A 55,683-nucleotide genomic window follows, 5' to 3' on the forward strand; every position below is an offset into this window, starting at 1 on the left:
CGTAGCTCAGTTGGTTAGAGCACCACCTTGACATGGTGGGGGTCGGTGGTTCGAGTCCACTCGGACGCACCAAAGCAACGTTCTCTCTCCTCCCGCTGTTTTACATTTTCCCTGAACATTTCCAGTTCCTGAATAAATCTGATTTGAATTATCCGTTCACCATACTTCTGAGTTTTAAATCACTCCGTCGTCATCCGTTTGTATTTTTTTAAGATTATTTCGCAATTGTGGCATTTTCGAAGGTACCGTGACGAAACTGTTATGCCTTCGGGTTTTTGCTCTGCCCGCTTTGGATAATTGCGCAACAAAGCTCTGTCATCTGCCCTAAGCTTGCGCAGCATCACGTTTTTTATTTGGTTTCCCGCCCCGTTCCCCCCTATAATACGCATCGTCTCTTCGATTGAATGGTTTCAGCCCCTTGATCTGTCGATATCGCACTTATAAAAGCGTGACCACTCCAGTAGCGATGATAAATCGCACAAATCGCTATGCTTTGGCTGAACTTAATACACCATTCCTTTCACAGTCTTCTACGCTTAGTAATGATTTGATTCAACCAGGCAACACCTCAATTCCGCGCGGGCAGCCATGCTGTCAGGCAAACACTTTTCCAATCCATCACAACTTGTAGATAAAATCGTCATGAAAAAGACCAAAATTGTTTGTACCATCGGGCCGAAAACCGAATCCGAAGAAATGCTGACCAAACTGCTTGATGCAGGCATGAACGTTATGCGTCTGAACTTCTCTCACGGTGATTACGAAGAGCACGGTCAGCGCATCCAGAATATCCGCAATGTTATGGCTAAAACCGGTCATAAAGCAGCAATCCTGCTGGACACCAAAGGTCCAGAAATCCGTACCATGAAACTGGAAGGCGGCAAAGACGCTTCCCTGGTTGCGGGTCAGACTTATACCTTCACTACCGATCAGAGTGTTATTGGTAACACCGAACGTGTTGCTGTGACCTATCAGGGTTTCGCTGCTGACCTCAAAATTGGTAACACCATTCTGGTCGACGATGGTCTCATCGGCATGGAAGTCACTAACGTCACTGAAACTGAAGTGACCTGTAAAGTGCTGAATAACGGCGACCTGGGCGAAAACAAAGGCGTTAACCTGCCGGGCGTTTCTATCGCACTGCCAGCGCTGGCTGAAAAAGACAAACGTGACCTGATCTTCGGTTGTGAGCAAGGCGTTGATTTCGTCGCCGCTTCCTTCATCCGTAAACGTTCTGACGTTCTGGAAATCCGTGAACACCTGAAAGCACACGGTGGCGAACACATTCAGATCATCTCCAAAATCGAAAACCAGGAAGGCCTGAACAACTTCGACGAAATCCTCGAAGCTTCAGACGGCATCATGGTTGCTCGTGGTGACCTCGGCGTTGAAATCCCTGTCGAAGAAGTTATCTTCGCGCAGAAGATGATGATTGAAAAATGTAACCGCGCACGCAAAGTGGTCATCACCGCAACGCAGATGCTCGATTCCATGATCAAAAACCCACGCCCTACCCGCGCAGAAGCCGGCGACGTCGCTAACGCCATCATCGACGGTACCGATGCCGTTATGCTGTCTGGTGAAAGTGCGAAAGGTAAATACCCGCTGGAAGCTGTAACCATCATGGCTACCATTTGCGACCGTACTGACCGTGTGATGCAGAGCCGTATCGATGGCCAGAATGAAAACCGTAAGCTGCGTATCACCGAAGCTGTTTGCCGTGGCGCTGTAGAAACCGCAGAAAAACTGGATGCTCCGTTGATCGTTGTTGCAACCAGCGGTGGTAAATCTGCTAAAGCTGTGCGTAAATACTTCCCGCACGCCACTATCCTGGCTCTGACCACTAATGAAATCACTGCCCGTCAGTTGATCCTCACCAAAGGTGTTGTCACTCAGCTGGTAAAAGAAATTGCCTCTACTGATGATTTCTACCGTATCGGTAAAGAAGCTGCGATCGAAAGTGGTCTGGCTCAGAAAGGCGATATCGTTGTGATGGTTTCTGGCGCGCTGGTACAAAGCGGCACAACCAATACTTCTTCGGTGCATGTTGTTTAATTAGAAACGTGACCCAAGGCATTAATAGACGTTGCATAATGCAGCGTCTATTTCTTCAAAAAGGCTCTTCTTACTTAAAAAGTGCTAAAAGCAGTAGCAGCAAAATTGGGATAAGTCCCATGGAATAAGGCTGTTTTCGCTGCAATTTTTAACTTTTTCGTAAAAAAAGATGCTTCTTTGAGCGAACGATCAAAATATAGCGTTTACCGGCAAAAAATTATTCTCATTAGAAAATAGTTTGTGTAATACTTGTAACGCTACATGGAGATTAACTTAATCTAGAGGGTTTTATAATGAATCGCACTAAACTGGTACTGGGCGCTGTAATCCTGGCTTCAACTATGCTGGCTGGTTGTTCAAGCAACGCTAAAATCGATCAACTGTCTTCAGACGTTTCTACTCTGAACTCTAAAGTTGACCAACTGAGCAACGACGTGAACGCAATCCGTTCTGACGTTCAAGCAGCTAAAGACGATGCAGCTCGCGCTAACCAACGTCTGGACAACCAAGCTCACGCTTACAAGAAGTAATATTTACTTCTCTAGTTCAATGGCGCACTCAGTGCGCCATTTTTTTGCCTGTCATTCCGGCATGTTCCCTACTCTTCCTTTTCCGTTTCCTGAATATCCCCTCCTGTTCTCTTTCCCATTTTACGCCTTGTACGCCTCCTCCTGAGCTTCGGAAACAATAAAGGAGCCATGTTGGCTCCTTTGGGGAAAATCGCTTCTTAAACGTTTCTGTATAACGTTACTGCGTACTTGCCGTCGTAACTGCGGGTGTATCCGCAGACACTGTTTGCGGCGCATTCGCTGCCGGGGTCATATCCGTCGCTTTATCACCCACACTGACCACAACAGGCATCCCTGAACGGCGCCTGATAGCCTCTTTTACAATCTCTGCATTGGTATCATCGCTTTTGATGAATTTTTTCATCGCAGCCGTCAGAAGAATAGGTTTAGTTTGCGGATCGTCCTTCTCGGTATGCGACAACGGCTGATGTACTTCGATGTAACGTTTGCCATCCGGCTCAACGTCAAACTTGATGGGCTGATTGACTATCTGGACGCGGGTGCCTTTTGGCACGGAATTAAACAGCGCTTCGATATCATCCGGACGCAAGCGGATACAACCGGAACTGACGCGCATGCCGATACCGAAATTAGCATTCGTCCCGTGGATCAGATACTGCCCGGTACCGGCAGAAAGACGCATTGCAAACAGCCCCATCGGGTTATCTGGCCCCGCAGGAACCATACCCGGCAACGTGATGCCGTCTTTCAGGTAGGCTTTGCGGATGTTGGCCGTTGGCGTCCAGGTCGGATTCGGTATCTTCTGGCTTACTGACGTCACCATTTCAGGGGTGTTACGGCCTAACTGGCCAATACCAATCGGATAAACAATGACTTTATCTTCACCCTTCGGATAGTAGTAAAGACGCAGTTCTGCGAGGTTCACGACGATCCCTTCACGCTTGGTATCCGGCAGGAGCATTTGCGAAGGAATGGTCAGCACAGTTCCCGCTTTCGGCAAATACGGGTCTGTACCCGGGTTCGCTTCCAGCATCGCAATCAGCCCGATTTGGTATTTAGCCGCCACGTCTTCTAAAGGTTTACCGTCATTGGGCACGACATACGTCGTGTTTTCGCCAATCAGGCGGCTGTTGTCCGGCGGCAAAGGGTATTCTGCTGCACCTGCGGTCATGGAATATGTTGTCAGAAATGTGCCAACCAACATTGCCAGAAGGGGTAATGCGCGTCTCATACTCAATCCTTTTTCGGCTCGCATTCAGACCATCTGAAGCAAGACAATTATTACGTCTGATAATACTAGCAGCGCAGAATCGGGTGGCAATCAAACCACAGAAAATCAGAAAGTTACCTTACGCAGATGCAGGGAAATACACAGAAGATAGTGGGTTGAAAAATCAGGAGTAAATGAGTTCAGACAGGGAGAAGTGAAGAAATGACTTTGCTCATTAGCAGACAATTCCTAATGAGCAAAGGTGTCGCGCAGGAACCGGCTTAGGCCAGCTCAGCCGCTTTTGCACGGATAGAACGAATCATGGCTTCCAGCCCCTGAGAGCGGGAAGGCGTCAGATGCTGGCTGAGCTCAAGCTCAGAGAAGAACGGACGCACATCCAGTTCCACAACATCACGCGGTGTTAAGCCCTGATAAAGGCTGAATACGATAGCCACCAGACCTTTCACGATAGCGGCATCACTGTCACCTTCAAAGGTCAGCGCGCCCGTTTCATCCATGCGCATCACGATCCAAACCTGGCTCTGGCAGCCCGCAATCAGATTTTTGTCCTGACGATGCTCTTCAGGCAAAGCAGCCAGCTGGCCGCCCAGTTCAATCACATACAGATACTTTTCTTCCCAATTCGGGCATCGGGCAAAATTTCTGACTAACTTATTTTTATCTGGCAAAGCCATAACGACGTCCTGCTCAGGGCAGTCAGGATTAACCCAACAGCCGGTGAATACGTTGTAATCCTGCGACCAACCGGTCGACTTCTTCACGGGTATTGTACATCGCCAGTGAGGCGCGGCACATAGCCGGAACACCGTAGAAGGACATTAATGGCATCGCGCAGTGATGACCGGTGCGGATTGCAATACCGTATTGGTCGAGGAAACTGCCCACGTCGTAGGCATGGTGTTTACCGAGATTAAACGCAATCACGCCAGCGCGCGTTGCCGGGCCGTAGATCTGGATGTCAGGCACCTGCGCCATCGCTTCAAGCGCATAGTTCATCAGCTCCTGCTCATAAGCGTGGATATTCTCCAGCCCCAGGTCGGTGACATAGTCCATCGCCGCGCCCAACCCCATGATACCGCCGGTGTTTGGCGTGCCCGCTTCAAAGCGCCACGGTGCCGCTGCAAAGGTGGTTCCTTCGGTCAGACTGACGTGCTTAATCATTGAGCCGCCACCTTCCCATGGAGGCATCTGATCGAGCAATTCCTTACGACCATAAAGAATGCCAATGCCCGTTGGCCCGTAAAGCTTGTGCCCGGACCAGACATAGAAATCACAGCCCAGCGCCTGAACGTCCACCGCATGGTGCATGACTGCCTGTGCGCCATCGACCAGAACGGTCAGACCGGCAGCTTTCGCCTGAGGAATGATTTTCTCAATCGGGTTAACGGTGCCCAGCACATTGGAAACATGTGCCAGCGTCAGCAGTTTAGTGCGTGGCGTAATCAGCTTTTCAAACTGTGATAAATCCAGTTCGCCTTCCGCTGTCAGGTGCCAGACGTCGATATGCAGGTCGCGCTCTTTCGCCAGCATCTGCCAGGGAACGATGTTAGCGTGGTGCTCCATTTCGGTCAGAATAATGTGGTCGCCGGGCTGCAAAAACTCGCGTCCCCAGGTATTTGCAACCAGATTAATGGCTTCCGTCGAACCTTTTACGAAGACAATTTCTTCTGCCGACGCAGCATTCATGAATTTTGCGGCCTGCGTGCGGACATTTTCCATCTGCTCAGTCGCTTCCGCACTCATCGTATGAATGCCGCGGTGAACCGCAGCATAACCCTGTTCGAAGAAAGACATCTCACGGTCAATAACCTGACGCGGTTTCTGTGCACTGGCCGCACTGTCCAGATAAGCCAGCGGCTGGCCGTTGACTTTACGGCTCAGCACAGGGAAATCGCTACGTACTCTTTCCAGTGGAAAACTCATTACGCACCTCGATTGAGTCGGCCTGCAATTCGGGCAATCACGACTTCACGCAGGGTTTCATTCTCAATGGCTTCCGTCAGTTCAGCAGCAAACGCAAAGATGATCATTTGCTGAGCATCCTGGCCGCTGATCCCACGGGTACGCAGATAGAAAAGCTGTTCGTCGTCGATACGACCCACAGTGGCACCATGGCTACATTTCACGTCATCGGCATATATTTCAAGCTGAGGTTTGGTATCAACTTCAGTGTGCTTGCCCAGCAACAGGTTGTTGTTGGTCATTTTGCCGTCGGTTTTCAGAGCGTGCTGCGCCACCTTGATCATGCCGTTGAAAATCGCTTTTGCACGATCGTTCACGATCACTTTATGCAACTGATTACTATTGCAATAACCTTTGTTGTGTTCCAGGTAAGTACGGGTATCAGCAATTTCAGAATCAACCGGCAATACCAGACTGTTGATGTTCAGATCGCTGTTTTCACCGTTCAGTTGCGCACTGGTGTTATTACGGGTCAGGCCCGCACCGAGCAGGAAACTGTGGCTGGAAACACGGGAATCACGCCCGATTACCAGATCGTTGTGCGAAAAGTGGAAGCTGGCCTGGCTTTCGAAGGCCAGTTTATAATGCGTGAAACCGGCATTATCGCCCACTTTTACCGTCATACGTGCACCGGTGAAATGACCGTGATCGTTAAGGCTTAGGTAATGTTCAATGACTTCTGCGCTGGCACCGTTTTCAATCTCGACATGATAACGGTGGTGAACCGTGTTCATTTCGCGTGACTGATCACGACCGCTGCTCAGATGCAGTAAATACAACGGCTTATCAGCCTGTTTACCGGCAGCCAAACGCACAGCAAAAGAATCCTGCGCCAGACTTTCTGTCAGGTGCAAAAAGACTTCAGACTGAATCGGGTCAGGCAGCGTTTGCTGCGCAGCCGCGTTCAGTTTTTCAATTTCAAATGCGCCGGTGTTTTCATCACTCAGGCTCGCATCAAAACGGCCATCTACGAAAACCAGACGATAGCAATCAAGCGGCAAAGCCAGTGATTTAACATTCTCAACTGTCAGCGCCTGCTGCTGCGGGGCGAAGAACTGATTGCCCAGCAGTGAAGAAACTGGCGTGTATTTCCAGTCTTCCAGTTTTGCGTGTGGAAAACCAAGGCGAAGCACTTGTTGCCAGTGTGCGTGCGCGTGAGCAGATTGTTCACCACCACGGCTTTCAAAAAGACGGTAAAGCTGCTGCATGGCGTGGGAACTGCCCGCCGCAGGCGCATTACTCTTCGTCGGTAAGCCAGCCATAGCCCTGCTCCTCTAACTGTTTAACCAAGGTGAAATCGCCGGATTTAACAATGCGGCCCTGATACAGAACATGCACGTAGTCAGGCTTGATATAGTCGAGGATACGCTGATAGTGGGTCACAATTACAAATGAGCGTTTGCCGTCACGCAGTGCATTAACACCGTTAGAGACGATTTTCAGCGCATCGATGTCAAGACCGGAGTCGGTTTCATCCAGAATGCACAAGCTTGGCTCAAGGGCCGCCATTTGCAGAATGTCGTTACGCTTTTTCTCACCGCCGGAGAAACCTACGTTGACTGAACGGGTCAGCAAATCCGCAGGCATTTTCAGCATGGCAATCTTTTCTTCGATAAAATCGGCGAAATCAAAGCGATCCATCGGAGCCTGTTCGCGGTACTTACGTACAGCGTTTACGGCAGTTTGCAGGAAGAAATGGTTGGTCACGCCAGGAATTTCTACCGGATACTGAAAGGCCATAAACACGCCTTCTCCGGCACGATCTTCCGGGGCAAGCTCCAGCAAATCTTTACCGTTGAACATTACGGAGCCTTCAGTCACTTCGTAATCTTCACGGCCAGCCAGTGTCGCGGAGAGTGTACTTTTACCTGAGCCGTTCGGACCCATGATGGCGTGTACTTCACCCGGCTTGATCTCGAGATCAAGTCCTTTCAGAATTTCCTTTTCTTCGACACGGACCTTCAAATTCTTAATGCTTAACATACGTATCCTTGAGTTTGCGCCTGCGCGCTCATAATTCTGTTTATGCTTTGACTGTGCTGAACTCAAACCTGCCCGGCGCCGGCGTCACACCACGCGGCGGCGGGAGGAAAAGCGTTCGGAAGATTAACCGACGCTGTGTTCAAGGCTGATCGCCAGCAGTTTCTGCGCTTCGACAGCAAACTCCAGCGGCAGCTCGGAAAAGACATCTTTACAGAAACCGTTAACAATCATGGAAATCGCGTCATCTTCGCTGATACCACGTTGCAGACAGTAGAACAGCTGGTCATCGCCGATTTTTGAGGTCGTGGCTTCATGCTCCAGCTGAGCTGTATTGTTACGCACTTCCACATACGGGAAAGTATGCGCAGCGCTGTCCGCACCAATCAGCATGGAGTCACACTGGGTAAAGTTACGGGCATTTTCAGCACTTGGCAGGATCTTCACCAGCCCGCGATAGCTGTTCTGGCTGTGGCCAGCGGAAATACCTTTGGAGATGATGGTCGATTTGGTGTTTTTACCAATGTGGATCATCTTGGTGCCGGTATCTGCCTGCTGTTTCCCGCTGGTCAGTGCAACTGAGAAGAATTCACCGATTGAGTTATCGCCTTTCAGGATAACGCTCGGGTATTTCCAGGTAATCGCTGAGCCGGTTTCAGACTGCGTCCAGGACATTTTCGAGCCCGCGCCTTCGCACAATGCACGTTTGGTCACGAAGTTCAGGATCCCGCCGCTGCTATCTTTACTGCCGGAGAACCAGTTCTGCACGGTGGAATATTTCACTTCCGCATCTTTATGCAGAATGACTTCAACCACGGCCGCGTGAAGCTGATAGGTATCACGAACCGGTGCGGAACAGCCTTCGATATAGCTGACGTAACTGCCTTCGTCTGCAATCAGGATTGTACGTTCGAACTGACCGGTTTTCGCGGCGTTAATCCGGAAATACGTAGACAGTTCCATCGGGCAACGGACGCCTTTAGGGACATACACGAAAGTACCGTCGGACGCGACCGCCGCATTCAGCGCTGCAAAGAAGTTATCCTGCGCAGGCACAACGGTACCGAGGTATTTACGCACCAGGTCCGGGTATTCGTGAATGGCTTCGCCGAATGAGCAGAAGATAACGCCTGATTCAGCCAGCTTTTCACGGTATGTGGTAGAAACGGAAACGGAGTCGAAAATGGCATCAACCGCCACTTCTTTCCCTTCACGCACAGGAACACCCAGCTGTTCAAACGCTTTTTCCACTTCGCTGGTCAGGTAATTTTTACCGTCAAGCGCAGGAATGCTGTGAGAATTTTCAGGAGGTTGCTGCGTGGCACCAGGCTGAGAACCACAGGTATCATCACAGCTGCCGCATGAAGGTGCGGAGTAATAGCTGTAATCCTGATAGTCGAGAGGCGTGTAATACGCTTTCAACCAGTGAGGTTCTTCCATTTTCAACCAGGCATGATAAGCCTGCAGACGGAACTCCAGCATCCACTCCGGCTCATTGCGCTTTGCGGAAATGGCACGCACGACATCTTCGTTGATGCCTGATGCTAATTCATCGGTTGCCAGCTGGGTGAAGAACCCTTCCTTATAGTTCGTCTCCTCGCCGACCCAAGACTGCACATCATCTGGAATTTCTACGTTGCTTCGTGACATGTTGGTTACATCGCTTTGTTTACAATAATCTTAAAGACTGTTTGCCCGGCTGACTTACAGGCCGAAACTTTCACCACACCCGCAGGCATGCTGAGCTTTTGGATTATTGAATTTAAATATCTGATTCAGCCCTTCGCGGACAAAATCTACCTCGGTTCCGTCAATGAAAGGCATCGCCTTCAGCGGAACAAACAGCAAAGCGCCGTCATGTTCAAACACCAGGTCATCGCTGGCCGGTTGTTTGGTTAAATCCAGAACGTAGCCAAAGCCGGCGCAGCCCGATTGTTTTACCGAAAGCTGGAGACCTTTGACTTCTGGATCCTGTTCCATCAGGTTCTTCACCTGTTTGGCTGCAGAATCAGTCAGGATCACACCTTGCCATACGTTGTCGTCTAAAGAGAAAGAGCCGACAGTTTCAGTTTGCATCTGTCTTACCTCATATTTTTACGGTCATAGAGAAGACCTATTGTCTCTATTCTAGTGATAAGATTTATCACTTCAACCTCTTGTTTTAAGAGGGTATAGCGATTGCGCATGAGGAAAGTCGCTCAATGTGCATCGGGTTTACATCTGGCTGCTGGCGGGTCTTGAACACCGCAACCATCAACTGATTGAATAAGTTGTCAATTTTTTGTTAAAAATTAAAATTAACCTTATATTTTGTGTGGCTTAATAGCTTTCATTGTGTCTATTATAAAACATTCATCGGAAATGCCTATTTATGAATTCGCCACAATCAAAATAATTAAAGCTCTTTTTGCTTACCTGCTCTGGCGCAACAAAATCAAAAAAACCGGATGAAAACGTTGATCCGGCGATTTTTTGCCAATATGATACTTATTCTTTGATAATGATTATCATTCAGATAACCCGGAATACTGAGAATGGCTCAATCGGTAAATGCGTGGTTGCAGGGCAAGATAGACGACTACAAATCGAGTGTCCGCGATGCCACCGTGGATTTCTATATGGCGGATGCCGCCTTACGACGCCCGGACGCGCATCTTTGCCAGCTCAAACGCTTTAACAGCATTTGCCTTGATATGGCCAATCTTTGCCTGCAAAACGGGGACGACCACAGTTATCTGCATGCTTTGTGCAAGCTTCACAACCGGCTGATCCTTGAAATCAACAGCGTTGTGCGTTGTGAACTTTTCCGTGTACAGAGCTATCACTTTGCCAGACACACGCTAAAACTCATTTGTCAGTATTATGCCATGATGGGCATCTGGGAAAAAGCAACGGCATTTCAAACTGATTTTGCCAAGCGCGTTCCCTTCCAACTTTAGTCAGTTTTCAACGTGCCAGAGAAAGATCTCAGGCAAATAAAAAGGCGGACACATTAACTGTGACTCCGCCTTTTGCATTCAGCTTAGGGATATGACGTTGAAAAAACGCGCTAACCTGATGGCCTGAATTTAATGATCAATGACCATTGTGGTCAGTCTGGAAATACAACACAGGCCACCCTGCTCATCGAAAATCTCAATCTGCCAGACCTGACTCCGTTTCCCGGTTCGCAGAGCACGGCAAACCCCGCGCACAACCCCTTCCCTCGCGGACTTCATGTGACTGGCATTTATCTCAACCCCAACGACCGTCTGATGACCTTCAGTGCACAGATAACCGGCCATCGATCCCATAGTTTCCGCCAGAACCACCGAGGCGCCACCGTGTAAGAGGCCAAACGGCTGAGTCGTTCGCTCATCTACTGGCATCGTCGCTTCAAGAAAATCTTCGCCCAGCCTGGTGAAAACAATCCCCACATGTCCAACCATACATCCCTGACTGCGCTGGTTCAGTGCTTCAAGGTTTGCGTTCCTTTTCCAGAATGACATCGAGCCTCCTTATTGGTTAAGGGATGATATCCAGTAATGCCTGCAACGGATGGCGAACCCCGTTGCCTTCAATGCGTTTTACCTGGCTGCGGCAGGAGTAACCAGTCGCCAGGCAGCGCTGGCGCGGCAACCGCTGTAAAGAGGTATGCCAGGACAGCTCGTAAATCCCCAGCGAATTTTCAAGGTTTTTACTTTCATGTCCGTACGTTCCCGCCATACCGCAACATCCCACACTGACATTTTCCAGCTTCGCGCCATAGCGGGCAAAGATATCCCCCCACTGTTTGCTGCTGTTGGGTAATGCCGTGCTTTCAGTGCAATGGCCGAACAGATACCAGGACTCTCCGCTTTGCTGCTGTGCCGGTCGTTCGCCCAACCAGTTATCCAGCCATTCATGTACAAGCTGAACCTGGAACGAGCCACGTGATTCGCCAAGGATTTCTTTGTACTCATCGCGATAACACAGCACCAGCGCAGGATCGACACCGACAAGCGGAATACCTAACTGCGCCACACGGTTGAGAAATACCGACGTCTTGCGTGCCGTTTTCGCGAAACGCGTCAGGAATCCTTTGATGTGCTGCGCTTTTCCGTTTGGAGAGAAAGGCAATAGCACCGGTTTGAGACCCAGTTTTTCAATTAACCGTACAAAATCAGCCACGACCTGCGCATCATAGAAACTGGTGAAAGGATCCTGCACCACCAGAACGTATTCGCCGCGCTGTGCCGGAGGAATTTTTTCCAGCTGTTCAAGCGTCATTTTACTGGCGCGGTGCCCCAGCAACTGCTCGCGTAACGTCGGGGAAGACAGCAAAGGCAAATCCACCATGCCAATACTTTTGCGGCTCATTTCCCGTACCCAGGGCTGCCTGAGGAAGAAGTTAAACAGCTTTGGCGCTTTCGCCATTATTGGTGCATAGCTTTCGACACTTGCCACGAAATGGTCACGCGCCGGGCGCAGATAGCGGGTGTGATAAAGCTGGAGGAAGCGCGAGCGGAAACCGGGAACATCAATTTTGATCGGGCACTGTGTCGAACACGCCTTACAGGCCAGACAACCCGACATCGCTTCTTTTACTTCATGGGAGAAATCATATTCGCCTTTGCTGGCATGCCAGGTATTACGGGTACGGTCGATCAGGCTGCGGAAACTCAGGCCTTTTTCCGGCAGTGCATTTTCCAGCGCCAGCGGATCGACACCTTGTTCTGAAAGTAAGCGCAACCATTCCCGCACCAGACCGGCACGCCCTTTCGGCGAATGGATACGGCTGCCGGTAATTTTCATCGACGGACACATCGGACTTTTCGCATCAAAGTTAAAGCACAGACCGTTGCCGTTACACTCCAGAGCGCCGCGGAATGACTGGCGCACTTCCAGCGGGATCCGGCGATCAAGGGTGCCGCGTTTCGGCGCATCGACCTTCATCATTGGCTCATCGCATTCCAGCGGCGCGCAAATTTTGCCCGGATTAAGACGGTTATCCGGGTCAAAAACCGTTTTGATCCGGCGTAATTCATGGAACAGCGCTTCTCCGAAGAAAGCCGGGCTGTATTCGGCGCGGAAACCTTTACCGTGTTCTCCCCACAGCAAACCACCGTATTTGGCCGTGAGGGCAACGACTTCATCCGATATCTGCTTCAGCAGCATTTCCTGTTGTGGGTCACACATGTCCAGCGCAGGGCGAACGTGCAAAACACCGGCGTCCACGTGCCCAAACATGCCGTAACTCAGGTTATGGCTGTCGAGCAATGCACGGAATTCAACGATATAATCGGCCAGATGCTGCGGCGGCACGCAGGTATCTTCTGCAAACGGCAACGGCTTAGCCTGCCCTTTCGCATTCCCCAGCAGGCCGACGGCTTTCTTACGCATATTATAGATGCGCTCAATCCCAGGCAGATCCGCGCAAATCTGGTAGCCAATAACGCCACCTTCTTTGTCGCTCATCAGCCCGTCAAGACGCTCACATAACGCACTGACCTGACCTTCAATAAGGTCGGCATCATCGCCCGCAAACTCAACAATGTTGAGTCCCTGCATATCCTTACCTTCAACGTCGGTGATGTAATCACGCACGCTGTGCCAGACGATATCTTCACGGGCCAGATTCAGGACTTTGGAGTCAACGGTTTCAACCGACAACGCTTTGGCTTCCACCATGAAAGGGGCATTACGCAGCGCGGAGTTGAAAGAATCATATTTGATATTCACCAGACGCCGCACTTTGGGAATTGGCGTGATATTCAGACGCGCTTCAGTAATAAAGGCCAGCGACCCTTCAGAGCCCGTGAGGATGCGGGTCAGATCGAAGGTTTGCAGGTCATCACTCAGGACATGGCGTAAGTCATAGCCCGTCAGGAAGCGGTTTAATTTCGGGAATTTTTCAATGACCAGCGCACGGTTATCGCGGCAACTGTCCAGCACCGTACGATAAATCCGCCCGATAACCGAATCTTCTTCACCGAGTTTATCCGCCAGCGCCACCGGCACTGCAACGGTATCAAGCATCTCGCCGCCGAGCACAATCGCACGAACCCCGAGAACGTGATCTGACGTCTTACCGTAAACCAGCGAACCTTGTCCGGACGCATCGGTGTTAATCATGCCACCGAGCGTTGCACGGTTGCTGGTCGACAGCTCCGGAGAAAAGAAATAACCAAAAGGACGCAGATAATCATTGAGCTGGTCTTTAATGACACCGGCTTCGACCTTGACCCAACCTTGATCAACGTTGATATCCAGGATGCGGTTCATATGACGGGACATATCAACCACAATTCCACGGTTCAGCGACTGACCGTTGGTACCGGTACCGCCACCACGCGGCGTAAAGACCAGCGTTTTAAAACGCTCCTGCCCGGCAAGACGCGCAATCAGTGCAACATCAGACGTGGCGATAGGGAATAAGACAGCATCCGGCAACAGCTGATAAACGCTGTTATCAGTTGCCATCGTCAGGCGGTCCGCATAAGTCGTCGTGGCATCACCTGTAAAACCGTTACTTTTGAGCGCTTCCAAAAAATCGAGCACCAGCTGGATGACACCCGGCGCCTGAGAAATCTGTGGGATCATTGAATTATGACTCTGTCTTTGTTGTATGCCTGGCGGGCCCGAGGCGACCTGCCGGATCTGCGAGGCAGATCCACCCTGTTATTTACCCAGAATAAAAACTAACATACTTCGTTTTTAAGCGCTCCGTCTGGTTCGCCTTTGTTGCATTTGTTTCATGACACGCCGCAAAAAGCACGACTGGCAACAACGTGTTGCAACTAATTGTGTGCGGCGCTATCCAAAAGCAGCCTGATGTCCCATGCTTATTTATCGCTATCCCAATGTAGCTGTAGTTTTTAAGGCACAAGGCGCGTGCCTTACTTCGTTTATCCAAATGAGAAACATGAATGAATCTCCCAATTAAACGTTACGATTTGCCCCAGATTATGTTCGGGGTATTGTTCATAGCACTGATGACCATCGCCAGTATCTGGATTGTTCAGCCTTTTATTCTTGGCTTTGCCTGGGCGGGGATGGTGGTGATTGCAACCTGGCCGCTGATGATTAAATTACAGCGAATTCTGTGGGGACGGCGTTTCCTGGCCGTCATCTTGATGACGCTGTTGCTGATCCTGTTGTTCGTTTTGCCGATTGCCTTGCTGGTCAGCAGCGCAATTGAAAATGGCGCGCCGCTGGTGGGGATCGCCACCAATCCGTCGACCCTTCATATGCCGGATTTTCACTGGCTAAACTCTATTCCTATGGTCGGCCATAAACTTTACAGCGGCTGGCATGCCCTCATTAACGGCGGCGGTAATGCCCTGATGAGCAAAGTCCAGCCTTATGTCGGGCAAACCGCTTCCTGGTTTGTCACGCAGGCCGGGCATCTGGGCCGTTTTATCGTCCACTGTTCTCTGATGTTGCTGTTCAGCGCGCTTCTTTATAGTCGTGGCGAGCAGGTCGCGATGGGCATCCGCCATTTCGCCGTGCGTCTGGCGGAAGAACGTGGCGATGCTGCGGTTATTCTCGCCGGCCAGGCAATTCGCGCCGTTGCGCTGGGCGTGGTGGTCACAGCGATTGTTCAGTCAGTGCTGGGCGGCATCGGCCTGGCAATAGCCGGTATCCCGTATGCAACGGTTTTAACCGTGGTGATGTTTGTTTGTTGCGTCGCACAAATCGGACCTTTGCTGGTGCTTATCCCGGCCATCATCTGGCTTTACTGGTCGGGTGATAATACCTGGGGCACGGTGCTGCTGGTTTGGAGTTGCGTCGTGGGCTCGCTGGATAACGTTTTACGCCCGGTGCTTATCCGTATGGGTGCAGATTTGCCTATGCTGCTGATTTTATCCGGTGTTATTGGCGGTCTGTTCGCGTTCGGGATGATTGGCCTGTTTATCGGCCCTGTCGTTCTGGCGGTATCTTATCGCCTGATTTCGCTGTGGGTTCACGAAGCGCCAGAACCGGATGCCGATCCGGAAGAAGCGCTGAAAGCACTCGATGAGTAATTGTTCCGCGAAATAATTTCATCCGGCGTTGTCTTGGATCTTAAAAGGCAACGCCCTCTTCTTTATTCCTCATTTCTTCTTCCTATTTTGAAACCTTCAAAACAATCCTTCTCATCTATTAGTATGAGAATAATACCTATTAGGACGATTCTTACAGACTAAATATCTCGAGAAATCTAGTATTATTAACAGTTCGGATTTCAACCCACTGATTTATATACAGGCTTTCCCCTGAGCCGGTATACCCCAAATTGCTGTGTGTAGTCTTTGCCTGTCTCCAATGACGGGCTTTTTTTTTATTTTTTTCTCCCCTCGAGATTAATTACGGCACCTCCATTTACCTGATTTAATTTTTCAAAAAAAAGGCCATTGCCCGAAAGCAACAGCCTTTATTTCATTTATTCAAACCTGAAGTATTTATTTACTTTTCTGCCAGCGCCAGCCAGGTCTGCACCACGGTATCCGGGTTCAGCGACAGACTGTCGATGCCTTCTTCCATCAGCCATTGTGCAAAATCCTGATGGTCAGACGGACCCTGCCCGCAGATTCCAACATATTTACCCTGTTTCTTAGCTGCTTTGATTGCCATTGAAAGCAAAGCTTTAACCGCTTCGTTGCGCTCATCAAAGAGTTCAGACACCACGCCGGAATCACGATCCAGCCCCAGCGCCAGCTGAGTCATGTCATTTGAACCGATTGAGAAACCATCAAAATGCTCGAGGAACTGATCGGCAAGTAATGCATTCGATGGAATTTCACACATCATAATGACCTTAAGGCCATTCTCTCCGCGCTTCAGCCCCTGATTTGCCAGTTCCTTCACCACAGCCTCAGCCTGCGCCACAGTTCGGACAAATGGGATCATAACTTCAACATTGGTCAGTCCCATATCGTTACGAACCCGTTTCATCGCCTCGCACTCCAGCGCGAAACAATCGCGGAAGCTGTCTGAAACGTAACGACCAGCGCCGCGGAAGCCCAGCATCGGGTTCTCTTCGTGCGGTTCATACTTCTCGCCGCCCACCAGATTGGCGTATTCATTCGATTTAAAATCGGATAAACGCACAATCACACGTTTTGGCCAGAACGCTGCGCCCAGTGTCGCGATCCCTTCCGTCAGGCGGGCAACATAGTATTCACGCGGACTGTCGTAGCCCTGAATCAGTTTCTTAATTTGTTCCTGTAATTCCGGCGTCTGAGTATCGAACTCCAGCAGCGCTTTTGGATGGACGCCGATCATGCGGTTGATAATGAATTCTAAACGCGCGAGCCCGACGCCTTCATTTGGCAGACAGGCAAAATCAAAAGCCCGGTCCGGATTACCGATATTCATCATGATTTTTAGCGGCAACTTCGGCAGCTCATCGACTTCTGAGCTTTGCACCGTGAAGTCCAGTTCGTCCTGGTAGACATAACCGGTATCGCCCTCAGAACAGGACACCGTCACTTTCTGATTTTCTTTCAGTTTTTCAGTCGCATCGCCACAACCGACAACGGCAGGGATCCCCAGTTCACGGGCAATGATTGCCGCATGGCAGGTTCGGCCGCCACGGTTAGTCACAATGGCTGAGGCCTTTTTCATGATCGGTTCCCAGTCAGGGTCCGTCATGTCAGTAACCAGAATGTCACCCGCTTTCACATGATGCATTTCACTGATGTCATGGATGATTTTCACCGGCCCGGCACCGATACGATGACCAATGGCCCGGCCTTCTACCAGAACTTTGCTGCTGCCATTGAGCTGATAACGTTCCATTACCTGACCGTTTGAACGTACGGTCTCAGGACGTGCCTGCACAATATATAACTTACCGTTATTACCATCTTTCGCCCACTCAATATCCATCGGGCGCCCGTAGTGCTTTTCAATCAATAATGCCTGACGTGCCAGAGCCTGCACTTCGTCATCGGTCAGCGAGAAACGGGTGCTCAGTTCAGCCGGCACGTCTTCAATTTGTACCTGTTTACCGTGTTCCTGGCTTGGCGCATAAATCATGCGGATTTTCTTTGAGCCCATGGTACGGCGCACAATCGCAGGCTTATTTTTGGCCAGCGTCGGTTTATGCACGTAGAACTCATCCGGGTTCACCGCGCCCTGCACCACCATTTCGCCCAGACCATACGCGGAGGTGATGAAGACCACCTGATCAAAACCCGACTCCGTATCGATGGTGAACATCACGCCCGCAGCAGCGAGATCAGAGCGAACCATGCGCTGAACACCCGCAGACAACGCAACGCCGCGGTGGTCGTAGCCCTGATGTACGCGATAAGAGATTGCGCGATCGTTAAATAAGGAGGCGTAAACATGTTTCACAGCGATAAGAACTGCATCAAACCCCTGAACGTTCAGGAAGGTTTCCTGCTGCCCGGCAAAAGAAGCGTCGGGCATATCTTCCGCGGTGGCAGAGGAACGCACAGCAAAGGACGCGTCCGGCTCGCCTTCAGAAAGCTGCTGATAAGCTTCACGGATGGACTGTTCCAGCTCAGGCTGGAATGGCGTATCAATGATCCACTGGCGGATTTGCGTGCCCGCCTGGGTCAGTTGCCCGATATCATCCACATCTGTTTTGTCCAGTAATTCGTGGATCCGATGGTTAACGCCGCTTTGATCAAGAAAATCATTAAAAGCCTGAGACGTAGTGGCAAAACCGTTAGGCACGGAAACACCCAGATCAGACAGATTAGTGATCATTTCCCCGAGGGATGCGTTCTTACCCCCGACTTTATCAACGTCGTTCATACCCAGTTGGTTGTACCAGATAACATTGCGTAAATCGGGATCGAGATGAGCCATGAAACAATCCTTTCTTAATTTATTCACAGTAAAAGTCAGTAGGAGTGTAAAACCGGTCGTGCAATCGTTGCCTGAGGCAATTGGATGCCAATAAGCAACGTTGTCATTTCGAGACTAGCATAATGATCCATAAGACATAGACAGGTGAATCGATCCAGCAAATTAAACTATTTTCGTTTAGGAAAATTCCAGAACGCTAAAATTCGTCAGCAACACGACAACAACATAATCCCTTATGAATCAGTGAGAAGTGCGTATTAGTTTCGCAAGTAAATTAACCATAACAAAGTTGCTGAAGTATTGCTGACGCAATTCATAAAGCTGCGAGATATCGCGGAAAATTTAAAATGCCATTTCATTTATTACAGCCATTTTGCGCACTGTCTCGCAGGGATTAAAGGAAGGTAATGGTTAAGAAGAATTATCCTTTTTATTTCCTGAAATTCTGGTTATTACTTACGGAGTCCCGACAAGGGAAAGTGAACTGATATAAATTTAGGAGCAATGAGTGGACAGATGCGTGTTTTATATTTCCGATGGCACGGCGATTACCGCTGAAGTGGTAGGTCATGCCGTGCTTTCACAATTCCCGGTCAATTCGACGACCTACTCATTGCCCTTTGTTGAAAGCGAAGAACGGGCTCAGGCCGTCAGCCGCCAGATCAATGAGATTTTCGAAAAAACGGGCGCGCGTCCGCTGGTGTTCTACTCCATTATTGCGCCGAAGATCCGTCAGATTATTGAAAGCAGCGAAGGATTCTGTCAGGACATCGTTCAGTCCCTGGTCGCACCTCTTCAGAATGAGCTTGGCGTTGAACCGACACCGGTGGCAAACCGTACGCACGGTCTGACCGCCAGCAATATCAGCAAATATGATGCCCGTATTGCGGCTATCGATTACACGCTGGCGCACGATGACGGTATATCCCTGCGTAATCTCGATCAGGCACAAGTTATTTTGCTGGGCGTTTCGCGCTGCGGTAAAACACCCACCAGCCTTTACCTTGCATTACAGTTTGGGATCCGCGCGGCAAACTATCCGTTTACCGCCGATGATATGGATAATATTCAGCTTCCCGCCGCGCTGAAACCGCACATGCACAAGCTTTTCGGGCTGACGATTGACCCGGAAAGGCTGACCGCTATCCGTCAGGAACGGGTGGAAAACAGCCGCTATGCGTCATTACGCCAGTGCCGGATGGAAGTGTCTGAAGTAGAAGCATTATTTCGCAAAAATCAAATTCGTTATCTCAACAGTACAAATTATTCCGTTGAGGAAATTTCGGCGAAGATTATGGACAGCTTTGGTATGAGTCGCCGCATGTTCTGATTCATTTAATGATTTGGATGGCAGAACGTGCCGAGAGTGATTGAAATCATCTGTTTTTGCGTTATTGTGATCGCCATCACTTCCCGGTATTCCTGCCGCAGCGAAGAAACAAATTTTCGAGAACACCATGTCACAAACAGATGAACTGCGTACGACGCGCATCGACAGCCTGATTACGCCTCAGGCACTGGCAGATAAATTGCCAATCTCCCCGTCGGTCGCACAGCATGTAATGGAATCACGCAAACGTATTGAAAAAATCATCAGCGGTGAAGACCCGCGCCTTCTGGTGATTGTTGGTCCCTGCTCTATTCACGATATTGAAGCTGCAATTGATTACGCCGGTCAGCTCAGCGTATTACGCGAAAAATATCAGGATCGTTTAGAGATCGTGATGCGCACCTATTTTGAAAAACCGCGAACCGTCGTGGGCTGGAAAGGCTTAATTTCTGACCCGGAACTTAACGGTTCCTGCCGCGTGAATGACGGAATTGAACTGGCGCGTAAAGTCTTGCTGGCCATCAATCAGTTAGGAATTCCAACGGCCACTGAGTTCCTGGATATGGTTATCGGCCAGTATATCGCCGACCTTATCAGCTGGGGCGCAATCGGTGCGCGCACTACGGAAAGCCAGATCCACCGTGAAATGGCTTCTGCGCTGTCTTGCCCGGTCGGTTTTAAAAATGGTACTGACGGCAATACGCGTATCGCCATCGATGCCATCCGCTCGTCACGCACCAGCCACATGTTCCTGTCGCCGGATAAGAACGGTCAGATGACCATTTATCGCACAGCGGGCAATCCTTACGGCCACGTGATTATGCGCGGCGGCAAAAAGCCTAATTATCATGCCGATGATCTTGAACAGGCCTGCCTGAGTTTGTCTGAGTTTGACCTGCCGCAACGTCTGGTAATCGATTTCAGTCACGGAAATTGTCAGAAGCAACATCGCCGCCAGCTGGACGTCGCCGAAGACATCTGCCAGCAAATCCGCAATGGCTCTACCGCCGTCGCGGGCATTATGGCCGAGAGTTTCCTGGCAGAAGGCACGCAGCCTATTGTTCCCGGCAAACCGCTGGTTTATGGCAAATCCATTACCGACCCTTGCCTGAGCTGGGCTGACACTGAAACCCTTCTGTCGATGCTGGCTGAAGCGACCAATTCAAGATTCTGAATACCCCGAAGTCATCTTCTTAAGGGCAACATATGTTGCCCTTTTTAATGCCCGCTCCAGGGCAATTCTCCTTCCCTTCAAACGCTTCCAGTGACTTTCCCCGCGGCTTATCCTCCGCAAATTAAGGGGTTATCAGTGAATAATTACATTCCATCAACAAAAATTTTCTTGATGTGTTTGTGCAATGATTTGATAATGATTATCAAATTGATATTAATTCCCATTACCAGCAATGGAATTAGCTGGTCTCTGGTCCAAATATTTTTACAAATCATTCACATAACAACGCGATTTTTTATCTGCCTGATGGCAGATGACATTAAGACAACGAGGAGACAGCAATGCATTCAGTTCACTATCAGGACTATTTACAGGCCAAAGAAGCCAATCCCGGTAAATATGCCCGCGATCTGGCGGGAATTTTAGGTATCAGTGAAGCCGAGTTAACCTCTTTACGCGTTTCGCATGATGCAGTGAAACTGGATGTCGATGCCCGTACATTGCTGGCCGCACTGGAAAATGTGGGCGGGACCAAATCCATCACCCGCAATGATTATGCTGTTCACGAACAGCAGGGGCGCTATGAAAACCAGCATCTCAGCGGCCATGCGGGGTTAATCCTGAATCCGCGCGCGCTGGATTTACGTCTTTTCCTTCAGCACTGGCTGCACGTTTTCAGCATGTCTGAAAACACAGCCCGCGGCGTGCGGCACAGTATTCAGTTCTTTGATGCATACGGCGACGCGGTTCATAAAGTGTATAACACCGACGAAACCGACATGGCAGCCTGGGACGCGCTGATTGCCCAGTACAAAACTGATGTCAATCCTCCGCTGCAGATTGAACCGGTCGCGCCTGTGGCTCCGGCCAGCGTTTCTGATACCAGCAGCATCGATGCTGACTGGCGTGCAATGACAGATGTTCACCAGTTCTTCCAGCTTCTCAAACGCCATGATGTCACCCGCCAGCAGGCTTTCAAAGCAGTAGGCGACGATCTGGCATGGCGTGTCGAAAACGGTTCACTGACCCGTTTGCTGAACATCGCAAAAGATGATCAGAATGAAATTATGATTTTCGTTGGCAACCGCGGTTGCGTGCAAATCTTCACCGGCCAGATTGAAAAAGTGATGCCACACGGCGAATGGATTAACGTTTTCAACGAACGCTTCACCCTTCATCTGGTGGAAAGCGCCATCGCAGAAAGCTGGATCACCCGAAAACCGACCAAAGACGGCTTTGTCACCAGCCTGGAATTATTTGCCGCAGACGGCACGCAAATTGCCCAACTGTACGGCCAGCGTACTGAAGGCACGGCAGAACAGACCCGGTGGCGCGAACAACTGGCACAACTAAGCAGCGAAGGCGTTGCCGCATGAAAACACCTCTGAAAGCGCTGATTGCCGCTGCGGCAATTTTGTCTGCACCCGTGCTCCACGCCGCAGAGAAACTGGTCAGCATCGGCGGCGATGTGACCGAAATTGTCTACGCCCTCGGGGCAGGCGATGAAATGGTGGCACGCGATAGCACCAGCCTGCGTCCGCAGGCGGTACTTAAACTGCCGGATGTCGGTTATATGCGCCAGCTCAACACCGAAGGGATCCTGTCCATGCGCCCTTCGATGGTGCTGAGCAGCGAGCTGGCAGAACCTTCACTGGTTTTACAGCAACTGGCACAAAACGGCGTGAAGGTCATTCGCGTGCCGGGCACGGCTTCTGTCGATACCGTACCTAAAAAGATTGAAGTGATTGCAGACGCGCTCAACCGTCAGGCGGAAGGCGCAAAGCTGATTGCCACGTACCGTTCTCAGCTTGATGCCATCCATCACGATGCTTTGCCGGTAAAAATTCTGTTTGTCATGAGCCACGGCGGAATGTCGTCTATGGCAGCAGGCCAGAATACGGCGGCTGACGCGATGATCACGTCCGTAGGTGCGAAAAATGCTATGCAGGGGTTCAGCCGTTATCGCCCTCTTTCGCAGGAAGGCGTCATTGCCAGCGCTCCGGACATTTTATTGCTGACCTCCGACGGCGTGAAAACGCTGGGCGGCATGGATCAGGTCTGGAAATTACCGGGGGTTGCCATGACGCCGGCAGGCAAAAATAAGCGCGTTTTAGTGCTTGATGATATGTCGCTGCTGGGCTTTGGCCTGCAAACGCCGGTCGTTATGGCACAACTGCGTCAGGCGGCGGAACAAGCGAAATGAGCAGCATGAGCCCCCCAATGCCGTCCCGACGCCGTTCTCCTGTCTGGGCGCTGATCGGCCTCGGTGGTGCTCTGCTGGTACTGGCTATTCTGGCAGCCAATACCGGGGCGATGGCGTTGTCACTGCGTACCTTGTTAATGCGGCCTTTTGACGACGGGTTATGGCAAATCTGGCTGACAGTTCGTCTGCCCCGCGTGCTGCTGGCCGTAGTGGTCGGCTGCGCGCTGGCCTGTTCCGGTGCTGTGATGCAGGGTTTGTTTCGCAACCCGCTGGCGGATCCGGGTTTGCTTGGGATCAGCAGCGGCGCGGCGCTGGCAGTGGCACTGACTATTGTCATGCCGCTGTCGCTACCGCCGGTTCTGGCACTCTACGGTCACATGTTCAGCGCCTTTGCGGGAAGCCTGGCAATTTCGGCCATCGTCTTCGCGCTGAGCCGTTTCGGGCATGGCGGGTTGTCGCGTTTACTTCTCGCCGGCATTGCCATAAACGCCCTGTGTGGCGCAGCCGTTGGCGTTCTGACTTACGTCAGCGATGACCAGCAGCTGCGCCAGTTTTCTTTGTGGAGCATGGGCAGCCTCGGACAGGCGCAATGGCCAACGCTGGCGGTTGCCGCATCGTTAATTCTGCCCGCCTGCGTGGCGACATTATTCATGGCGCGTCGCCTGAATATTTTGCAGCTCGGTGAGGAAGATGCGCATTACCTTGGCGTTAACGTTCGCCGCACGCAGTTGCAATTATTGCTGCTGAGTGCGCTGCTGGTGGGCGCTGCGGTCGCAGTTTCCGGTGTTATCGGCTTTATCGGTCTGGTCATTCCTCACCTGCTGCGCATGCGGCTGGGTGCAGATCATCGCTGGTTATTACCGGGATCAGCCATGGCCGGAGCCTGCCTGTTATTACTGGCAGACACGCTGGCAAGAACGCTGGTCGCACCGGCTGAAATGCCGGTGGGCCTGCTGACCAGTCTTCTGGGTGGCCCGTATTTCTTATGGTTAATTTTACGGCCCGGAGTGCCGCGCAATGTCTGATCTCACTTCATTGCTGGTTGCGGAAAATTTGTCCTATTCCGCCGGAGGTCGTCGCTTAATTGACGACGTATCACTCAGCCTGAAAAGCGGCGAAATGGTCGCGCTGATCGGACCAAACGGCGCGGGGAAATCCACGCTGATGCGCATGCTGACAGGTTATCTGACGCCGCAGTCCGGGCATTGTACATTACAGGGAAAACGGCTGGCCGACTGGACATCGAAGGATCTTGCCCGCACCCGCGCGGTGATGCGCCAGAACAGTACGATGGCGTTCGGTTTCAGCGTGCGTGAAGTGCTGACGCTCGGACGCTCACCGCACGGCCAGCAAAATATGCAACATGCGATGAACGAAGTGATGCAGCAGACCGGTTGTATGACGCTGGCAGAACGCGATTATCGCCATTTGTCAGGCGGCGAGCAGCAGCGGGTGCAGCTTGCACGCGTGCTGATTCAGCTCTGGCAACCTGCCCCTGCTCCGCGCTGGCTTTTTCTGGATGAACCGACGTCGGCGCTCGATTTATACCATCAGCAACATGCATTGCGCCTGTTGCGCGAGCTGACCCTGAAAACGCCATTGTCGGTATGCTGCGTGCTGCACGATCTCAATCTGGCGGCGCTGTATGCTGACAGGATAATTTTGCTGCACAGCGGTAAAGTTGTTGCCAGCGGAACACCGGCTGAAGTGCTGAGCGAAGAAACGCTGAGCCGCTGGTATCAGGCCGATCTGAACGTCTGCGCGCATCCGGAAACCGCTTTACCGCAGGTTTTCCTGCGTCAGTAAACACGGCCTCAAAACAAAAATGCCACAACACCGTTTCGGGTATGTGGCATTTTTTAACTGCGCGTTAGCTGGAGCAGGAAATTTCCAAATGTTTTCCCCAGTCCGGCGGTAATGCCGCCATCGCATCGTATTGCGGAGCATCGCTGTAAGGGTCGAGAAGCGCCTCATGTAGCTGTGTCAGCGCACTGATATCGTCTTTTTCCGCCTTTTCAATCGCCTGCTGCGCCAGATAATTACGCAAAATGATCCGCGGATTACTTTGCTTCATCGCCTGCTGACGGGTCTCATCGTCGATATTCTCCGTCTGCAAACGCTCGCGATAGGCCTGATACCAGCTGTCAAACGCCGGGCGATCAATGAATTCATCGCGTAACGGGGATTGCGCCTGTTGCTGTTCCACATGGCTGAGCAGTCGGAAAGTCTGCGTGAAATCCCTGCCTTCTTTCGCCATCAGGCTGAGCAATCCGGTCAGCAAATCGTTATCCCGTTTATCTTCCGTGAAGAAGCCCAGCTTGCCGCGCATCAGCGTGCCGTAGGCTTTCATTAACGCCGGTTCGTAACAATCCAGCGCTGCCTGTAATTGTTCGTTGCTCATCAGGCCGGACAGCGTTTGAGCCAGCCGGTGAAGGTTCCAGTACGCCACCGCAGGCTGGTTATCGTAGCTGTAGCGTCCCTGATGATCGGAATGATTGCAAATGTAGCCCGGCTGGTAGTCGTCCAGAAAACCGTAGGGACCGAAATCAATGGTCAGGCCGAGAACCGACATGTTATCGGTGTTCATTACGCCGTGCGCAAACCCGATACTTTGCCACTGCGCAATCAGCGCGGCGGTTCGCTCAACCACATCGGAGAACCATTGCTGGTAACGCCGCGTCGCGTCCGGCTCGCTTTCCGGCAACTGAGGCCAGTGATGGGCGATTACGTAATCCGCCAGTTGTTTCACCTGTTCGGGCTGTTTACGGTAATAAAAATGCTCGAAATGGCCGAAGCGGATATGACTTTCAGCCACGCGCATCAGCATTGCGCCGCGTTCCGGCTGTTCACGAAAAACAGGTTCGTCGCTGGTCACGATCGACAACGCGCGGGTCGTCGGCACCGATAAATGATGAAGCGCTTCGGACGCCAGGAACTCACGGATCACCGAGCGCAGCACGGCCCGGCCATCGCCCATGCGTGAATAAGGCGTCAGACCCGCGCCTTTCAGATGCCAGTCAAAGCGTTGTCCTGAAGGTAAAACCTGTTCACCGAGTAAAATCCCGCGGCCGTCGCCCAGTTGTCCGGCCCATTGCCCAAACTGATGTCCGCTGTAAACCTGTGCCAGCGGCAACATGCCCGGGAAGAATTTTTCACCGCACCAGAACTCCCGGTGCTCAGCATCAAAGAGAGTGTCATCCAGCCCAAGCTGGCGGGCCAGCGGTTCACTGTGGTACAGAAGGCGCGCGCCTTTCAGCGGCGTGGGCTGAAGCGCGGTATAAAAACCGGGTAACTGGTCTGCGTAATGATGTTCGAATTGCGGCATAAATCCCCCTTTTCCTTAGTGTAGGGCGGCATCGCGGTGATTAACACGGAGTAATAACAGGGAGATTGCGGAGCGCGGAAATGAAAAATCCCGGTGCAGCAGGCGCTGACCGGGATAATGGCACCAGAACTGGAGTTACCGATTAATGAAATTGGCCGGGCCGGACAAGCAGATTGTCCAGCTCTGCGGGGTCCACACCCGGCCAAAGCAAACCTTTCATCCCCTGTACATCGGTCTTACGCAGCGCATCAAAGTAGGCCTGACTGTCCAGACCATCCACCACAATATTGCGACAAAACCGGTTAACATTTCTCAGGAGCGACGGCATCACAATGGCAAAATGCTCGCCCTCAAAAAGCTGCCAGAACAGATTTTTATCCAGTTTCACCCATTGAAAAAGGTGATCGAAAACGGGTGCCATCGTGACATTCCCTGAGCCAAAATTGTCCAGCCATAAGGGAAAATGTTGCTTGAGCGCCATCAGTTGCGGGTTTTTCCGGCCCTCAGAAAGTTGCGGGAAAGATTCGCTCAGATTCAGATGAATAAAAGGATGTGCCTTAAAAGCATCGCGGAGGGTTTCATCCTCGAGCAGTAACGCCACCTGTTTTTCTTCCACGCCGATATTTAAAATGACCTGGTTATCACAAAACCAACGGGCATGTTCATTAGCCCAAATTTGTTGCTCATTAAGAAAACGTTGCAGCTGAGTCTGAGTGAGCAAATTCAGCACAAGCTCTGTTGGCATGATTAGCTTGCTGTCTGCGCTGGAAAAACGACACACTAATTCTATCGCGAGTAACTTCCCTTCGATTGAGTAAACCGGCTGGCACAGATAGTTGCTGTTAAACGCCGTATCGAATTGTATTTTCATTTTTGTCCAAAACATCAACGGCACTGCGAATTGATTAATAACTTTTTTGACTATCAATCAGATCATAAAGATACCGGAGCCCCGAGGCGTCACCGAAATATTAGAGAAATTGATATCAAGAAAGAACCTAGCCGGATTCAAGGGTTGAGTGCTGATCTCGCAAACGGCGGAGAGATCAAAAAATGTAAGAATGTATGTCCCTTTTGCGCCTTCGTTTTGAGGCGTCTTTCGGTCAGAAAGGGGCTTTCGGACTAATCTTATCGTCAGTGGTGCAAACGCGCAACACAGTCTGTGAGCGCTATCAGACATATTTTGACAAAATTTTGATTATTAATTGTGCAATCGCACAATTAAGCATGTCACTTAATATTTTATCTAATGGTTATAGTGGCTTATGAAATGTTGCGCAAGTATCAGCAGCAAGAATAACGTGCGGTTTGGCATCCCGGCTGCTTTTCTAACGTAATAATAAACCAGAGATTATTTCAAATATGTCTGCTGCATCATGGTTAAAAGAAGGGACATAAGAGACATGGACTTGTTTACCGGAACCCTTTTTTTTGCGGAAGAAACGGGTTCCGGTGATTGGATTCAGCGGATACAGCGCGCCAGCCAGATTTGCAGCTCACCAAGTTCAGCCTGCATTGCCGGGTATTGTGCGGAGATTTCCTGACAGGTCAGTGCGACATCCTGCGCATGGTAACGCGTTCCCACCAGCGCATCGGCCAGCGCCAGCATAGGCGCAGGATTCAGGCTGTCGGTAAAAATCTGCGCCCGGCTGATGGCGCCTTTTTCCACGTCAAATGGATGTCCACTCCACCCCAGACAAAGCGTTCATTGAGTAAATGGCTGAACGCCGGCGCTTTGCCGAAATTCCATTCCCAGCTGCTTTGTTTGGCAAACCGTTCCGGAAAACCGGGAATATCCGGGAAAACGTCAGGAGAAATAATTTCAGCTTCAACGCTCGTGCCATACCATTCGAAAAATGCGGCTGTCACGGCCTGACTGATTTGCTCGTGATTAATATCCGGAACAAATTCATTGAGGTTTGCAACCCGCGAACGGACAGACGTGATGCCTTTTGCCTGTAGCTTTTTAACATCCGGATTGAGGTAGTTTGCCAGACGGCTCAGGTCAGCATTAAGCAGCAGTGTGCCGTGGTGGAATCCGCGATCGGCCGTTTCACGGTAAGCCGATCCGGAAATTTTTCTTTCACCTTCGGCAGTCTGAACAACCAAATCGTTGCGGCCGGATGCGCTGGCATTAATGCCCATGCTTTTTAGCGCATTAAGAATAATACCCGTCGAGACGCTTTTATCGTATTCCGGTTTACCTGCCATAAACGTAAAACAGGTATTGCCCAGATCGTGGAAGACCGCCCCGCCACCGCTGCTGCGGCGCGCCAGACGAATGCCGTCTTCTTCCATCCTGCGCGTATTGCATTCTTTCCACGGATTTTGCGCCTGACCGATAACCACGGTTTCGGCATTTCGCCATAAGAAAAGAACACGCTGCGTCGTCATCTCACGAAAAATACAATCTTCCACGGCCAGATTGAACCAGGGATCGTAAGAGTCGGAAAGTAAGAGTCTGAGAGGTTTCATTGCATATTCATCCTGAAAAAGTCTGTTCAGATAATAACAGCAAAAATCAGGATGAAATACGCAGTGGAATCAGGGGATAGTTTATTTAGTACGGGGCGTCAGATGCGGCGTGCCTGCCAGTAAACTTTGCGCCAGTAAACATTATCGAGCGAGGAACGCGTTACACCCTGGCTGGTCGAAGCGTGAATAAACTGGTCGGCAGTATCATAAATACCGACATGTAATCCATTTTCGCCGCTACCGGTTTTAAAGAAAACCAGATCACCAGGAAGGAGCTCATCGCGGGAAACCTTGGTGCCGATTTTGGTTTGATCGGCCGTGGTACGCGGCAGAACGACACCAAACCGGTCTCGATAGGTGCGGAAAACAAAGCCGGAACAGTCAACGCCACTGGGCTGCAATCCGCCGTAGCGATAAGGCGCGCCGTGCCACTGACTGAGCTGATCGTTAAGCTCTGCGACAACAGTAATTGAATCGGCGAAACGTCCGCTTGGCGGTGGCGCGTGGCTGCCACAACCGTTAAGAATCAGCGCAGCAACAGCCAGCAGGGAATACATGGATACGGATGACCAGCGCATAGTGCATTCCTTCTTGAATTGCATCACGGCAGGGTCAGACGCGGGAATTTGCGCGGACCGGATAAGTCGCCGTTATCTAAGAACTAATAGAATTTAGCGCTATTTTATCCGTCATCCAATATTTAATAATGTTTTTTATCGTTTAAAGCCGTTTTTAATGGACGTCTTTTACCGGTTTGCTGTGAATTAACCAGACACCGGATAAGATCAGCAGTCCCCCTAGCGTTTTGGTTAAGCTGATGCTTTCATTGAACCACGGCAATGTGACCGCCGCGATATACACCAGCGCATAGCTCAAACTCAGTAAGGTATACGCCCGGTTCAGCGGCAAATAACGTAATGCAAAGAACCAGCAGCCCATCGAAAACGCATACCCGCACAGCCCCAGAAACACGGCAACCAGCGGTTTTAAATGGCTGATAATAAAAGTAATATTAAGCTCAGCCAGTGAAACCCACGGGATCTGCACCATGCCCCATTTCATCAGCAACTGCGCCGCCGTCACCAGCAGAACGCTCGCCCCGCCCCAAAGATACCCTTTCATAAGCTGACACTCATCAGTGCGATACCGGCCATGATCAGCGCCACACCACACCAGTGGCGGCCGTCAACGTACTCCCTGAAAAACCAGCGTGCACTGAGCGTGATCAGAACAAAATTCAGGCTGAGCATCGGGTAAGCCAGGCTCAGCGGCAGAAGCTGCAACACGCGCAACCATAACAACATCGCGATGCCGAGCAACAATACCGCCAGCCCCAGCCAGCGTAAGACGCGGGCAAGACCGTCACCCGCGACCTGTGCGGCCTGCTTCTGACAAAGCTGACCGGCACAGGTGATGATGCTTACGGCAAGAACCAGAAGGAATCCGGTCATGGAAGTTTTTTGTAGAACAACAGCGCCTGGCGTTCAATCTGCACCGTCTGGTCAGCCGGTGGGAGTTTGCCAGAGATACCTGCATTTCTATCAAGTCTGAGGATCACAGAAACATTTCCTTCCTGACGTGCTTTTTGTAACCATTCCGGGAAATCCGCGGAATCGACAAATTTTGACTTCGCATCAGGATAACTCAGGCCATATTCCAGCTCACCCTTTTCACCAAACATGATGATATCGTCGCGCTTCAGAACCCAGGCTAAACCGGTTGCAATCCCCACATTGTCTGACAGGACAAAACGACTGTCCTGCAACATTGCAACATTTTCGCCGATGAAACCTTGTGGTTGCTTGGAGTCCATGACTTTTTGCGGGATCGCCTGCCCGACCAGAAGCGCCAGCACCAACGGACACGCAGCCGCCCAGTACCAGCGTTTTTTCACGTCAGTCAGTGACATCGCTCCGGCCAGTGCCCAAACGGCAAAGCACAGGATACCAATCAGCGCGCGGGGCAATTCAGCGCGGGTGAACACGGCTTTGACATGCAACGGTAAAATGCCGGAGATCACCAGAACCGCGACCGCCATCAGCACGCCAAAAACGATGTTAATGGTGCCATTGGCTTTTAGCGCCCGTAATTTTCCTGACTGACGGATCTGATCCAAATGATCGGCCATCAGCAAAGCCAGAGGCGCGAAACATGGCAATATGTACGTCGGTAATTTACCCTTCGCTACGCTGAAGAAAATCAGCGGCATGATCGTCCAGCTCAGCAGGAAGAATAATTCAGGACGCAGCACACGTTTCGTCCAGCCATCGCGTAAAGTGCCCGGCAGCAGCCCAAGCCATGGCAAAGCCCCGAGCAACAAGACCGGCACGTAGTACCAGAATGGCGCTTTATGTTGCGCATTGGATTCGGCAAAACGCTGAATATGCTCAACCCAGAAGAAGTAACGCCAGAAATCCGGTGCCTCGCGTGCGATGGCCAGCACCCATGGCAGGCTGAGTACCACCGCAGCAACAATCGCCAGCGGGCCCCAGCCAAACAGGGTTTTGAACCGTTTCTCACGCCAGACAATCGGCAGAACTGCAATCACCGGTAACGCCAGCGCCAGAAAACCTTTGGTCATGAAGCCCATACCGCAGGCCAGCCCCAGCGCAATCCAGCTCAGCGCTTTTTGCCGTGTTCCGGAAACCCGCATGCAGAAATAGCTGGCGACCATCGCGGCGGTCATCCACAACGTGATCATCGGATCCATCACGCTGTACGTACCGATACTGAATACCAGTGTGAAGGAAAGGTAAATCAGCGTGGCAATGTACGCCGTCTGGCGGTTACGCCACATCAGGTTTGCCAGCCAGAAGACCAGCAAGGCACTCAGTAAGGTGCTGAACACGGAACCAAAGCGAACAGCGAAATTGCTGTCACCAAAAATCATCTGGCTGATGTTGTTAAACCAGTAACCGGCCACCGGTTTTTCAAAATAGCGTAAACCCAGAAGATGCGGCACAACCCAGTCGCCGCGCTGTAACATTTCACGGCTGATCTCGGCATAACGGGTTTCATCGGGCTGCCATAACAGGCGGGAATTAAGAGGAACAAGATAAACCAGGGCAAAGAACACCAAAATTAAGGTGCTCCATACGCCTTTAAGGGATTTAGACATCAGGAAAAACCTTCTTGCTGACAGCCTAACCAGCCTTCCCGGCCTGGGAAACTGGCACGAACCACTTTGCCTTTTGGCAACGTGCTGAGATCTTGAGGCAACAAATCGCCCAACGCACAGAACTGAATCCCCTGTGCGGCAGCCCGAATTAATAACTCATCGAACTGAGCAGCCAGTGACATACCTTCAACTTCTGCATGAATGGTGTAAACCGGCACACCCTGATCCTCAATAATGGCGTTGAGGATAAAATCATTGAAGTTGTCCGCATTGATTTCGCCACCTGCCACTTCATCGTAAGTGGGTAACGTCACCGGAATCTGCACCGTGCCCAGCGTGCCGTTTTCCAGCACCGGCAGGAAAGGATATTTCCCACGACAGTCGCTGTTGTAATAAAAATGGAACCGCTCTTTGACCTCAATCACGCGTTCATCGGCGCGCCAGCCAGCAACGGCTGAACATTCCACATCGTGACCCAGGCTTTTTTCCAGTGCATCCAGCCCCAGCTTAATTTGCTGTTCAAGCTGCTGCTCAGACCATTTACCGACTTTCGCCTGCCAGCCCTGATGATCCCAGGCGTGTAAACCGACTTCATGACCGCGCCTGGCAGCTTCCTTCATCAGATAACCCAGATCGCGGGCGATGAGTTTTCCCGGCCACGCGGTACCTGCCAGAAGGATATCCCAGCCGTAAAGCGAGGCGGCATTGGAGCGAAGCATCTTCCACAAAAAGCGCGGTTTAAGCAGGCGCCACAAGTGACGCCCCATGTTATCCGGCCCAACGCTGAAGAAGAAACTGGCAGTAATGTTATGTTTCGAAAGGACTTGCAGAAGCTGAGGGACACCCTCGCGGGTGCCACTCCAGGTATCTACATCAATGCGCAGACCCACTTTCTTCATCACAGACACCGTTTCAGGCTTTGTCAGCATCAGGATTGACAGAACGCAGGAAGAAATCCAGCGTATCAGCGACGGTTTTATCCATGCCGATTTCCGGTTTCCAGTTCAGCAGACGGCGCGCATTTTTGATGCTTGGCGTGCGGTGCTCAACGTCCTGATAGCCTTTGCCGTAATACGTGCTGCTTTCGACCAGATTGAAACCGGCAAAAGGCGGGAACTGTGCGCGCAACGGGTGGGCTTCGAAGCTGCTCAGCAACATTTCGGCCAGCTCACGAATGCTTGCTTCGTTGGTTGGATTACCGATGTTGATGATCTGGCCGTCGCACAGGTTATCGCGGTTTTCGATAATGCGGAACAGCGCTTCGATACCGTCGTTGATATCAGTGAAGCAGCGTTTCTGCTCGCCACCGTCCACCAGCTTAATCGGTGAGCCTTCAACCAGGTTGAGGATCAGCTGAGTGATGGCTCGAGAACTGCCGATACGTGCCGCATCCAGGTTATCGAGTCGAGGTCCCATCCAGTTAAACGGACGGAACAGGGTGAATTTCAGCCCTTCTTTCGCGCCGTAAGCCCAGATTACGCGATCCAGCAGTTGCTTGGACACAGAGTAAATCCAGCGCTGTTTGTTGATCGGGCCGACGATCAGACGGGAGTTATCTTCATCAAACTCTTTGTCATCACACATGCCATAAACTTCAGACGTGGACGGGAAGATAATGCGTTTTTTGTATTTCACGCAGTCGCGGACAATCTTCAGGTTTTCTTCAAAATCCAGTTCGAATACGCGCAGCGGGTTGCGGGTATATTCGATTGGCGTTGCGATGGCCACCAGCGGCAACACGACGTCACATTTTTTAATGTGATATTCGATCCACTCGGAATGGATGCTGATATCGCCTTCAACAAAGTGGAAGTGCGGATTATCCATGAAGCGGCTGACCGCGTCAGAGCTGATATCCAGACCGTAAATTTCATAACGATCTTCACGTAGCAGACGTTCGCTCAGGTGGTTACCGATAAAACCGTTCACACCCAGAATCAGAACGCGGGTACGGCGTTTCATCACAGCCGTTGGCAGAGTGGCGACACGCATGTCCGGCATAATGCCCAGTTCAAGCGCCAGACGGGAACCCTGAACATACAGACCGTTTTCGCTCTGCCCTGCCAGCACTTCCAGCGCACCTTCGCCACAGGCGATGGTCAGCGGATCAGAAGAAAGCACGGTGCCCGGCTGTTTGTCATGCTGAGTCGCCAGCGGACGCGCACGCCATATAGTCAGTTTACGCTGACCCAGATAAGAGTACGCCCCCGGATAAGGTTCGGTCACGGCGCGGATCAGGTTGTTAATTTCTGTCGCAGATTTGTGCCAGTGAATTTCACCGTCAGCCGCGGTGCGACGACCAAAATAGCTCGCCTGCGTTTCGTCTTGCGGCGTCAGGCTGATTTTACCTGCTTTCATTTCCGGCAGCAGTTTGGTCAGCAACTCTTTCGCCGCTTCACGCACCTTGGCGTGCAGTTTCAGCGCCGTATCATCCGCGGTAATCGTGACTTTCTGCTGGCCAACGATGTCGCCCGCGTCAGGACGTTTCACCATTTTGTGCAGGGTAACGCCGGTTTCCGTTTCGCCATTGAGCAGCGCCCAGTTCACCGGAGCGCGGCCACGATAGCGTGGTAACAAAGAACCATGCAGGTTGAAGCCACCGCGCGGCGCGAGAGATAAAATCTCCTCGCTCAGCATGTTGCGGTAGTAGAAAGAGAAAATCACATCAGGCTGCAAGGCACGAATGCGGTCCACCCACAGCGGATGGTTAACATCTTCCGGTGCATAAACTGGCAGATTGAGATCAGCACCCACGCGGGCAACTGAAGAGAAAAACTGATTTTCATTCGGGGCATCAGTATGGGTAAAGACTGCCTGTACGTCGTAGCCTGCATCAACCAAAGCCTGTAAACCAACGCAACCAATATCATGGTAGGCAAATACAATCGCTTTCATCACTCTTCTTCCTGACTGTTTTCTTCGGAACGAACTCCGACGACTTTTTGAACGAAATAACGGGGACGTGCACGAACATCGTTGTAGATACGCCCGATGTATTCACCGAGTAAACCCATACCGACAAACTGCGCACCGATAAACATGAATAACAATGCAAATAGCGTGAACACACCTTCAGCCGCCCATTCAGGGCCGTTGATGAGGCGCATTAAAATCAGGAACACGGCCAGAAGGAAACCGAAGATGGCAATCACGCTGCCCACTACGCTGAGCATGCGCAGCGGTGTTGTGGTCAGACAGGTGATCAGGTCATACATCAGGTTGATCAGTTTCATCAGGCTGTATTTGGAATCACCAAATTCGCGTTCGGAATGCTGAACCGGAATTTCGACCGTTTTGCGGGCGAAGGTATTCGCCAGAATAGGAATAAACGTGCTGCGCTCATGGCAGTGCAACATGGCTTCAATGATGTGACGGCGGTAAGCGCGAAGCATACAACCGTAATCGCCCATCGATTTCCCGGTCGCACGCTGGATCATCATGTTGATCATCTTGGAAGCAGTTTTGCGGAACCAGGAATCACGACGGTTTGCACGAACGGTACCGACAACGTCGTAACCTTCGTCTGCTTTCGCCACGAGACGTGGAATTTCTTCCGGCGGGTTTTGCAGGTCAGCGTCCAGCGTAATTACCAGATCCCCCGTCACATGACTGAAACCAGCCATGATTGCAGAGTGCTGACCGTAATTGCGGTTAAGCAAAACCGCAATAATATGGCTGTCCGCTTCTTCCGCAGCGACGGTGAGCATATCGGCGGAACGATCCGCACTCCCGTCATCGACCAGAATGATTTCGTATTGTTGCGTTAATTGTTTACATGCGGCCTGCGTCCGGGACAGCAACGCCGGCAGACTTTCTTCTTCGTTATAGACCGGGATAACTACCGAGACTTTACGAATAGGTTCATATTGCGCCACTACTGCGCCTCCAGAAGGGAAAAAAGAGCCGCGACAACACGGTCAACGTCGCTGTCCTGCATGTCCGGGAACAGCGGCAGACTGCATAAACGATCGGTATTCCATTCGCTGTTTGGCAAGCTCAGGTCAGGATAGCGTTCGCGGTAATATTTTTGAGTATGGGCAGCACGGAAATGCAAACCCGTTCCGATGCCCTGCTCTTTCAGGCGTTCCATCAGCGCATCACGGGTGATCCCGCAGCGTTCTTTATCCACGCGGATCATGAATAAATGCCACGCATGCAGATGAGGATACGCCGGAATACCCATCGGCAGGAAAGGAGAACCCTGCAATTTATCGAGATAACGTTGCGCCAGTTCGGTACGGCGTGCGTTGATTTCCGTCAGACGCTTAAGCTGGACGACAGCAATAGAGGCGTGAATATCGGAAAGGTTGTATTTGAAACCTGGCTCAATCACTTCAGCCTGCGGTTTGCGGCCCTGAACCTGACGGTCAAACGCATCAACAGCCAGACCGTGGAATTTCAGTGCGCGGACTTTATCAGCCAGCGCGTCGTCATCGGTCGCTATCAGACCGCCTTCGGCGCAGGTCATATTCTTGATGGCGTGGAAAGAAAAAATAGCAGTCCCCTGCGCGCCAATCCAGCGGTCACGGTAACGCGTGCCTGCCGCGTGCGCGGCATCTTCAATCACACGGATACCGTGCTGATTTGCCACGGCATAAATCGGATCAAGATCCAAAGGCGCGCCCGCGTAGTGGACAGGAATAATCGCTTTGGTTTTCGGCGTGATGGCCGCCGCAACGGCTTCTGCACTGACCATCAGGGTATCGGGATCCACATCAATCATGACCGGTTCTGCACCAAGCAGAACAATCATGTTTATGGTGGAAACCCAGGTCTGGGAAGGAGTAATGACTTCATCGCCGGGGCCAATACCCAGCGCCATCAACGTTACGTGCATACCGCCGGTCGCGGAACTGACCGCTATTACGTGCTTACAACCGAAAGCTGCAGAAAAATCCTGTTCGAGCTGGTGTGTCTGCGGCCCGGTGGTGATCCAACCGGAGCGCAAAACCTGCCCCACAGCCTCAATCTCTTCATCACCCATCGACGGGCGGGAGAAAGGCAAAAAGTTTTCCATTACGCTATCCCAAAAGGTAATTAACTCATACCGACTTTAGACCGCATTTATTTAACCGTAAGTAAACGCTGCCCTGAAATTATGACTCTTATGATGTCGGTTTAAGCTTAATTTAACCTTAAGGATTTTCCAGTTTTGTGAAGTTAAACAGAAAGTAAATGGAGTGGAAATAAACAAACAGGAAACAACAAAACCTTTCAATAACAGAAAGTTACATTATTCATTTCTCAATTAAAAAAATGAACTTTATGGAAAAAAACTGACCACTGTATTTTTTATGAACAATATAAGCACGCCGCCAATGTTGAAAACTCAATAAATATATAATTAAAACGCTATTCATTAAACTCAGATTAATGTCGGTGTTGTCATTATCCAGCGACGCCCCGCCAGAGCATGTATCTGAAAGGGAACTTTATATACAGTAGAAAGTGCTTCTGCCTGCATAACCTCCGAACATTCACCTGCGGCGACCACTTCGCCCGCCGACATTAACCAGACCTGATGCGCGTGATGCAAGGTATGGTTCAGATCATGGTCACTGACGATAAGGGAACGTCCGGCGGCACAAAACTCAGTCAGAAGCTGATCAAGTGCCTGCTGTTGTGCAACATCCAGACTGTTTGCCGGTTCATCGAGAAACAGTAACTGACTGTCGGGATTCACTTCCGGCCAGACCTGCAATAATACCGCCGCCAGCCTGACGCGCTGCCACTCTCCACCGGAGAGATGCGTTACAGGCCGTGAAAGTTTATCGCTGAGCTGTAACGCATCACACAACCGGCCAATCGTATTTTCTAAAAGAGCCGGTGAGACGCCCGGCGGCTGATGCAATGACAGATACTGAAAGACCGGCATCAGCGACGCAGGCGTCAGTTGCTGACAGAGCCACGCACGCAGACGTGCCAGACGCGGTCCTGAGATTTCTGTCAGGTTTTCCTTGCCGATAAAAACGTCACCGTCAGAACCGGAAATCCCCGCCAGCCGGGCCAGCAGGGTACTTTTCCCCGCCCCGTTCGGGCCGATAAGGTGGATCCGGCTGCCGGACGAAACCCGCGCGCTAAACGCACGAAGACGCCCGCTAACGCTCACCTCACGACATTCCAGCATCTGCGTTCCCTGCTCTTTTATCAAAAATGGACTAATTCGCCAGTGCGGCTTTAATGGCATCAGTCAGCAGCGGATCTTCCGGCGTCATGTCCGGCGCGAAACGCCCGAGCACCGTGCCGTCGCGCCCAATCAGGAATTTTTCAAAATTCCACAAGATATTTTCCGGCTTAACAGGTTCACGACCTTTGCTGGCCAGACGTTCGTAAAACGCGCTGTCTTTCGGTTTAAGCGCTTCCGGACGGGCAGCGACCAGCGCGGAATACAGCGGATGCCGGTGCTCGCCGTTAACGTCAATTTTGCTGAACATCGGGAATTTCACGCCAAAATTCGTGGTACAGAAGGTTTTGATTTCATCTTCTGTACCCGGTTCCTGCGCACCAAACTCGTTGCACGGGAACCCGAGAACTTCAAAACCTTCCGGATGTAATTCCTGATAAAGGCTTTCCAGTCCTTCGTACTGCTTGGTCAGGCCACACTGCGACGCCACGTTAACAACCAGAAGTACCGAACCTTTGTAAGCGCCCAACGTTGTTGTTTCGCCGTCGATAGTTTTCAGGGAGATATCAAAAATAGTGTTACTCATCGTTTAGTCCTGAGTTTTGTGGGTTAGGTAAAGGAAGAGCATAGCCGACCCTTCAGAAAGGATCAGCGGATTTGTCCGTTTCTGACCAGCAGCCAGATAAACACCGGTGCGCCGAGCGTGGCGGTCACGACGCCGACGGGCAGCTCCGCCGCATATAAACCAATGCGCGCGATAACATCGGCCAGCAGCAACACTGCCGCTCCGCTCAGGGCGCAGGCCGGCAGCAAACGGCGCTGATCGGTGATCCCGCAAAGCCGGAGAATATGTGGAATAACCAGCCCGATAAAACCGATCACTCCGGCCAGCGCCACGCTGATGCCCACCATCCAGCCGACCGAAAGTACCAGAATAAACCGCCAGGCGCGGAGGGATATCCCCAGTTGCTGTGCCTGTTGCGTACCCAGGGAAAGTAAATTGAGCGACTTTCCCTGAAAGATAAGCCACAGGAGAACCGGCAGCAGCATCGCGCCCAGCCAGATCTGATTCCAGTCCACGCCGCCAAATCCGCCCATCATCCAGTACATCAGCTGGCGCAGATCGAGGTTGTCGCTGAAATAAATCGCCCACGTCATGAGCGCACTGCACACAATCCCAATCGCAACACCAACCAGCAGCATCCGCGCATTGGTCAACAGGCGTTTTCGCGCAACATACAAAAGAAAAGCCGTCACAATCAGCGCGCCCGCGACGGCTGCGATACTCATGGCCCAGACCGGCATAAATCCGTGACTGAGCATCACACAAAAAACCAGCGCTACGCCCGCGCCGTTTGCAACACCAAGCAAACCGGGTTCTGCAAGCGGGTTTTCAAACAGCGACTGCATAACCGATCCGGCAACAGCCAGGCTTGCGCCGACCAGAATCACCGCAATCGCCCGGGGCAGACGCAACTGCCAGACGAAAAGACGCGCCTCGCTGCTCAGCCATTGATCCGGCCAGAGCCAGCGCTCACCCGCACTCAGGCTGAGCACACCAATCAGCAGCAGCAATACGCTCAGCCCGGAGAGCCAGAGACGGTCGCGTGATTTTTGTTGGTGTTCGAGAGCAGAAAAAGTCTGCGGGATAGGCATGAATATCGGATTCCTGAGGCTGAATTCCGGTGGCTGGAATTTTACTATCCTACCGATATTAGGCAGTTAGCTCCACAACAGGGAAGCAGAAATGAAAAAAGCCGGTGACTGAGCACCGGCTTAGGAAGTATTTTTCGTTCACCGGGCGATTAATGCCCCTGATGACCGTCCGGTGGGATCGGCTGACCGTTCCCGTGTTGATCATTATGTTGATCGTTATGACCGCCCTGCTGGCCGTTGCCGCCAGGATGACCGTTGTTGTTGCCATGGTGATCGCCGCCGTTTGGACGGCCCTGATCATGTGGCTGCGGTCTTGGCGGTGGATTCGAATGCCTGCGCTGTGGCGGCTTGGAATCCCAGCGATCGCCATGCCAGTACATGCCATGCTCATTACGGTCACCGTAATGATGGCCCTGATGCTCGTGCCACCACTGCGGCGGACGCCAGTCATAGCCATCCCAGTAGTAGCCGCGCTGATCCTGATCCCCGAGGTGGAGCGTTACGCCAGGGACATTAACGTCAATAGAAACATTTGCCTGCGCGATCACAGGCAATGCCAGTGCACAACAAAGCAATAAGAGAGATTTTTTCACGATGGTCACGCCTTCTTTATTTTTTATGACGTGTTTTTTATATCAGCAGGCAAAAGAAGTGAACATGAGAAATAAGCGTATTTTCGGATAACTTGCCGAGCCCTTACAATAAAAATACAAATATATCCTGATTGAAATAACTCAACAGGATGAAGATTATTATCTATTCAAATCTTATTACGACTCTAACAAATCTTAACGTAAGTCTGACAACAACGTTGTTGCGATCTCTTTATACTCGCCTTGTTTATTCAAATAAAGGATGTCTCATATGCGTCGTATTTTAGCTTTATTTAGCGTAGCTCTGGTCGTCGTCAGCCTCAGTGGCTGTTTATTCCCGCCGTTCTGGGGCCCTGGTGGTGGCGGTCACGGTGGTGGTCATGGCGGCGGTGGCCCTGGTGGACCGCGTATGTTCTACAACCATTAATTCAACTTTCTAATCTGACTCATATATTTTCAGGTCACTCGTCGGGAGAATAAATGCGTGCGCATTTTAACCTGAACATATTGAGCTATTTAACTTAAGGGGCTTCGGCTCCTTTTTTAATTATCATCGCTTACACATCAATTGATAATTATGTTCCCTTCCAGACTTGAAATTTAATCTATCAGACTAATCCTGAAGCGCCCACCCCTTTAACACTATCTTTTCACTTTCTGTGCTAATAACTTAAAAGCGTAAAATCCCCCGCCGAACTTACGTGAGGATGATCACAAAAAATAGGTAAAAAAAAGGCCGCTTTCGCGACCTTTTTGATGATTTTACTTATTCTTTCGGAGTGGCATTCTCAACACGACTTTTCAATTTCTGTCCCGGACGGAAAGTCACCACACGACGCGCCGTGATCGGAATATCTTCGCCGGTTTTCGGGTTACGTCCCGGACGTTGGTTTTTGTCACGCAGATCAAAGTTGCCAAAGCCAGACAGTTTTACTTGCTCGCCATTTTCCAAAGCACGACGGACTTCTTCGAAAAATATTTCAACAAGGTCTTTGGCATCCCGTTTGCTCAGCCCGAGCTTCTCAAACAGGTGTTCTGACATTTCAGCTTTAGTAAGCGCCATAGGTTCAATCCCTCAAGGATGCTTGGAATCGCTGTTTTAGAGCCTCTACGCATTTTGCAACGGTAGCGGCGATCTCCTCTTCTTCCAGTGTACGGGCGGTATCCTGCAACACCAGACTGATAGCCAGGCTCTTATAACCCTCAGCTACGCCCTTGCCACGGTACACATCAAACAAGTTTACGCCAACTACCTGATTTGCGCCAACTTTCTTGCACTCTGCCAAAATATCGTCTGCGGGCACGTTTTCAGCCACAACAACAGCGATGTCACGACGGTTCGCCGGGAAGCGGGAAATCTCTTTCGCATCAGGCAGTACGCGGTCTGCGACCTTATTCCATAACAGTTCGAAGACAACAGTACGGCCATTGAGATCGAGTTTACGTTCCAGTTCCGGGTGTACTACACCAATGAAACCAATACGTTCGCCGTGTAAATAAATCGCTGCGCTCTGCCCAGGGTGCAGTGCAGGATTTGCTTCAACCTTGAACTGTACATCGTTCATTTTGCCGGTAAGCTCAAGAATAGCCTCAAGATCACCTTTCAAATCGTAGTAGTCAACTGCCTGACGCGCCAGATCCCAGTGCTCTTCATTTTTCGTTCCGGAGATCACACCGGACAGCATGACGTCCTGACGGATCCCCAAATCGGCTTGTGTATCAGGCACAAAGCGCAGGCCGCTTTCAAATAAGCGCACGCGACTTTGCTGACGATTTTGGTTATTGACTACCGCACTCAGCAGACCAGACCACAGAGAAAGACGCATTGCCGACATTTCTACCGAGATCGGGCTTGGCAGAATCAGCGCGTCTTCACCCGGATGCAGCAGAGCCTGAACTTTTGGATCAACAAAACTATAGGTGATCGCTTCCTGGAAACCACGGTCAACCAGCAGATTTTTCACACGTTTGAGTGACAAATTCGCTTCACGGTGTTTAGTCATCACCAGGCTGACTTTCACCGGGACATCTGGAATGTTGTTGTAGCCGTAAACACGCGCCACTTCTTCCACCAGGTCTTCTTCAATTTGCATATCGAAACGCCAGCTTGGCGCGACAGCGACCCAGTGATCGCCATGATGCTGAACCTGACAGCCCAGACGGGTCAGAATGTCCGTTACCTGCGCATCTTCAACGTGATGCCCAATCAGGCGATCCAATTTTTCGCGACGCAGGGTAATGGTTGCAGCTTTCGGCAAGTCAGCTTCTGACGTTACGTCGATAACCGGACCCGCTTCGCCACCACAAATGCTCAGCAGTAACGCGGTTGCACGTTCGATGGCTTTGAATTGCAGTTGTGGGTCAACGCCACGTTCATAACGGTGCGAAGCGTCGGTGTGCAGACCCTGACGGCGCGCGCGGCCGGTGATAGACAGCGGAGCAAAGAATGCAGATTCCAGCAGCACGTCCTGAGTTTCATCGTTCACACCAGAATGTTCACCACCGAAAATCCCAGCCATCGCCAGTGCTTTACCGTGATCGGCGATCACCAACGTGTCTTCGTTCAGTTTAGCTTCAGTGCCATCAAGCAGAGTCAGCGCTTCATCTTTTTTCGCCATACGCACAACGATACCACCGTCGATACGGTTCAGGTCGAAGGCGTGCATTGGCTGACCGAGTTCAAGCAGCACATAGTTTGTGATATCGACGACGGCATCGATTGAACGCGTCCCACAGCGGCGCAGTTTTTCACGCATCCACAATGGCGTAGGCGCCTTAACGTTGATGCCTTTGACTACGCGGCCCAGATAACGCGGACAAGCCTGAGGAGCCTGAACATCGATAGAAATAGCAGTATCAATAGTGGCTTTAACCGGATTCATTTCCGGCTCAACCAGCGGGAGCTGGTTAATCACCGCAACGTCACGCGCCACGCCCAGAATACCCAGGCAATCCGCACGGTTTGGCGTCACGCTGATTTCAATAGTCGTGTCGTCCAGTTTCAGGAATTCACGAATATCGGTGCCAACAGGCGCATCCAGCGGTAACTCGATGATGCCATCGTGATCATCTGAAATCGCCAGTTCAGAGAATGAACACAGCATGCCTTCAGACGGTTCGCCACGCAGTTTGGCTGCCTTGATTTTGAAATCACCCGGCAATACCGCGCCCACGGTGGCGACAGCAACTTTAAGGCCCTGACGGCAGTTTGGTGCACCACAAACGATGTCCAGCAGACGGTCGCCGCCGACGTTTACTTTTGTTACGCGCAGTTTGTCTGCATTCGGATGCTGACCACATTCGACCACTTCACCCACTACGACGCCGTTAAAAGCGCCCGCGACAGGTTCAACGCCATCGACTTCCAGGCCAGCCATGGTGATTTGGTCTGATAATGCTTCGCTGCTGATGGCTGGGTTTACCCACTCACGCAACCAGAGTTCACTGAATTTCATGTGATATTCCCGCCTTACTTAAACTGTTTGAGGAAACGCAGATCGTTTTCGAAGAATGCACGCAGATCGGTCACGCCATAACGCAGCATGGTCAGACGCTCCATCCCCATACCGAAGGCAAAACCAGAATACACTTCCGGATCAATACCGACGTTACGCAATACGTTCGGGTGCACCATGCCGCAACCCAGCACTTCCAGCCATTTCCCGTTTTTGCCCATAACGTCAACTTCCGCAGAAGGCTCGGTGAACGGGAAATAAGAAGGACGGAAACGGATCTGCAAATCAGCTTCAAAGAAGTTGTTAAGGAAATCGTGCAGCGTGCCTTTCAGGTTGGAGAAGCTGATGTCTTTATCAACAATCAGGCCTTCCATCTGATGGAACATCGGGGTGTGAGTCTGGTCGTAATCGTTACGATAAACGCGGCCCGGCGCGATAATACGGATTGGCGGTTGCTGATCTTTCATCGTGCGGATCTGAACGCCGGACGTCTGAGTTCGCAGCAGGCGCTTAGCGTCAAACCAGAAAGTGTCGTGGTCAGCACGGGCCGGGTGGTGCCCCGGGATATTCAGAGCATCGAAGTTATGATAGTCATCTTCGATTTCCGGACCGGTTTCCACGGTAAAGCCGAGTTCACCGAAGAAAGTTTCAATGCGGTCGATAGTACGGGTCACCGGATGCAAACCGCCGTTTTCGATACGACGGCCTGGCAGGGAAACATCAATCGTTTCTTCTGCAAGACGCGCATTCAGCACAGCGGATTCCAGCGTATTTTTCCGCGCATTCAGGGCTTCCTGAACCTGCGTTTTCGCTTCGTTGATCACTGCGCCTGCTGCCGGACGTTCTTCCGCTGGCAATTCACGGAGGGTCGTCATCTGGAGTGTCAGGTGGCCTTTCTTACCCAGATATTCGACACGCACGTTATCCAGCGCGGCGATATCCTGAGCACTCTCTACGGCTGCCTTGGCATTGGCAACCAGCTCTGCGAGATGTGGCATTGCTTTCCTCTTCTTCTGGCCAATATGGCCCGATGTAAAATAACCGTTATTAATCAGGGGCGCGATTTTGACCCTGAACCTTAGTGTATAAAGCACAGATACAAAAAAGCCTCCACAAGGGAGGCTTAGGCGCTACTTTTCGTTTCTTCTCTTACGCGCGAAAGCCTTCCTGAGTCAGGCGCTAAAGTAAAAAAAGAAACGGAAAATAGCAGCATTCATGCTTGCGTTACCTTAATGATTGTCTTTCTTGTGCATGGACGTAAACGGGACTGTCAGTATTAAACAACGAATCAGCCTGTTTTTAAACACAAAATATAAAAGAGGGAGCAAGCTCCCTCTTTCACCTGACTTACGCCAGTGCTGCTTTCGCTTTTTCGACCAGAGCGGCAAATACCACTTTGTCGAATACTGCGATGTCAGCCAAGATCTTACGGTCAATTTCAATAGAAGCTTTTTTCAAGCCGTTAATGAATTTGCTGTAAGACATGTCGTTCTGACGAGCTGCTGCGTTGATACGCGCGATCCACAGCTGACGGAACTGACGTTTCTTTTGACGACGGTCACGGTAAGCGTATTGACCAGCTTTGATAACAGCCTGGAATGCAACACGATATACGCGAGAACGGGCACCGTAGTAACCTTTCGCCTGTTTTAAGATTTTCTTGTGACGTGCACGTGCAACCACACCACGTTTTACGCGAGCCATATGCTCTCCTGAGTTTTATATTCTAGATTAAAAAAAGTGTATTTATGCGTACGGCAGACATGCAGAGACCAGACCCAAATCGTTCTTGGATACCAGGCCTTTTGGACGCAAGTGACGTTTACGCTTAGTAGCTTTTTTGGTCAGAATATGACGCAGGTTTGCGTGCTTACGCTTAAAACCACCGTTGGCGGTTTTTTTGAAGCGTTTAGCGGCGCCGCGTACTGTTTTGATCTTTGGCATTTTAAATTCCACTTCGCATTGTTATTAACATGAATCAGAAAGGCGAATCCAGCATACGCGGTGCGAACACCGCGTAGCAGGATTACTTGGAAGCCTTACTGTTTCTTCTTAGGTGCGAGCACCATGATCATCTGACGACCTTCGATCTTCGTAGGGAAGGATTCGACAACGGCCAGTTCAGAATCTTCACACAGGTCTTTACGGACGCGGTTAAGCACTTCCATACCGATCTGTTGGTGCGCCATTTCACGCCCACGGAAACGCAGGGTGATTTTAGCTTTATCGCCATCTTCCAGAAAGCGAATCAGGTTGCGTAGTTTGACCTGATAGTCGCCATCATCGGTACCAGGTCGGAATTTGATTTCCTTAACCTGAATAACTTTTTGTTTCTTTTTCTGCTCTTTGGTCGACTTGCTCTTCTCGTAGAGGAATTTGCCGTAATCCATGATTCGACAAACTGGCGGCTCGGCATTCGGACTGATTTCTACTAAATCGACGCCCGCTTCCTCAGCTTTTTCAAGAGCTTCATTCAGACTGACAATACCAATCTGCTCGCCATCGACGCCGGTGAGGCGAACTTCTTGCGCGCGAATCTCTTTGTTAATGCGATTAGGACGCGCCGGTTGAACTCGTTTTCCGCCTTTAATACTTTATTCCTCCAGTTGATGAAGACTTCTGCTGCGGATTTCCGCCAGCAGTTTGTCAACGACTTCGCTAACATCCATGCTTCCTAAGTCTTTGCCGCGGCGGGTACGAACAGCAACTTTGCCTGATTCGACCTCTTTATCGCCACAAACTAACATGTAAGGAACACGGCGCAGCGTGTGTTCGCGGATTTTAAAGCCAATCTTCTCATTTCTCAAGTCGGCTTTAACGCGAATGCCTGCATCTTGCAGTTTTTTAGTTAATTCTTCGACATACGGCGCTTGTGAATCAGTAATGTTCATGATCACAACTTGCACCGGCGCCATCCAGGTCGGGAAGAACCCGGCGTATTCTTCGGTCAGAATACCGATGAAGCGCTCCATGGAACCCAGAATAGCACGGTGAATCATTACCGGGACCTGACGGTCGTTGCTTTCGCCAATATAGGAGGCGTTCAAGCGACCAGGTAATGAAAAGTCGAGCTGCACGGTACCACACTGCCACGCACGATCCAAACAATCATGCAAGGTAAATTCAATTTTCGGACCGTAGAACGCACCTTCGCCCGGCTGATATTCGAATTCAATCTTGTTTTCGGTCAGTGCTGCAGCCAGGTCATCTTCTGCCTTAGTCCACATTTCGTCAGTACCAATGCGCTTCTCAGGACGGGTGGACAGTTTCACCACGATCTTTTCGAAACCAAAAGTGCTGTACATGTCGTAGACCATGCGAATACAGCTGTTCACTTCGTCACGAACCTGCTCTTCGGTACAGAAGATGTGGGCGTCGTCCTGAGTGAAACCACGAACCCGCATCAGGCCATGCAATGCGCCCGATGGCTCATTACGGTGGCAGCTGCCGAACTCGGCCATACGCAGCGGCAGGTCTCGGTAGGACTTCAGACCCTGGTTGAAGATCTGAACGTGACCCGGACAGTTCATCGGTTTGATGCAGTATTCACGGTTTTCAGAAGACGTGGTGAACATCGCTTCTTTGTAGTTTTCCCAGTGACCTGTTTTTTCCCACAGTACGCGGTCCATCATGAACGGACCTTTGACTTCCTGATAGTCATAAGACTTCAGTTTCATACGTACGAAGGCTTCGAGCTCACGGAAAATAGTCCAGCCGTCGTTGTGCCAGAACACCATGCCCGGCGCTTCTTCCTGCATGTGATACAGGTCGAGTTGCTTACCGATTTTACGGTGATCGCGCTTGCCGGCTTCTTCCAGACGCTGAATGTAGGCATTAAGTTGCTTTTTGTCTGCCCAGGCAGTGCCGTAGATACGTTGCAACATTTTATTGTCGCTGTTGCCACGCCAGTAAGCACCGGATGTTTTCTGCAGTTTGAAATGATGGCAGAAACGCATGTTCGGTACGTGCGGGCCGCGGCACATATCGACGTATTCTTCATGATGATACAGGCCCGGACGATCATCATGGCTGATGTTTTCATCCAGAATCGCGACTTTATATTCTTCACCACGGCTTGCAAAGGTATCGCGCGCTTCCTGCCAGCTGACTTTCTTTTTAATAACGTCGTAATTCTTTTCAGCCAGTTCGTGCATGCGCTTTTCAAGCAGTTCAATGTCTTCCTGAGTGAGCGTACGATCTAAATCGACGTCATAATAGAAGCCATTATCGATAACCGGGCCGATAGCCATTTTGGTGTCTGGCCACAATTGTTTGATGGCATGACCCAAAAGGTGCGCACAGGAGTGACGCAAAATTTCAAGACCGGCTTCGTCTTTAGCGGTGATGATCGCCAGTTGCGCGTCGGTTTCAATCAGATCGGTTGCATCAACCAGTTCGCCGTTAACACGACCAGCGATACAGGCTTTCGCCAGACCAGGACCGATATCGAGAGCAACATCAAGAGGTGAAACGGGGCGATCAAAAACGCGCTGGCTTCCATCAGGAAGAGTAATGACAGGCATGTTAATTCCTTAATCTACAGTGGTGCCCCACACGACAGAGCACATCTAGAAAAATATTTGAGTTTAATTTCATGTAGTTATTCACGCTATTCAGCTTTACTTTGCCAAATATAGGCACCCTGGAATACATCACGTAATTGTATCGGGATGCGACGTGAAAACAGACAGCGAGTTTACCACCCGTAAAGTGCGAATTTCCAGCAACCTGTGTTGCTTAAGATGGATATTTTTCGTGTAATCCCCTCCGGACACGCTAAGGTAAACATAAACGCTTTTTAAAAGGGAAATTTATGTCAGAAGTCAGCCTGTTATTCCAGGCCATCGGATTGGGTTTAGTGGTGATTCTTCCGCTGGCAAATCCGTTAACCACCGTTGCCCTTTTGCTTGGGCTATCCGGAAACATGACAGCTCAGGAGCGAAATCAGCAGTCACTGATGGCCTCGGTATATGTTTTCATTATCATGATGGTCGCCTACTACGCCGGACAACTGGTGATGAATACCTTCGGGATTTCAATTCCCGGCTTGCGTATTGCGGGCGGTCTGATTGTCACATTTATCGGTTTCCGAATGCTTTTCCCTCAGCAACACGTTGAAGAGAAAGTACTGATGGAGAATAAAACCGAGGAGATGAAACGACAGGATTCACCGAATATCGCGTTTGTGCCGCTGGCGATGCCCAGCACCGCGGGTCCGGGTACTATTGCGATGATTATCAGCAGCGCATCAACCATAAGAGAAGGTTCAGATTTTCCTCACTGGGTAATTTTAGTGGCGCCGGTGCTGATTTTCTTTCTGGTCAGCCTGATTTTATGGCTCACATTGCGCAGTGCGGGCGGCATTATGCGTCTGGTTGGGAAAAGCGGGATTGAAGCAATTTCGCGGCTGATGGGATTCTTGCTGGTCTGTATGGGCGTGCAGTTTGTGATTAACGGCGTGACTGAAATTATTTCTCATTTCCCGCCAGCAGCCTGATTCGCTACTGACGGGAAACGGAACTTAACGCATCGCCAGATAGGCGCTGTTCACTTTCCACAGATAACGCGGAGCCTGAGGCGCCGGATGTTTCTGCTGCACATGCTGGTAAAACTCTTGCGGAGACATCTGATTAATTTTCGCAATTGCGTATGTTTTATCTTTCGCGAAAGTTCTCAGTAATGCTCCAGCCCCGTTAACGTAGGCCACCGTCGTTGCATAACGACGGGTTTCCGGATTACTGATCCCCGCCAGCTGCTGCTGGAGGATACTCAGATACGCCGTGCCCAAGTCGATATTCATCGCGGGATCTTTCAGTTCATGAGCGCTGGGCTGCCCGTAACGTCCTTTCATCCGGTAGGCATCGCGTCCTGCCGTTGAGGCCTTTAGCTGCATTAACCCAATCGCATTCGATTTACTGACAACGGTTGGGTTATATCCAGATTCAACCTGAATGATTGCTTTAACAAGTGTTTCGTCGACGCCGTAAGTATTTGCCGCCTGGTGAATAACATCACCATAAGGCCCCGGATGCATTAATGAAGTTTCGCTTTGTATGGGTGGCGATGGATTCAAAAAATGCGTGGTTTTAACCGGTGTTTCTTTAGCGCAACCCGCCAGTAAAAGCGCGGCCATCAAATAAAGAATTTTTGGTTTCACGTTTTCTCTCTCGCGACTGGGACGAGGGCTAGCATATACATCTTCTTCCCACACCTGAATATATTTTTAGTCTATTATTATTATTGTTTTGTTAAACAAGGGGGTTAGACACATGTCGATAAGACAATTCTGCATATAAAACCTCTTTTGCGTCACATATTCTGAAATTAACAGATTCATTGATTACACTCTCAGTTCAGTCACGACACAATTCGCATAAATTAACAGCATCATCTGATTCAGCCGTGCGCGGGATCGGGTTTTTGAACCACAAAAAACGCTAACTTAATGAATTATCGGGCCAGTCAGAAGGGGTGATACCATGTGGCAAGCCGTCAATCGTTTGTTGAGTGAACACCTGGGCAGTGCTGAAATCCGCGAACGTGTTGAACTGCCGGGAGGAGAAATTCACCCGGCCTGGCGGTTGAGCTACGGTGACAGGGATGTATTCGTGAAGTGCAATGCGCGCGAAATGCTCCCTATTTTCGCGGCTGAAGCCGATCAGCTCGCACTGCTTGCCCGAAGTCAGACGGTTCGCGTGCCAGAGGTTTATGGTGTTGGCAGCGATCGTGACTACAGTTTCCTGCTGCTGGAATATATCCCGCAAAAGCCTCTGGATGCCCATAACGCCTACATTTTAGGGCAGCAACTTGCCGCGTTACATCAGTGGAGCGAGCAACTGCAATTCGGTCTTGATTTCGATAATGAGCTGGCGACCCTGCCGCAACCCAACAGCTGGCAGCGGCGCTGGGCGACATTCTTTGCCGAACAGCGTATCGGGTGGCAGTTGCAACTGGCGGCGGAAAAAGGAATGACGTTCGGCAATATCGAAGATATCACAGCAATGGTTCATGCCCGCTTACAGAACCATCAGCCTCAGCCTTCTTTATTACACGGCGATTTATGGCCGCACAACTGTGGCCTTTCCGAACACGGACCGGTCATTTTCGACCCCGCCTGTTACTGGGGCGACAGGGAATGCGATCTGGCTATGCTTCCGCTGTATCCTAATGTTCCGCCACAATTATATGACGGTTATCAAAGCAGAACGCCGCTTCCGGATGACTTCATTTCAAGACAGCCAATCTACCAGTTATATTACCTGCTAAATCGCAGTAATTTATTCGGAGGGCAGCACCTCGTTGTTGCTCAGCGCGCTATTGAAAGACTTCTCCACGACGATATTAATTAGCCTGGTAAATGTTTTACTGCATAAACAAATAAGGCCTGAATAATGAAGATATTCAGGCCTTATTTATGAGAATGATAAATCAGATGTTACAGAAAGTAATCTCAGATCAACCTGCAATTAAACCTAATAATTTCAAAATGAAATACGCAACGACTGCAATAACGATGGGCAGAATATAGAGCGGAAAATACTGCACCAGAATCGTATGTCTCGGGATGACAATCCGTTCTTCAATCTGTGGTCGTGTACGCCCTTCTGCACCTTTCGCCTGCTCAAGGATCAGTTGATCCTGGATACCTTCACGGATATGTTTCACCTGACGGGACATTCTTGCGCCGGATGCCTGTAACGCAAGACCGACAAAAATCAGCCAGTAGATAATAAAGAATACGATGTTGGCGGTGGTCACGCCCTGCCCCAAAGCAGGTACGGGGGAGTTGTACCAGAAAACGTTAAGAAACGAGGTGTTGAACTTCACCATATCGACCATCACGTGGACGAAATCCAGCATAACGGCATTGATGCCCTGCTCAGTTTTAGTGTGTTCATTAATAAAATTAAGCAATGAAATCAGTGTTGAAAGCAGCGCAGGGATAAAAATAATCCATCCTGCAATCCGTTTAATCACTGCCACGCGTCCGGCTTGTTGATACGTCATGAATTCCCCTTGTTAGGACACCTAAAGCAACACGTAAGTTTACCCACAGAAAGTATTTTGCGCCCAATGTTTTAATCAGTTACTGGCGTTGCCTGCCTGAAACAGCGTTCCTGACGGTTTTCCTGACCGTCCCTATATCGCATTTCACCCTCAGAACCGGCGGTGTTAGAGTAAAGCCTTAATTCACTTTTACGGAGTCCGCTTTCATGGCTTATGTTCGCCCTGTTAATGCAGCAATTTTCGATATGGATGGTCTGTTAATTGATTCTGAACCGCTTTGGGTTCAGGCAGAACTGGACGTTTTCGGTAGCCTCGGCGTCGATATTTCTCAGCGACATTTACTGCAGGATACGCTGGGGTTGCGCGTCGATCAGGTGGTCAGAATGTGGTATCAAACGCTGCCATGGCAAGGGCCGACGCAGGACGAAGTGTCTAAAATGATCATCACGCGCACCGTCGAACTGGTGGAACAAACACGCCCTTTGCTGCCGGGTGTGAACCAGGCACTTGAGCTGTGTCGTGACAGCGGTCTGAAAATTGGCCTCGCGTCCGCTTCTCCTTTATTTATGCTCAGGGCGGTTCTTGAGATGTTCAGCCTGCAATCCTATTTTCAGGTGATCACTTCGGCAGAAAACCTGCCTTACAGTAAACCGCACCCGGAAGTTTATCTGCTCGCAGCCGGTGAATTGCAGGTTGACCCTCTGAACTGCGTCACGCTGGAAGATTCCTTTAACGGGATGATTGCCACGAAAGCCGCACGCATGCGCTCGATTGTTGTTCCCGCCAGTGAGTATCGCGAAGATCCGCGTTGGGCGCTTGCCGACACGAAACTCGCGACCCTTGAAGCTTTAGAGCCATTACATATCATCTGAGACCTATTCCTGGGTAAACCGGCGCAAAGCCACCCCGCTTCTGTGCCGTTCCCTGCTTCAACCTGACTTCGCATTTTCCCTGCCACATTTCCCCGGACAGCGTTTAATTTCGCGAATCATGAACTGCCTCATAAAATAAATAAAACGTTATTTCATTTTTATTGAATTCATATGCCAATGAACCTATGCTGCGTTTAACAAGGACGAGCCGGGAGCTCTCCTGCTTCTGTACGCTGTCACTGCCACGCAACGGTCAGACTCGCCCGGCACGTCCCCCTTTATTGCAAACCTATGAGAGGCACCGACATGCAAGTTCGTCAAAGCATCCACAGCGACCACGCCAAAACGCTGGATACCGCACAATTACGCCGCGAATTCCTCATCGAGAAAATCTTCGAGAAAAACGCCTGCACCATGACCTACAGCCACATCGATCGCATTATCGTCGGCGGTGTTATGCCCGCTGAAAAATCAGTTTCGATAGGTGATGACGTTGGTAAACAACTCGGCGTGAGCTATTTCCTCGAACGCCGCGAGCTTGGCGTGATCAACATCGGCGGGCCGGGCCTTATTGTGGTTGACGGAACAACTTATGAGATTGGTCATGAAGAAGCGCTGTACGTCGGCAAAGGCGGGAAGCACGTTGAATTCAGCAGCGTTGATGCCGCAAAACCCGCCAAATTCTACTACAACAGCGCCCCTGCGCACACGACGTTCCCTAACAAAAAAATCACGCTGGCCGAAGCGTCTCCTCAAACTATTGGCGACGCGGCCACCAGCAACCGCCGCACCATTAATAAATTCATCGTGCCTGACGTTTTAGAAACCTGCCAGCTGACGATGGGCTTGACGAAACTCGAAGAAGGCAGCCTGTGGAACACCATGCCTTGCCATACCCACGAGCGTCGTATGGAAGTGTATTTCTACTTCAATATGGAGGAAGAAACCGCCGTGTTTCACATGATGGGGCAACCACAGGAAACGCGTCATTTGCTCGTTCATAACGAACAGGCGGTCATCTCACCGAGCTGGTCAATTCATTCCGGTGTAGGCACGAAAAACTACACCTTCATCTGGGGAATGGTTGGCGAAAACCAGGTATTTGACGACATGGATCACGTCAAAGTCAGCGAACTGCGCTAACCCTTGTGCTCTGCTGCACGGCAGCGGAGCAAATCATCCATTAATGGCGAACGTGCCGTGCAAAAGAGACTTTGAATATGATCCTCAATGCGTTTGAATTAAGCGGCAAAGTCGCAATCGTGACCGGTTGTAACACCGGACTGGGCCAGGGTATGGCGCTGGGACTGGCACAAGCCGGTTGCGATATCGTAGGTATTAACGTTTCAGCGCCAAACGAAACGGCCGAAAAAATCACGGCAACCGGCCGCCGTTTCCTCGACCTTCGCGCTGACCTGAGTAGCATTACGGGCATTCCCAAATTCATCGAAAAAGCGGTCAGCGAGTTTGGTCATATCGATATTCTGGTAAACAACGCCGGTATCATTCGCCGGGAAGATGCTATCGAGTTCAGCGAGAAGAATTGGGACGACGTGATGAACGTGAACAGCAAAACACTGTTCTTCATGTCTCAGGCCGTGGCTAAGCAGTTCATTACGCAAGGTACTGGCGGTAAAATTATTAACATTGCGTCCATGCTTTCCTATCAGGGCGGCATTCGCGTTCCTTCTTATACGGCATCAAAAAGTGCCGTCATGGGCATCACCCGGCTGATGGCTAATGAATGGGCGAAGCACAATGTTAATATTAACGCCATTGCACCGGGCTATATGGCGACCAACAATACTGAACAACTTCGTGCGGATGAAGATCGCAGCAAAGAAATTCTTGATCGCATCCCCGCCGGGCGCTGGGGTTTGCCGGAAGATGTCATGGGCCCCGTAGTATTTCTGGCGTCGAAAGCCTCGGATTACGTTAACGGCTATACCATTGCCGTTGATGGTGGATGGCTGGCGCGATAGCAACCCAATAAGTGACAATAAAAAGGCGTATTTTTATACGCCTTTTTCTTTTTTATCATATCGTTGACAATTAGTTACAGGGTGTCTCTTCCAAGATTGTGACAGTTTCACTTATACTGGATAAAATAACAGTTATCCAGTTCGGACGCGTCATGACGGCGGAAGGCCACCTCATTTTTTCAATTGCCTGTGCAGTGTTTGCGAAAAAGGCACAGCTCTCTCCGGAACTGGCGCACGGCGACTGGTGGCATATTATTCCGGGGTCGCTGCTGACGTGCCTGCTGCCCGACATCGATCATCCCAAATCACTGATTGGCCAGCGCCTGAAATGGATTTCCGCTCCGATCGCGCGGGCATTCGGGCACCGTGGATTCACACACAGCTTGCTTGCCGTCGCGGGGGGTATTTTCCTGCTACGCACCCATTTCCCTCACGACTGGGTGATCCCCATCGATGCCTTTCATGCCATGATAATTGGCTATCTGAGCCATATTCTGGCCGATATGCTGACACCAGCCGGTGTTCCATTATTGTGGCCATGCCGCTGGCGTTTTCGCCTGCCGCTAATCAACAGTCAAAAAGGCAATCAGCTCGAACGTACGTTATGTCTGATGCTGGTCGGTCTGACGCTATTCTGGCCTGACTGGACGCCCATTATTGGTGCAATAAATCCGGATATTTTTAATCACATTCTGAAATTATTCATATGACAAGCATAAAATACCGCCATTTTGGTGATATTTAGTACGAATCAAACCTAAGAACCTATCCCAAAAGGAATTGTCAGTTAATAAGTAATGGCAATTTTTGAGGGAAGTATGGCAGGCAA

General features: G+C 50.8%; 51 protein-coding genes, 1 other RNA gene, 1 pseudogene and 1 other annotated feature. Of the genes and pseudogenes, 18 read left to right on the top strand and 35 right to left on the bottom strand.

Annotated features, from left to right (window positions below):
* Nucleotides 1-642: 642 nt before the first annotated feature.
* Together pykF and J8X26_RS12815 are read left to right on the top strand one after the other, a co-directional pair.
* Entirely contained in the window at nt 643-2,055 is a 1,413-nt protein-coding gene (gene pykF / locus J8X26_RS12810) for a pyruvate kinase PykF (RefSeq protein WP_015697801.1), read from the top strand.
* Between the two features lie 293 nt (nt 2,056-2,348).
* The gene (locus J8X26_RS12815) at nt 2,349-2,585 is read left to right on the top strand and encodes a major outer membrane lipoprotein (RefSeq protein ID WP_013576093.1); all 237 of its coding nucleotides are present in this window, start codon (nt 2,349-2,351) and stop codon (nt 2,583-2,585) included.
* A gap of 217 nt (nt 2,586-2,802) precedes the next feature.
* Here the strand turns inward: J8X26_RS12815 and J8X26_RS12820 are convergent, their stop codons facing one another.
* The 7 genes from J8X26_RS12820 to sufA all read right to left on the bottom strand — a co-directional run bounded on the left by J8X26_RS12820 (nt 2,803) and on the right by sufA (nt 9,834).
* The gene (locus tag J8X26_RS12820) at nt 2,803-3,816 is read right to left on the bottom strand and encodes a L,D-transpeptidase family protein (protein ID WP_208951064.1); all 1,014 of its coding nucleotides are present in this window, start codon (nt 3,814-3,816) and stop codon (nt 2,803-2,805) included.
* A gap of 260 nt (nt 3,817-4,076) precedes the next feature.
* Nucleotides 4,077-4,490: a cysteine desulfuration protein SufE gene (gene sufE / locus J8X26_RS12825; protein ID WP_152325720.1), complete on the bottom strand. Its 414-nt coding sequence runs from the start codon at nt 4,488-4,490 to the stop codon at nt 4,077-4,079.
* Nucleotides 4,491-4,518: 28 nt separating this feature from the next.
* A complete protein-coding gene (gene sufS / locus J8X26_RS12830; protein WP_208951065.1) occupies nt 4,519-5,739 on the bottom strand; it encodes a cysteine desulfurase SufS in 1,221 nt (406 codons plus the stop codon).
* A complete protein-coding gene (gene sufD / locus J8X26_RS12835; RefSeq protein WP_152325718.1) occupies nt 5,739-7,040 on the bottom strand; it encodes a Fe-S cluster assembly protein SufD in 1,302 nt (433 codons plus the stop codon). The genes sufS and sufD overlap by 1 nt, the downstream gene beginning before the upstream one ends.
* Nucleotides 7,015-7,761: a Fe-S cluster assembly ATPase SufC gene (gene sufC, locus J8X26_RS12840; RefSeq protein WP_165056895.1), complete on the bottom strand. Its 747-nt coding sequence runs from the start codon at nt 7,759-7,761 to the stop codon at nt 7,015-7,017. Before sufC ends, sufD begins: the two co-directional genes overlap by 26 nt.
* A 123-nt stretch (nt 7,762-7,884) precedes the next feature.
* The gene (sufB, locus tag J8X26_RS12845) at nt 7,885-9,408 is read right to left on the bottom strand and encodes a Fe-S cluster assembly protein SufB (RefSeq protein WP_152325716.1); all 1,524 of its coding nucleotides are present in this window, start codon (nt 9,406-9,408) and stop codon (nt 7,885-7,887) included.
* A gap of 54 nt (nt 9,409-9,462) precedes the next feature.
* A complete protein-coding gene (gene sufA, locus J8X26_RS12850) occupies nt 9,463-9,834 on the bottom strand; it encodes a Fe-S cluster assembly scaffold SufA (protein ID WP_104922540.1) in 372 nt (123 codons plus the stop codon).
* A gap of 458 nt (nt 9,835-10,292) precedes the next feature.
* On the opposite strand from sufA, the gene J8X26_RS12855 reads away from it, so the two are divergent.
* A complete protein-coding gene (locus J8X26_RS12855) occupies nt 10,293-10,697 on the top strand; it encodes a hypothetical protein (protein ID WP_152325715.1) in 405 nt (134 codons plus the stop codon).
* Nucleotides 10,698-10,826: 129 nt separating this feature from the next.
* On the opposite strand, the gene J8X26_RS12860 is transcribed toward J8X26_RS12855, so the two are convergent.
* Nucleotides 10,827-11,246, bottom strand: a complete 420-nt coding sequence (locus J8X26_RS12860; RefSeq protein WP_152325714.1) for a hotdog fold thioesterase — start codon at nt 11,244-11,246, stop codon at nt 10,827-10,829.
* Nucleotides 11,247-11,262: 16 nt separating this feature from the next.
* Entirely contained in the window at nt 11,263-14,319 is a 3,057-nt protein-coding gene (locus J8X26_RS12865; RefSeq protein ID WP_208951066.1) for an FAD-binding and (Fe-S)-binding domain-containing protein, read from the bottom strand.
* Nucleotides 14,320-14,645: 326 nt separating this feature from the next.
* Between J8X26_RS12865 and ydiK the strand changes: the two genes are divergently transcribed.
* Both ydiK and rprA read left to right on the top strand, forming a co-directional pair.
* Nucleotides 14,646-15,743 (top strand): AI-2E family transporter YdiK, encoded by a 1,098-nt coding sequence (ydiK, locus tag J8X26_RS12870; protein ID WP_208951067.1) that lies wholly within the window; start codon nt 14,646-14,648, stop codon nt 15,741-15,743.
* Between the two features lie 188 nt (nt 15,744-15,931).
* An RNA gene (gene rprA, locus J8X26_RS12875) (antisense sRNA RprA) lies at nt 15,932-16,042 on the top strand.
* Between the two features lie 122 nt (nt 16,043-16,164).
* On the opposite strand, the gene ppsA is transcribed toward rprA, so the two are convergent.
* Nucleotides 16,165-18,540, bottom strand: coding sequence for a phosphoenolpyruvate synthase (ppsA, locus tag J8X26_RS12880; RefSeq protein ID WP_152325711.1), 2,376 nt, complete (start codon nt 18,538-18,540; stop codon nt 16,165-16,167).
* A 508-nt stretch (nt 18,541-19,048) separates the two neighbouring features.
* On the opposite strand from ppsA, the gene J8X26_RS12885 reads away from it, so the two are divergent.
* The 6 genes from J8X26_RS12885 (at nt 19,049) to J8X26_RS12910 (ending at nt 25,053) form a co-directional block, all read left to right on the top strand.
* Nucleotides 19,049-19,870, top strand: a complete 822-nt coding sequence (locus J8X26_RS12885) for a pyruvate, water dikinase regulatory protein (protein WP_101077080.1) — start codon at nt 19,049-19,051, stop codon at nt 19,868-19,870.
* A 127-nt stretch (nt 19,871-19,997) separates the two neighbouring features.
* The gene (locus J8X26_RS12890; protein ID WP_152325710.1) at nt 19,998-21,044 is read left to right on the top strand and encodes a 3-deoxy-7-phosphoheptulonate synthase; all 1,047 of its coding nucleotides are present in this window, start codon (nt 19,998-20,000) and stop codon (nt 21,042-21,044) included.
* A 341-nt stretch (nt 21,045-21,385) separates the two neighbouring features.
* Complete coding sequence (locus tag J8X26_RS12895; RefSeq protein ID WP_165056890.1) at nt 21,386-22,420, top strand: hemin-degrading factor; 1,035 nt, start codon at nt 21,386-21,388, stop codon at nt 22,418-22,420.
* Nucleotides 22,417-23,247 carry a hemin ABC transporter substrate-binding protein gene (locus tag J8X26_RS12900; protein ID WP_165056889.1) on the top strand — a complete coding sequence of 277 codons (831 nt, stop codon included), beginning with the start codon at nt 22,417-22,419 and terminating at the stop codon, nt 23,245-23,247. Before J8X26_RS12895 ends, J8X26_RS12900 begins: the two co-directional genes overlap by 4 nt.
* Nucleotides 23,244-24,272, top strand: a complete 1,029-nt coding sequence (locus tag J8X26_RS12905) for an iron ABC transporter permease (protein ID WP_165056888.1) — start codon at nt 23,244-23,246, stop codon at nt 24,270-24,272. The genes J8X26_RS12900 and J8X26_RS12905 overlap by 4 nt, the downstream gene beginning before the upstream one ends.
* Nucleotides 24,265-25,053 carry a heme ABC transporter ATP-binding protein gene (locus J8X26_RS12910; protein ID WP_152325707.1) on the top strand — a complete coding sequence of 263 codons (789 nt, stop codon included), beginning with the start codon at nt 24,265-24,267 and terminating at the stop codon, nt 25,051-25,053. The genes J8X26_RS12905 and J8X26_RS12910 overlap by 8 nt, the downstream gene beginning before the upstream one ends.
* Before the next feature lie 64 nt (nt 25,054-25,117).
* Here J8X26_RS12910 and J8X26_RS12915 read toward each other — a convergent pair whose 3' ends face one another.
* The 15 genes and pseudogenes from J8X26_RS12915 to J8X26_RS12985 all read right to left on the bottom strand — a co-directional run bounded on the left by J8X26_RS12915 (nt 25,118) and on the right by J8X26_RS12985 (nt 40,538).
* Nucleotides 25,118-26,572, bottom strand: a complete 1,455-nt coding sequence (locus tag J8X26_RS12915; protein WP_208951068.1) for a YdiU family protein — start codon at nt 26,570-26,572, stop codon at nt 25,118-25,120.
* 142 nt (nt 26,573-26,714) lie between these two features.
* Nucleotides 26,715-27,500 carry an EAL domain-containing protein gene (locus J8X26_RS12920; protein ID WP_244370549.1) on the bottom strand — a complete coding sequence of 262 codons (786 nt, stop codon included), beginning with the start codon at nt 27,498-27,500 and terminating at the stop codon, nt 26,715-26,717.
* Between the two features lie 534 nt (nt 27,501-28,034).
* A pseudogene (locus J8X26_RS12925) lies at nt 28,035-29,047 on the bottom strand (lipoate--protein ligase A).
* 98 nt (nt 29,048-29,145) lie between these two features.
* On the bottom strand, nt 29,146-29,625 hold the full coding sequence (locus J8X26_RS12930) for an NlpC/P60 family protein (RefSeq protein ID WP_208951069.1): 480 nt from the start codon (nt 29,623-29,625) through the stop codon (nt 29,146-29,148).
* Between the two features lie 154 nt (nt 29,626-29,779).
* Entirely contained in the window at nt 29,780-30,169 is a 390-nt protein-coding gene (arnF, locus tag J8X26_RS12935) for a 4-amino-4-deoxy-L-arabinose-phosphoundecaprenol flippase subunit ArnF (protein ID WP_165056884.1), read from the bottom strand.
* Complete coding sequence (gene arnE / locus J8X26_RS12940; RefSeq protein WP_152325703.1) at nt 30,166-30,498, bottom strand: 4-amino-4-deoxy-L-arabinose-phosphoundecaprenol flippase subunit ArnE; 333 nt, start codon at nt 30,496-30,498, stop codon at nt 30,166-30,168. Before arnE ends, arnF begins: the two co-directional genes overlap by 4 nt.
* Nucleotides 30,495-32,165 carry a lipid IV(A) 4-amino-4-deoxy-L-arabinosyltransferase gene (arnT, locus tag J8X26_RS12945; protein WP_208951070.1) on the bottom strand — a complete coding sequence of 557 codons (1,671 nt, stop codon included), beginning with the start codon at nt 32,163-32,165 and terminating at the stop codon, nt 30,495-30,497. The genes arnE and arnT overlap by 4 nt, the downstream gene beginning before the upstream one ends.
* A complete protein-coding gene (arnD, locus tag J8X26_RS12950; protein WP_152325701.1) occupies nt 32,165-33,064 on the bottom strand; it encodes a 4-deoxy-4-formamido-L-arabinose-phosphoundecaprenol deformylase in 900 nt (299 codons plus the stop codon). The genes arnT and arnD overlap by 1 nt, the downstream gene beginning before the upstream one ends.
* 13 nt (nt 33,065-33,077) lie before the next feature.
* Nucleotides 33,078-35,060: a bifunctional UDP-4-amino-4-deoxy-L-arabinose formyltransferase/UDP-glucuronic acid oxidase ArnA gene (arnA, locus tag J8X26_RS12955; RefSeq protein WP_208951071.1), complete on the bottom strand. Its 1,983-nt coding sequence runs from the start codon at nt 35,058-35,060 to the stop codon at nt 33,078-33,080.
* Nucleotides 35,060-36,040 carry an undecaprenyl-phosphate 4-deoxy-4-formamido-L-arabinose transferase gene (arnC, locus tag J8X26_RS12960; RefSeq protein WP_152325699.1) on the bottom strand — a complete coding sequence of 327 codons (981 nt, stop codon included), beginning with the start codon at nt 36,038-36,040 and terminating at the stop codon, nt 35,060-35,062. The genes arnA and arnC overlap by 1 nt, the downstream gene beginning before the upstream one ends.
* On the bottom strand, nt 36,040-37,182 hold the full coding sequence (gene arnB, locus J8X26_RS12965) for a UDP-4-amino-4-deoxy-L-arabinose aminotransferase (RefSeq protein ID WP_208951072.1): 1,143 nt from the start codon (nt 37,180-37,182) through the stop codon (nt 36,040-36,042). Before arnB ends, arnC begins: the two co-directional genes overlap by 1 nt.
* A 348-nt stretch (nt 37,183-37,530) precedes the next feature.
* Entirely contained in the window at nt 37,531-38,292 is a 762-nt protein-coding gene (gene btuD / locus J8X26_RS12970) for a vitamin B12 ABC transporter ATP-binding protein BtuD (protein WP_208951073.1), read from the bottom strand.
* A 31-nt stretch (nt 38,293-38,323) separates the two neighbouring features.
* Entirely contained in the window at nt 38,324-38,875 is a 552-nt protein-coding gene (locus J8X26_RS12975) for a glutathione peroxidase (RefSeq protein ID WP_208951074.1), read from the bottom strand.
* Between the two features lie 62 nt (nt 38,876-38,937).
* On the bottom strand, nt 38,938-39,945 hold the full coding sequence (gene btuC, locus J8X26_RS12980) for a vitamin B12 ABC transporter permease BtuC (protein WP_152325695.1): 1,008 nt from the start codon (nt 39,943-39,945) through the stop codon (nt 38,938-38,940).
* Nucleotides 39,946-40,094: 149 nt separating this feature from the next.
* Nucleotides 40,095-40,538, bottom strand: a complete 444-nt coding sequence (locus tag J8X26_RS12985; RefSeq protein WP_152325694.1) for a DUF2502 domain-containing protein — start codon at nt 40,536-40,538, stop codon at nt 40,095-40,097.
* Between the two features lie 271 nt (nt 40,539-40,809).
* Between J8X26_RS12985 and J8X26_RS12990 the strand changes: the two genes are divergently transcribed.
* On the top strand, nt 40,810-40,965 hold the full coding sequence (locus J8X26_RS12990) for a hypothetical protein (RefSeq protein WP_165056879.1): 156 nt from the start codon (nt 40,810-40,812) through the stop codon (nt 40,963-40,965).
* A gap of 339 nt (nt 40,966-41,304) precedes the next feature.
* Here the strand turns inward: J8X26_RS12990 and ihfA are convergent, their stop codons facing one another.
* The 8 genes from ihfA to thrS form a co-directional block, all read right to left on the bottom strand.
* Entirely contained in the window at nt 41,305-41,601 is a 297-nt protein-coding gene (gene ihfA, locus J8X26_RS12995) for an integration host factor subunit alpha (RefSeq protein ID WP_004089944.1), read from the bottom strand.
* Nucleotides 41,602-41,605: 4 nt separating this feature from the next.
* Entirely contained in the window at nt 41,606-43,993 is a 2,388-nt protein-coding gene (pheT, locus tag J8X26_RS13000; protein ID WP_208951075.1) for a phenylalanine--tRNA ligase subunit beta, read from the bottom strand.
* A gap of 14 nt (nt 43,994-44,007) precedes the next feature.
* Nucleotides 44,008-44,991, bottom strand: coding sequence for a phenylalanine--tRNA ligase subunit alpha (gene pheS / locus J8X26_RS13005; protein ID WP_152325692.1), 984 nt, complete (start codon nt 44,989-44,991; stop codon nt 44,008-44,010).
* Nucleotides 44,992-45,090: 99 nt separating this feature from the next.
* Nucleotides 45,091-45,215: a sequence feature (Phe leader region), on the bottom strand.
* Nucleotides 45,166-45,210: a pheST operon leader peptide PheM gene (gene pheM / locus J8X26_RS13010; protein WP_106120997.1), complete on the bottom strand. Its 45-nt coding sequence runs from the start codon at nt 45,208-45,210 to the stop codon at nt 45,166-45,168. It overlaps the preceding feature by 45 nt.
* A 125-nt stretch (nt 45,216-45,340) precedes the next feature.
* Nucleotides 45,341-45,697, bottom strand: a complete 357-nt coding sequence (gene rplT, locus J8X26_RS13015; protein WP_208951076.1) for a 50S ribosomal protein L20 — start codon at nt 45,695-45,697, stop codon at nt 45,341-45,343.
* 42 nt (nt 45,698-45,739) lie between these two features.
* A complete protein-coding gene (gene rpmI, locus J8X26_RS13020) occupies nt 45,740-45,937 on the bottom strand; it encodes a 50S ribosomal protein L35 (RefSeq protein WP_013576135.1) in 198 nt (65 codons plus the stop codon).
* A 95-nt stretch (nt 45,938-46,032) separates the two neighbouring features.
* Nucleotides 46,033-46,584: a translation initiation factor IF-3 gene (infC, locus tag J8X26_RS13025; protein ID WP_013576136.1), complete on the bottom strand. Its 552-nt coding sequence runs from the start codon at nt 46,582-46,584 to the stop codon at nt 46,033-46,035.
* A gap of 3 nt (nt 46,585-46,587) precedes the next feature.
* Nucleotides 46,588-48,516: a threonine--tRNA ligase gene (gene thrS / locus J8X26_RS13030; protein ID WP_101077102.1), complete on the bottom strand. Its 1,929-nt coding sequence runs from the start codon at nt 48,514-48,516 to the stop codon at nt 46,588-46,590.
* Between the two features lie 290 nt (nt 48,517-48,806).
* On the opposite strand from thrS, the gene J8X26_RS13035 reads away from it, so the two are divergent.
* Nucleotides 48,807-49,490, top strand: a complete 684-nt coding sequence (locus J8X26_RS13035; RefSeq protein ID WP_152325690.1) for a MarC family NAAT transporter — start codon at nt 48,807-48,809, stop codon at nt 49,488-49,490.
* Between the two features lie 24 nt (nt 49,491-49,514).
* On the opposite strand, the gene J8X26_RS13040 is transcribed toward J8X26_RS13035, so the two are convergent.
* Nucleotides 49,515-50,150, bottom strand: a complete 636-nt coding sequence (locus J8X26_RS13040) for a transglycosylase SLT domain-containing protein (RefSeq protein WP_152326331.1) — start codon at nt 50,148-50,150, stop codon at nt 49,515-49,517.
* A gap of 322 nt (nt 50,151-50,472) precedes the next feature.
* On the opposite strand from J8X26_RS13040, the gene J8X26_RS13045 reads away from it, so the two are divergent.
* Complete coding sequence (locus J8X26_RS13045) at nt 50,473-51,342, top strand: fructosamine kinase family protein (RefSeq protein ID WP_152325689.1); 870 nt, start codon at nt 50,473-50,475, stop codon at nt 51,340-51,342.
* Between the two features lie 106 nt (nt 51,343-51,448).
* Here J8X26_RS13045 and J8X26_RS13050 read toward each other — a convergent pair whose 3' ends face one another.
* Nucleotides 51,449-52,000 carry a YniB family protein gene (locus tag J8X26_RS13050; RefSeq protein WP_152325688.1) on the bottom strand — a complete coding sequence of 184 codons (552 nt, stop codon included), beginning with the start codon at nt 51,998-52,000 and terminating at the stop codon, nt 51,449-51,451.
* Between the two features lie 206 nt (nt 52,001-52,206).
* Between J8X26_RS13050 and hxpB the strand changes: the two genes are divergently transcribed.
* From hxpB to J8X26_RS13070, 4 genes are all read left to right on the top strand, one after another.
* Nucleotides 52,207-52,872, top strand: coding sequence for a hexitol phosphatase HxpB (hxpB, locus tag J8X26_RS13055; protein WP_208951077.1), 666 nt, complete (start codon nt 52,207-52,209; stop codon nt 52,870-52,872).
* Between the two features lie 306 nt (nt 52,873-53,178).
* Nucleotides 53,179-54,015, top strand: a complete 837-nt coding sequence (kduI, locus tag J8X26_RS13060) for a 5-dehydro-4-deoxy-D-glucuronate isomerase (protein ID WP_152325686.1) — start codon at nt 53,179-53,181, stop codon at nt 54,013-54,015.
* Between the two features lie 77 nt (nt 54,016-54,092).
* Nucleotides 54,093-54,854, top strand: coding sequence for a 2-dehydro-3-deoxy-D-gluconate 5-dehydrogenase KduD (gene kduD / locus J8X26_RS13065; RefSeq protein WP_208951078.1), 762 nt, complete (start codon nt 54,093-54,095; stop codon nt 54,852-54,854).
* Between the two features lie 152 nt (nt 54,855-55,006).
* Nucleotides 55,007-55,564 (top strand): metal-dependent hydrolase, encoded by a 558-nt coding sequence (locus tag J8X26_RS13070; RefSeq protein ID WP_104922575.1) that lies wholly within the window; start codon nt 55,007-55,009, stop codon nt 55,562-55,564.
* Nucleotides 55,565-55,683: the final 119 nt, after the last annotated feature.

The sequence above is a fragment of the Rahnella sp. ChDrAdgB13 genome (genome assembly GCF_017655185.1).
Taxonomy (GTDB): domain Bacteria; phylum Pseudomonadota; class Gammaproteobacteria; order Enterobacterales; family Enterobacteriaceae; genus Rahnella; species Rahnella contaminans.

Coding starts and splice junctions, on each gene's coding strand:
- J8X26_RS12890 (WP_152325710.1), top strand. CDS start 19,998: ATGTCACAAACAGATGAACTGCGTACGACGCGCATCGACAGCCTGATT.
- J8X26_RS13035 (WP_152325690.1), top strand. CDS start 48,807: ATGTCAGAAGTCAGCCTGTTATTCCAGGCCATCGGATTGGGTTTAGTG.
- kduI (WP_152325686.1), top strand. CDS start 53,179: ATGCAAGTTCGTCAAAGCATCCACAGCGACCACGCCAAAACGCTGGAT.
- ihfA (WP_004089944.1), bottom strand. CDS start 41,601: ATGGCGCTTACTAAAGCTGAAATGTCAGAACACCTGTTTGAGAAGCTC.
- J8X26_RS12900 (WP_165056889.1), top strand. CDS start 22,417: ATGAAAACACCTCTGAAAGCGCTGATTGCCGCTGCGGCAATTTTGTCT.
- J8X26_RS13045 (WP_152325689.1), top strand. CDS start 50,473: ATGTGGCAAGCCGTCAATCGTTTGTTGAGTGAACACCTGGGCAGTGCT.
- rplT (WP_208951076.1), bottom strand. CDS start 45,697: ATGGCTCGCGTAAAACGTGGTGTGGTTGCACGTGCACGTCACAAGAAA.
- J8X26_RS12975 (WP_208951074.1), bottom strand. CDS start 38,875: ATGAGTAACACTATTTTTGATATCTCCCTGAAAACTATCGACGGCGAA.
- ppsA (WP_152325711.1), bottom strand. CDS start 18,540: ATGGCTCATCTCGATCCCGATTTACGCAATGTTATCTGGTACAACCAA.
- arnA (WP_208951071.1), bottom strand. CDS start 35,060: ATGAAAGCGATTGTATTTGCCTACCATGATATTGGTTGCGTTGGTTTA.
- rpmI (WP_013576135.1), bottom strand. CDS start 45,937: ATGCCAAAGATCAAAACAGTACGCGGCGCCGCTAAACGCTTCAAAAAA.
- arnF (WP_165056884.1), bottom strand. CDS start 30,169: ATGAAAGGGTATCTTTGGGGCGGGGCGAGCGTTCTGCTGGTGACGGCG.
- arnD (WP_152325701.1), bottom strand. CDS start 33,064: ATGAAGAAAGTGGGTCTGCGCATTGATGTAGATACCTGGAGTGGCACC.
- J8X26_RS12905 (WP_165056888.1), top strand. CDS start 23,244: ATGAGCAGCATGAGCCCCCCAATGCCGTCCCGACGCCGTTCTCCTGTC.
- btuD (WP_208951073.1), bottom strand. CDS start 38,292: ATGCTGGAATGTCGTGAGGTGAGCGTTAGCGGGCGTCTTCGTGCGTTT.
- J8X26_RS12855 (WP_152325715.1), top strand. CDS start 10,293: ATGGCTCAATCGGTAAATGCGTGGTTGCAGGGCAAGATAGACGACTAC.
- arnE (WP_152325703.1), bottom strand. CDS start 30,498: ATGACCGGATTCCTTCTGGTTCTTGCCGTAAGCATCATCACCTGTGCC.
- J8X26_RS12860 (WP_152325714.1), bottom strand. CDS start 11,246: ATGTCATTCTGGAAAAGGAACGCAAACCTTGAAGCACTGAACCAGCGC.
- btuC (WP_152325695.1), bottom strand. CDS start 39,945: ATGCCTATCCCGCAGACTTTTTCTGCTCTCGAACACCAACAAAAATCA.
- ydiK (WP_208951067.1), top strand. CDS start 14,646: ATGAATCTCCCAATTAAACGTTACGATTTGCCCCAGATTATGTTCGGG.
- pykF (WP_015697801.1), top strand. CDS start 643: ATGAAAAAGACCAAAATTGTTTGTACCATCGGGCCGAAAACCGAATCC.
- pheT (WP_208951075.1), bottom strand. CDS start 43,993: ATGAAATTCAGTGAACTCTGGTTGCGTGAGTGGGTAAACCCAGCCATC.
- J8X26_RS13070 (WP_104922575.1), top strand. CDS start 55,007: ATGACGGCGGAAGGCCACCTCATTTTTTCAATTGCCTGTGCAGTGTTT.
- J8X26_RS13050 (WP_152325688.1), bottom strand. CDS start 52,000: ATGACGTATCAACAAGCCGGACGCGTGGCAGTGATTAAACGGATTGCA.
- sufC (WP_165056895.1), bottom strand. CDS start 7,761: ATGTTAAGCATTAAGAATTTGAAGGTCCGTGTCGAAGAAAAGGAAATT.
- J8X26_RS12820 (WP_208951064.1), bottom strand. CDS start 3,816: ATGAGACGCGCATTACCCCTTCTGGCAATGTTGGTTGGCACATTTCTG.
- kduD (WP_208951078.1), top strand. CDS start 54,093: ATGATCCTCAATGCGTTTGAATTAAGCGGCAAAGTCGCAATCGTGACC.
- sufD (WP_152325718.1), bottom strand. CDS start 7,040: ATGGCTGGCTTACCGACGAAGAGTAATGCGCCTGCGGCGGGCAGTTCC.
- J8X26_RS12865 (WP_208951066.1), bottom strand. CDS start 14,319: ATGATCCCACAGATTTCTCAGGCGCCGGGTGTCATCCAGCTGGTGCTC.
- pheS (WP_152325692.1), bottom strand. CDS start 44,991: ATGCCACATCTCGCAGAGCTGGTTGCCAATGCCAAGGCAGCCGTAGAG.
- J8X26_RS12815 (WP_013576093.1), top strand. CDS start 2,349: ATGAATCGCACTAAACTGGTACTGGGCGCTGTAATCCTGGCTTCAACT.
- J8X26_RS12910 (WP_152325707.1), top strand. CDS start 24,265: ATGTCTGATCTCACTTCATTGCTGGTTGCGGAAAATTTGTCCTATTCC.
- sufA (WP_104922540.1), bottom strand. CDS start 9,834: ATGCAAACTGAAACTGTCGGCTCTTTCTCTTTAGACGACAACGTATGG.
- arnB (WP_208951072.1), bottom strand. CDS start 37,182: ATGGAAAACTTTTTGCCTTTCTCCCGCCCGTCGATGGGTGATGAAGAG.
- sufE (WP_152325720.1), bottom strand. CDS start 4,490: ATGGCTTTGCCAGATAAAAATAAGTTAGTCAGAAATTTTGCCCGATGC.
- J8X26_RS12895 (WP_165056890.1), top strand. CDS start 21,386: ATGCATTCAGTTCACTATCAGGACTATTTACAGGCCAAAGAAGCCAAT.
- J8X26_RS12990 (WP_165056879.1), top strand. CDS start 40,810: ATGCGTCGTATTTTAGCTTTATTTAGCGTAGCTCTGGTCGTCGTCAGC.
- sufS (WP_208951065.1), bottom strand. CDS start 5,739: ATGAGTTTTCCACTGGAAAGAGTACGTAGCGATTTCCCTGTGCTGAGC.
- J8X26_RS12915 (WP_208951068.1), bottom strand. CDS start 26,572: ATGCCGCAATTCGAACATCATTACGCAGACCAGTTACCCGGTTTTTAT.
- sufB (WP_152325716.1), bottom strand. CDS start 9,408: ATGTCACGAAGCAACGTAGAAATTCCAGATGATGTGCAGTCTTGGGTC.
- thrS (WP_101077102.1), bottom strand. CDS start 48,516: ATGCCTGTCATTACTCTTCCTGATGGAAGCCAGCGCGTTTTTGATCGC.
- hxpB (WP_208951077.1), top strand. CDS start 52,207: ATGGCTTATGTTCGCCCTGTTAATGCAGCAATTTTCGATATGGATGGT.
- J8X26_RS12930 (WP_208951069.1), bottom strand. CDS start 29,625: ATGCGCTGGTCATCCGTATCCATGTATTCCCTGCTGGCTGTTGCTGCG.
- arnT (WP_208951070.1), bottom strand. CDS start 32,165: ATGTCTAAATCCCTTAAAGGCGTATGGAGCACCTTAATTTTGGTGTTC.